The following is a 55,379-nucleotide window of genomic DNA, read 5'->3' on the forward strand; positions in this document are numbered from 1 at the left end:
AAGGCATTCAGGGCATTCGATCCCACTCGAGGCGGGCTGCCGCCCCCTCGAGCTCCCCCGCCAACACTCGGGCGGACTCGTCTGAACAGAAGTTTTTCGACAAGCTGAACGGGAGTCCGCTCAGCGGACTCCCGTTGCAGTCAGATAAAAAAATCTGCGGCGCAGATCAGTCGGTGACGTAGGGCAGCAGGGCGACCTGGCGGGCGCGCTTGATGGCCTCGGTCAGCTGACGCTGATGCATGGCGCAGGTGCCGGTGGTGCGCCGGGGCAGGATCTTGCCCCGCTCAGAGGTGTAGCGGCGCAGCTTGGCGGCGTCCTTGTAGTCGATGCACTCCACCTTGTCCACGCAGAAGGCGCAGACCTTGCGGCGCTTGCGGCCGCGGGGGGCGCGGTTATCACGTTCCATAGCCATGAGAGAAACCTCCTTTTACGACCAGATACGGTCAAAGTTAAAACGGCAGCTCGCCGTCGTCGTCAGAGAGCTCGGCAAACTGGTCGCCGCCCGCAGGGGCGCCAAAGCCGGAGGGTGCCGCGGGCGCGGCCGGGGCGGAATAACCGCCGGAGGAAGCATATCCTCCGCCCGAGTAGCCGCCGGAGGAATAGCCGGAATTGCCATAGCCTCCGCCGTCGCCGTCCCGCTTGGAGTCGCCAAAGTAGACCTGGTCGGCCACCACCTCGGCGGTGGTGCGCTTGTTGCCGTCTTTGTCGGTCCAGTCGCGGATTTGCAGCCGGCCCTCCACCACGGCCATGCGGCCCTTGGTGAAATAGCGGCTGACAAACTCGGCGGTCTGGCGCCAGGCCACCACGTCGATCCAGTCGGTGGCCCGCTCGCCGGTGTTGCGATCCTTGAAGTCCCGGTCCACAGCCAGACGGAACGAGGCCACAGGGGTCCCGGTCTGGGTCCGGCGGAGCTCCGGGTCACGGGCCAGACGGCCCATCAGGAAAATCTTGTTGAGCATAGCTGTGCCCTCTCCTTACTGGTCCTTGCAGACGATCAGGGAACGCATCACGCCGTCGGTGATCCGGAAGATACGGTCCAGCTCAGCGGGGACGGCCGCGGCGGCGTTGAAGGTCATCAGCACATAGTAGCCCTCCATCAGGTCGTTGATGGGGTAGGCCAGACGGCGCTTGCCCCACTCGTTCACCTCGGAGACAGTGCCGTTGGCTTCCACCACGGACTGGAACCGGGCCACCAGGGCGGCAATCTGCTCCTCGCTCAGAGAGGGGTCCAGGATATACAGCGCCTCGTAGTTTGCATTGATCTTTGCCATTGTCATTGCACCTCCTTATGGTCTTATGGCCCCCGGAATGGCCGGGAGCAAGGGATGTGCCCGTTTGTATCTGGAAACAGGCTTAACTATTATATAAGATTTTAGGGAAATGTCAAGGGGATTTTCTTGTTTTTCCAAAAAATTGCGGCTCCGGAGGCGGATCAGGTCCCATCCCGCCGATGGAACCACACCCGGCCGGCCACCGCTCCCACCAGGAGGATGTTTCCGCAGAAGTAGAGCCACACCAGCAGGATGATCAGGGAGGCCAGGGAGCCGTACACCAGGGAGTACCGGGAGGACATGCCGATGAACCAGGAGAACAGCACCGAGCAGGCCACCAGGGCCCCGGCGGAGAGGAGGGCGGTGAGGCGCAGGACCTTTTTCTCCCGGCGGAGAGGGGGCGGCGTGCCCATGCGGTACACCGCCAGCACCAGCAGCAGCACGCAGAAGAACAGCAGCAGGTAGCGCAGCCAGCCCCACAGCTGTGACAGCAGCCGCAGGGGGATCAGCTCGGCCAGGGGAGAGGGCAGGCGGGCCTCCAGCAGCTGGAAAAACCAATCCCCGGTGAAGATGACCACGATGGACAGGTAGATGGTCAGCAGGAAGAGGATGGAGAGCGCCACGCTGACAACAACCCGGCGCAGGCTGCTGACATGGCGGACCTGATAGAGCTCGTCCATGGTTTTCAGCAGGGTGCGCAGCCCCGCCGAGGCGGAGAGCAGGATGGTGAACAGACTGGCCAGGAGCAGGGGGGTGGACTGGCTCTGGGGGACGCCCGAGACATAGGTCAGGTAGTCCAGAATGATGGACAGACTCTCCCGGGGCAGAAGGGAGTCCAGGGCGGAGAACACCGCCTCCGGGTCCAGCTCCAGCAGGCCGATGAAGAAGTTGACGCACACAAGCAGGGGAAAGAGGGTCAAAATCAAAAAATAGGCCAGGGAGGCGGCGGCCCGGGACACCCCCAGACGGCCGTAGGTCTGGACCATATCCCGGACAAAGAGCACCGGGGGCAGCTGGAAAAACGCTCCGCGCATGGCGGGGACCTCCTCTCCGGATGGTGGGACCAGGATCAAGGATAGCAGGGAAGGGGAGAAAATTCGGGCGGTTTTGGGAGAAAAGCAAAAAGCCGCCTGCAACGCAGACGGCTTGTACCTTGCCTACAAACAGAAACTCAGGCCAGCTTGCTCAGCTTGATGGTCATGCTGCTCTTCTTGTGGGCGGCATTGTTCTTGTGCAGCAGGCCCTTCGCGGCAGCCTTGTCCACCGCCTTGACCGCCACCTTGTAAGCGACATCGGCCTCGCTGCGGTTGCCTTCCGCCACCGCGGCCTCAAACTTCTTGATCTCGGTCTTCAGCGCGGACTTCGCGGCCTTGTTCTGCATGGCCTTGGTCTGGGATACCAGGACACGCTTCTTGGCAGACTTGATATTCGGCAAACCAAACACCTCCTCCGATTTTAAAATAAAGTATGATTTGAGCATCGAAACTCTGTGCGGATATGTATTATAACATTGAGGCCTGGAAAAAGCAACTGTTTTTTTCAGAAAATTCGAAAAAGGTTTTTCCTGTTCTCCTGTGCAAAAATCCGCCGGGCGGCGGACAGACTAAGGGGAGCAGACGCCCGCCTCACGGGGAGCGGCCGGGGATTCGGACGGGGCCCGGCGGAGGAGGGGCGCACAAATTATATAAGGAGGGGACCCATATGCGCCAGCGGAGGACTGATCTGGCCCTGGAGGCCAAGGAGCTGTGGGAGGAGAGCGCCCGGCAGACCGCCAGGCTGGAGGGGGTGGCGGCCTTCACGGAGACCCGGGAGGGGTTTTTGACGGAGACAGTGGAGATTTTGGACGAGCGGGGGGAGAAGGCCCTGGGCAAGCCGGCGGGGCGGTATGTGACCCTCACCATGGACGGCCTGGCCCGGCGGGAGGAGGGCGCCTTTCCCCGGGCGGCACGGGCGGTGGGGGGAGAGCTGGCCCGGCTCATGGACGGGGTGCCCGACCGGGGGCTGGCGCTGGTGGTGGGGCTGGGCAACCGGGCCATCACCCCCGACGCCATCGGGCCCAAGGTCCACGAGCACACCCTGGTGACCCGCCACCTGGTGGAGCAGATCCCAGAGCACTTCGGGGCCTTCCGGCCGGTGGCCTCCCTGTCCGCCGGGGTGCTGGGCGCCACGGGGATGGAGAGCGGGGAGCTGGCCCAGGCGGTGTGCCGGAGGCTGAAGCCCGCCTGCGTGGTGGCGGTGGACGCCCTGGCCTCCCGGTCCTTGAAGCGGCTGTGCCGGACGGTGCAGCTGTCCGACACGGGGATCGCCCCCGGCTCCGGGGTGGGCAACCACCGGTGGGCCCTGGACCGGGCCTCCCTGGGGGTGCCGGTACTGGCGGTGGGAGTGCCCACGGTGGTGGACGCGTCCACCCTGGCCGCCGACCTGCTGGGGCAGGAGGAGCTGCCCCCTCTGGGGGAGGGGCGGGACCTGCTGGTCACCCCCAAGGACATCGACAGCCAGGTGGACGATCTGGCCAAAGTCATCGGCTATGGCATCAGCTTAGCTCTCCAGCCGGGGCTGGATGTAGCGGACCTGGACCTGCTTCTGAGCTGAACCGGGCCGATGACTTTGCGGGGGCGCAGCCCCCACGCGCGAAGCGCGTCAAGCGTTTGCCGCAGGCAAACCTTGGCGGAGGCGGAATTTACTTCCGCCGAGCATTTCAATCCCAACGGGTCCCCAACGCCCTCCCGGAGGGCGTTGGGCGCATCGGCTATGGCATCAGCTTAGCTCTCCAGCCGGGGCTGGATGTTGCGGACCTGGACCTGCTTCTGAGCTGAACCGAGCCGATGACTTTGCGGGGGCGCAGCCCCCGCGCGCGAAGCGCGTCAAGCGTTTGCCGCAGGCAAACCTTGGCGGAGGCGGAATTTACTTCCGCCGAGCATTTCAATCCCAACGGGTCCCCAACGCCCAGCTTGTCGAAAAAGACTTTTTCGACAAGCTGACCGCACTTTTCAGAACGTTAAAACGTTCTGAAAAGTGGTTTGATTGCACGTGAAAGACAACCCTGACGGTTTTCTTTCACACTATCTTTCCCTCCGAACCTGTTGGCCAACCGTTTTTTGACAGGCTGCCCAGCGCACTTTGTTAGGGCGTTGGGCGCATCGGCTACGGCATCAGTTTGGCCCTCCAGCCGGGGCTGGATGTAGCGGACCTGGACCTGCTTCTGAGCTGAACCGGGCGGTCTGCCCTATTTTTGTCCCGGAGGGGCAGGAACCTCTTGACAAAGGGCGAAAAATGGGTTATGATACTTTAACGATTTAAAGGTTGAAACCATTGAAGTATCAGTAACGGGGGGCCCGCCCCCCTTGGGAAAGGACCGACATAAGATGCCTATCACCGATTTGCTGGAGCGCAACAGCAAGCTCTACGGGGACGAGATCGCCCTGGTGGAGATCAACCCCGAGGTTCAGGAGACCCAGCGGGTCACCTGGAAGGAGTACGCCCTCATTCAGCCCACCTCCACCGCCCCCTACCGCCGGGAGATCACCTGGTCCGTCTTTGACGAGAAGGCCAACCGGGTGGCCAACCTGCTGCTGGGCCGGGGGATTCAGAAGGGCCAGAAGGTGGCCATTCTGCTGATGAACTGCCTGGAGTGGCTGCCCATCTACTTTGGAATTTTGAAGGCGGGGGCGGTGGCCGTCCCCCTGAACTTCCGATATACCGCCCAGGAGATCGACTACTGCCTGAAAAAGGCGGACGTGGACGTGCTGTTTTTCGGTTCCGAGTTCATCGGCCGGGTGGAGGACATCGTCCCCAAGATCTCCAGCCAGATGCTGCTGTTCTTCGTGGGGGACACCTGCCCCTCCTTCGCCGAGGACTACCACCGGGCCACCGCCAACTGCTCCTCCGCCGCCCCCAAGGTGCTGGTGGACGACGAGGACGACGCGGCCATCTACTATTCCTCCGGCACCACCGGCTTCCCCAAGGCCATTCTGCTGCGGCACCAGTGCCTGCTCCAGTCCGCCCGGATGGAGGCCATCCACCACGAGACCAAGCACGAGGACGTGTTCCTGTGCATCCCGCCCCTGTACCACACGGGGGCCAAGATGCACTGGTTCGGCTCTCTGTTCACCGGAAGCCGGGCGGTGCTGCTGAAGGGCAACTCCCCCCAGGCCATCTTTGACGCGGTGTCCGGGGAGAAGTGCACCATTGTATGGCTGCTGGTGCCCTGGTGCCAGGACATCCTGGCCGCCCTGGACCGTGGGGACCTGAAGATCGAGAACTACCAGCTGTCCCAGTGGCGGCTGATGCACATCGGCGCCCAGCCGGTGCCCCCCTCCCTCATCCGCCACTGGATGAAGTATTTCCCCCACCACAAGTACGACACCAACTACGGGCTCTCCGAGTCCACCGGCCCGGGGTGCGTCCATCTGGGGATGGACCACATCCACAAGGTGGGGGCCATCGGCGTGCCCGGCTACGGCTGGAAGGTGAAGATCGTGGACGAGAACGACGTCCCCGTGGAGTTCGGGGAGGTGGGCGAGCTGTGCGTCCAGGGCCCCGGCGTCATGACCTGCTACTACCACGACCCGGAGGCCACCGCTGAGGTGCTCAAGGACGGCTGGCTCCACACCGGGGACATGGCCAAGCAGGACGAGGACGGCTTCTACTTCCTGGTGGACCGGAAGAAGGACGTGATCATCTCCGGCGGCGAGAACCTGTACCCCGTCCAGATCGAGGACTTCCTCTCCGCCTACCCCAAGGTCCACGACGTGGCCGTCATCGGCCTGCCCGACCCGCGGCTGGGGGAGATCGCCGCCGCCATCATCCAGGTGAAGGAGGGCATGACCTGCACCGAGAGCGAGATCAACCAGTTCTGCACCGATCTGCCCCGGTACAAGCGGCCCCGCCGGATCATCTTCGCCCCCGTCCCCCGGAACCCCACCGGAAAAATCGAGAAGCCCAAGCTGCGGGAGAAGTACTGCGGCGTGCGTCTGGTGGAGGCCCAGAACCGGGGCTGAGGCGGACACAATTTCTTCATACTTTCTTAACACCCGGCCGGAAAACCAACAAAAATTTGGTTTTCCGGCCGCCTTTTTCACCGCGGCGTCCGGCAGGTTTCCACAAAAACGCTGAAATTTCCTTTGGATATTCCCGTAACTTCCTGTAACTTTTTGAAGGAATCTGTAATCTTAACGATTTCTTAACGGTTTTGGAGAAAATCTTAACACGCAAGCCCTTCCACTTCTGTGAAATTTGTGGTAAAGTCGACGTAAGCTCGAGCCAATTCCTATGCAATTTTGTGTATCGGATCTAACAATTTAGCAAGGATATGGGAAGAAGGTAGATATCACTATGATGGAAATTAGCCTTAATATGTACCATGCCGTAGCGCTTGGTGCTGTTCTGTTCTGGATCGGCGGCGTCATCACCGATAAGGTGAGCGTCCTGAACCGCTATTGTATCCCCGCTCCCCTGGTGGGCGGCCTGCTGTTCTCGATCATCAACTGCATCCTGACCGTCAGCGGCGTGGCCAGCATCACCTTTGACGGCACTCTGCAGACGGTGTTCCAGAACCTGTTCTTCACCACCGTCGGCTTCACCGTCAGCATCCCCGCTCTGCTCCGCGGCGGCAAGTCCGTGGTTCTGGTCCTGATTCTGTCCATTATTATGATCCCCATCCAGAATGCTCTGGGCGGCGGCATCATGCTGGCCTTCGGCCAGGATCCCCTCATCGGCATCGGCATCGGCTCCACCGCTCTGATCGGCGGCCCCGCCACTGCCGCGGCCTATGGTCCTGAGCTGGTAAAGGCCGGCGCCCCTGCCGGCGCCGACGTGGCCGCTCTGGCGGCCGCCACCTTCGGCCTGGTCTCCGGCTCCCTGATGGGCGGCCCGGTGGCCCGCAGCCTGATCGTCAAGCACAACCTGCGCTCCACTGAGGGCCATGCGGCTGCGGCCAAGAGTGCTGAGACTCTGGCTGCCGACGTGGCCGGCGAGGATGAGTCCTTCACCTCCGCCAGCCCCCGCTTCGTCAAGGGCTTCATGCTCCTGCTGGCCGCTCTGGGCATCGGCGCTCAGATCAGCGTGTGGCTGACCGACCTGACCGGTCTGACCTTCCCCTCCTACATCGGCGCCATGCTCACCGCCGTGGTCATCCGCAACGTGATGATCGCCGTGAAGGTGGAGTATCCCGACCAGGAGATCGACACCATGGGCACCATGTTCCTGTCCATCTTCCTGGCCCTGGCTCTGTCCAGCCTGAAGCTGTGGGAGCTGGTCGACCTGGCTCTGCCCATGATTATCTGCCTGCTGCTGCAGTGCGTGGTCATGGTCATCTTCTCCTACTTCGTGGTGTTCAACGTCATGGGCCGCGACTACGAGGCCGCCGTCATGTCCGCCGGCTTCATCGGCTTCGCCATGGGCGCGACTTCCAACGCCATGGCCAACATGCAGGTGGTCACCAAGAAGTATGGCCCCGCTCCGGTCGCCTACTTCGCCATCCCCATGGTTGGCGGTATGTTCATCGACTTCTTCAATGCGGTGCTCATCACCTTCAACATCAATCTGTTTGTGGATATGTTCCACTAATTCAGATCCCCTGTTTACAAAATCCCGTCCCGCGCAAGCGGGGCGGGATTTTTTTATGCCGGAAACTTTGGCCTGCCTGGCGGGCGGCGCATGACGGCGCGCGCACCTCCCCTCTCGAAGAGCGGCGCGGACAAGCGGCGAACGTCAGACAGCGCCGGCCCAAGGGGGCCGGGAAGTGCGGGCCTCTCCGCAAAGGGGCGGGCGCGCGAAACGGCCTCTGGAATCGGCGATTCCAGAGGCCGTTTCACATTTGCGGGCGGCGGTTCCCGCCGGGGACGCGGGGGGATGGGGGACTAGATCTTTTCAAACTGGGTCACGTCGGATACGAACAGGGTGGCCCCGCCCACCGTGACCTCAGTGGGGTAGGGGGCGGACGGCGTGGCCAGCTGCACATTGGAGGAGATCTTCTCCGTCCGGCGGGAGCAGTGCTCCCGGATGATGGAGATGGCCTGGGGCACCCGCTCCTCCGGGGTGCCGATGAGCAGGGTGGTGTTTCCGCCGGTGAGGAAGCCGCCCGTGGAGGACATGCGGGTGAAGTAGTAGCCCGCCTCGGTGAGGGCGGCGCACACCTCGCCGCTGTCCCGCTTGTTGATAATTGCCGTGATCATTTTCATAACAACTGCTCCTTTGCGCCGGGCGGTCTGCGCGGCCTGCTCCAGCCGTCCCCAGATGTGGACGCGCCGGGCGTAGAAAATCAAGCCGAGGGTGCCGGTTATGACCTCCGCAATGGGGAAGGCAAACCAGGCATAGGACAGGTCGATGCGGGAGAAGAACCAGAATACGGGGATCAGGCAGAAGATCTGCCGGGTCAGAGAGAGGAGGATGCTGGGCAGCGCCGCCCCGATGGCCTGGAAGAACACCGGGAAGATCAGGGAGAGCACCGCGGGCAGAAAGCTCAGGCCGATGATGTGGAAGGCGTGGGTCCCGATGGCAAAGACCTCCGGCTCTGAGGTGAACAGCCCCAGAAGCTGTGCCGGGATCAGTTCAAAGCAGGCGATCCCCACCAGCATAAACACCATGGCCAGTACAATGGAGTCCTTTACCACCCGCTGGCAGCGGGAGTAGGTCCCCTTGGCGTAGGTGTAGCTCAGCAGGGGGACGATGCAGGTCTGAAGGCCGTTGAGGGGGATGAAGAAGAAGGACTGGACCTTGTAGTACAGACCCAGGACGGTGACGGCCGCGTCGGAGAAGCCCGCCAGGATCAGATTCAGAGCCATGATGTACACGGTAAAGAGCATCTGCATGAAGATGGAGGGGTAGCCCAGCTGATAGATCCGGGCCGCGTAGGCCAGAAACAGCCTGGGGGCCGGGGGCCTGCGGAATCCGGAGGAGACGATCACCGCCGCCAGCACCTGACCGGCCACGGTGGCGTAGGCCGCCCCGGCCACCCCCAGCTCCGGGATGGGCCCCAGCCCGAAGATCAGAAGGGGGTCCAGCACAATGTTGGTGAGGGCGCCGGCGATCTGGGCCGCCATGGGCAGGCGCATGTTGCCCCGGGCCTGGTGCACCTTGCTCCAGTTGCTCTCCAGAAATACGCCGAGGCTGCCCACGCAGACGATCATGCCGTAGGTGACGGTGTACTCCGCCACAGCGGGGGTATCGGTGGAGGAGAGGGCGAAGGGCCGCATCAGAAGGGCGCTGAGCAGGGCGAACACCGCCCAGCTGAACAGGGCCAGCACGGTGCCCATTCCGGCGGTGCGGTCCGCCGTATGGTGCTTTCCCCGCCCGTCCAGATGGGACATCAGGGTGTTGACGCCCACGCCGGTCCCCACCGCGATGGCGGTGACGATGAGCTGCACCGGGTAGATGATGGACAGGGCGGTCAGGCCGTCGTTGGAGTACTGGCCCACAAAGTAGCTGTCCACAATGTTGTACATGGCCTGGATCAGCTGGGCCAGCATGACAGGGGGCGCGATCCGCAGCAGGATGGCCCAAATGCTCTCTGTATCAAAAAGACTGTCGGCAGAACGGGTTTTCATGGCAAGGCGGTACTCCTGGGGCAGTAGTTTTGGGAGAAAAATGGGCGGCGGCCGCCGCATCCGATTCTTCAAACAGGATTTGCGGGCAAGATTATAGTGGGCCGCCGCCCATTTGTCAAGCTCATTTTCGCCCCGATTCCGCCCCGGTCTCTCGGAAAGATTTGTCCATTTTCACATGGGCGGCTGAGTCTGCTCCGGGGAGGGAAACAGACCCTCGGCCAGAGCGGCGGCCCAGGTCTGGTCCCAGGCGTGCCCCTCCAGGCTCCCGGCCTCCACGCCGAAGCACTGGAAGCCGTAGGCGGCCCGGCCCCGGTCGCTGGTGGGGTCGAAGTAGAGCCACTGTCCGTCGATTTGGGCCAGGTCCCACATGTGGTTTTCCGCCCCCAGCTTCCCGCTGACGGTGACACAGGGGATGCCCGCCTGTTCCAGCAGCAGCTGGAACGCCTGGGCATAGCCCCCGCAGATGGCCAGACCGTCGTGGAGGGCCCCGTAGGCGGTGGTGGAGTCGTAGGGCATCTCGCCGGGCGCGCCGTAGTAGCGGAAGTCATAGCGCACCTGCTCGGTCAGGTAGGTATACAGTGCCTGCGCCTGCTCCCGCTGGCTCATCTCAGGGGTGACTGTCTCCCCATAAATCTGCTCCGCCAGGGCGTCCAGCTCCGCCAGCCGCGCCAGGGCCTGCTGGCGGGTCAGCCCGCCCTGGGGCGTCACCGTGACGGCCGTCCCGTCCCGGCTGAGCTGGCAGAGGAGGTAGCTCCCACCCACCTGCTGGAGCGCCTTGTTCATGTGGTCTACTAGCAACTCAGGATCGGTGATGCGGATGGGAATGCTCTCCTGCGCCAATCCATCCCGCGCCGCCTGCACCAGGCCGGCCAGGGAGCCCACCTCCGTCCCCTGGAAGCCCTTCGGATAGTCCCCGGTGCGGTAGGGCATATAGGAGATGGTGCAGCGGAGCAGGCCGTCCGCCCCCAACTCCGCGTTTAAATCGTAGGCGTAGCTGTAAGTCCGGTTGCCGGACAAAATGCCGTAGTAGAGATTTTTTACCGCCAGTGGAAGCTCCTCCTGTCCGCCCAGCACGGACACGTCAAAGGCAGGGGGCTGCTCCGCCGCCGCGATGGCCCGGGTCAGTTCCTCCCGGAGCTCCTCCAGGCTGGCCACCGCAGGAGCCCCGGTCTCCGGCTGCTCCGGAGCCGGGCCGGCGGAGGGGGCCTCCTCCGGCCAGTCCAGCCCCAAATCCTGCCGGATGGCGGAGCGCAGGGCCGTCATATTCGGGTCGGCCCAGAAGAAGCGCAGCTTCTCCTCGGCCACCGTGTCCCCCTGGGGAACATCGCCCAGCACAAAGACGGCGAAGGTGTCGGCGATGTCCTCGTGGAAGTAGTTGGCCCCGTACCGGCTCACATAGCGGGTGGGGTTGGCCTCGTAGTCCCCCACGCCGGTGTCCCCCAGCCCGCTCCAGAAGGCATCATAAAAGTTCTTCCGGAAGGAGCCCTCCACAAAGGCGGCCGGGTCGTGGGTGCCGGCGCCCCTGCTCAGGTCAATCTGGGTCTCGTCCTCCAGCAGGACGTGGCCGTACTCGTGGAGAATGGTGTAGGTCAGCTTGCTCCAGTCCCGCTTTTCCCCGTTCTCGTCGTACACGTCGTAGTAGTCGATGCTGATGGAGAAGCGGGTGTTGTCGGTGACGTCCCCCTCCTTGACCGGGGAGGTGTAGGCCAGGATATTGCTGGCGCCGTCGGTGAACAGGTTGAACTCCGCGATCTTCTGCCGGGCCTCCAGGGGGAGGATGGAGCACAGGAAGTCCCACACCGCCCGGTCCTCCGGGTCGGAGATGCCGGCCTGGCCGCCGCTCACCGGGTAGGAGGCGAGCACGTTGGTGATGCCCAGGCTGTAATTGCCCACGGAGACCAGACATCCCTCCTCGTCAGAGGAGAGGGTGATGTACTTGCTGTATGCCGGGTCGGCCCAGCTGGCCTGGCCCCCCTCCTCCCGCTCCGGCGCGCCGTACATGGCCTCAATCAGCCCCCGCACCTCCTCCGGGGGATAGCCGGTCTCCTCCGGGCGGATGGCAATGCGCTCCAAAAAGCCGTTGCGGTACTGGTAGTAGGTGTTCATGGGGGTCTCCCCGTCAAACCAGCGCATGGAGTAGCGGTAGGTCTCATAGGCGTCGGTCCAGCCGTCTCCGGAGACCTCCCAGCTGTCCGCCGGCTCCCCGGCCGCGCCGATGTAGGCCTCGGTGTCCGCGCGGGAGCTGCTGAAATAGATGACGTTCTGCCGGGTCTGGCGGTAGGTGTACCCCTCCCCCTGCGCCCGGGCCAGTTCCCGGTAGGAGGCGGTATCCGGGGAGCAGACCTCCTCCGCCGCCTCCACCGCCGTCTCCGCCGCGGAGGCGATGGCGTACAGGTCCAGCTGGTCCGCCGTGTCCGCCGCCGAGTGGTACAGATAGCCCTCCCCGTTCTGCATCAGCAGGACGGAGGGGACTCCGGCCAGCTGGAAAGAGGCGTGGTCGCTGGCCGTCTCCGCCCCCCGCGCCAGGGACGGGTCCTTCTCCTGGAGCAGGCCGCTGACCCAGTTGGCCTCCCCGTCCATGGTACACACCAGGGTGCCGTCCGAGCCCAGGCCGCCCAGCATGTCAAACTGGATGTCGCCGATCATCCGGTCCTTCTCCTCCTCCGACAGGGAGGCGGTGTAGGCCCGGGAGCCGTTTTTGCCGTTCTCCTCGTCGGTGAAGCTGACAAAGCGCACCTGGGTGTCGGTGGGCACATCCTTCAGGGCCTGGGCCGCATACAGCAGGGCGGCCACACCGGAGGCGTTGTCGTTGGCCCCGTAGGCGGTGGGCACGCTGTCGTGGTGGGCGGACAGGATCAGAATATCCGCGTCGGGGGAGGCGGCCTCCTTCACGGCGACCACATTGTGCCCGGAGCGGCCCTGGCTGTCGGTATAGGGCTGGAGGGTGACTTGATAGCCCATCTCCTCGAACCGCCCCTTCAGATATTGCACAGCGTCCGCCTCCCCCTGGGAGCCCACAGGCCGGTGGGCCGCCGTGAGGGCCTCCAGATCGGTTCGAAGCTGGCTCACATCGGGCAGGGAGCGGGCCTGCTCCAGCATCACCAGGGCCTCCGCCGTGGTGATGGTCCCTGCGGGGGCCAGCTGGTCCGCCACGCGCCCCGACATCACCCCCGCCTGGAGGCACCAGAGCACCGGCTCCCGGGCCCACTCGGCCACGCTCCCCGCGTCCCGGAACCGGGAGAGCCCCTGGGCCGCTGTCTCCGGCGAGCCGGCCTGCCGCCAGAGGATAGCGGCGAACTCCTGCCGGGTCACCGGCCGGTCCGGCGCAAAGGTCCCGTCCCCCACGCCGGAGAGACAGCCCTCCGCCGCCGCCCAGGTCACCGCGCTGGAATACTCTCCGGACACGTCGGAGAAGGGGCAGGTCCCGGAGACGGCGGGACGCCCCGCCGCCTCGTAGAGCAGCTGGGCCGCCATCCCCCGGGTGACAGTTTTCCCAGGGACGGCCAGGAGGTCCCGGCTGATGGAGGCCTCCCGGCCCCAGGACAGCGCCTCCTCCGCCCACTGGGGCCAGTCCGCCGCGGGAGCCGCCAGCCCCGGCGGGACCATCAGGGCGCCGCACAGCAGCAGGGCAAACAGCCGCTTCATAACATCACCTCATCTGTAAATATGGTACCATAAGAATAGACGGTTTTCAGGGAAAAAAGTTTGGCGGATGGGGGCCGCCGCCGGAAAAAACTGGGGCGGAGGGCCCTGCCGCCGGTCCGGAGGACGGAGCCGGCGGGAGAGAAGCGGCAAAAAAGCGGCGAACCCGCAGTCCGGGGTTCGCCGCTTTGGCAGCAGAGTTTGGATTACTTGGCGTTGTGGGACTTGGAGTGGCTGGGGGCCACATACTGGCCGTTCTCCTTCTTGACCAGCTTGCCCTCCTTGACCAGCTCGTTGGGGGTGTAGATGTCGTTGATGTTCCAGCAGCCGGGGGTGGGCACCACGATGTTCTCCATGGGGGCCTCCACCAGGAAGGGGCGGCCGGCCCGGTTGGCCTCCATGGCCTTCTCCATGGCGGGCTTGAACTCCTCGGCGGAGGAGCAGCGGAAGGAGGGCGCCTATCTGGCCAACGAGGAGGAGGCCGAGAAGCTGAAGAACGTCATGTGGGACGAGACCGGCCACCGTCTGCCCAACACCGTGGCCATCAGCCCCCAGAAGCTGGCCGAGGCCGCCGGCTTCACCATCCCCGATGACCGCAAGTTCATCGCCGTCACCGGCGGCGGCATGGAGGGCGTGGGCAAGGAGCACTTCTTCTCCAGCGAGAAGCTGACCACCCTGCTGACCCTGTTCAAGTACGAGGGCGAGTTCCAGAACGCCCTGGACATGATGCAGGCCATCTTCAACGTGGGCGGCAAGGGCCACTCCTGCGGCATCTACTCCTGGGACGACGACCACATCAACCGCCTGGGTATGTGCGCCCCCGTCTCCCGGATCATGGTCCGCCAGCCCAACAACCGGGGCAACTCCGGTTCCTCCACCAACGGCATGCCCCCCACGTCCTCCATGGGCTGCGGCACCTGGGGCGGCAACATCGTCTCTGAGAACATCACCCTGAAGCGCTACATGAACACCACTTGGGTGGCCCGTCCTCTGCCTGAGGATATGCCCTCCAACGAGGAGCTGTTCGGCGAGTTCAACAAGCCGGATATGGACGTGGAGTAATCGCTCTCAACATATGCCTCCCACGGCGCGCGGGCGGCAGTTCGGGACAGGTCACCTGGCAGCAGGGCTCTGATCCGGGGCTGCCGCCCCGCCGCGCGGGGGGATAAAGCGATACCGCTGTTTGAACGGCGTGTCAAACAGCGGTATCGCTTTTGTATTCAGGCGGAAAAGGTCAGTCCCGGGCGAACCCGGCGCCGAAGGCCCGGCACTGGGCCAGCCCCTCCTCGTCGGGGGTCTCGTTGAGGATCAGGCCCTCGTCCTGATAGACCACGGCGTTGGCTCCGTCGGCGCGGGCCTTCCAGTCCCGCATCCACTGGCCGTCGCCCCAGCCGTAGGAGCCGAACAGAGCCACCCGCTTGCCCCCCAGGCGGCCCTCCAGGGCGGTGAAGAAGGGCTCGAACTCGGCCTCCTCCAGCACCTCGGCCCCCATGGCGGGGCAGCCCAGGGCCAGCTTGTCGTACTCCAGGGCCTGGTCCACGGTGACCTGGTCCACGGAGAACAGGTCCGCCTGGGCCCCGGCCTCCCGGGCGCCGTCGGCGATGGCCTCGGCCATGGCCTGGGTGTTGCCAGTCATGCTCCAATAGATCACTGCCATCTTGCTCATCTTGCATAACCTCCATATGACATCGGATTAAAAAGTTGATATCTGTAAGCGCCGCAGCGGCGGCGGTCACATATGAATTTACGCCACCCGGAACACCTGGGCCAGGGCCTTCCCCTCCCGCAGGCGGCGGCACAGGGCGGCCCGGCACAGCCCGTACCGGCGGAAGCACTGGCGGGCCCGCTCCACGTCGGAGTACACCTTCCAGCAGCCGGCCAGCTTGTAGTCCCGCCCCCGGTGGAGGCGGAAGCCCTCCACGTCCTCGGGGGGATAGCCCAGAAAGAGGCCCACCTCGTGGGGGAAGTCCCCCTGATTCAGACGGCGGCCGAGGGTCTCCAGCATGGCCTCCAGGCCGCCCTGGGCCGGGTAGCCCTCCCGCAGGAGCAGTGCCCGCACCGCCGGGTCGTTCAGCTGCCGCTCCAGCCGGTCCGGCCGGTAGACCAGCAGCAGGCACCGGGGACAGCCGGTCCAGATTACCCGCAGCTGGATGCCCCGCCGGGCCAGCTGACGCTGATACTGACGGAAGAGGGGAGTGGAGCAGGCCTCCGGGCTGCCCCAGGCGATCAGGTCGGCGGACTTGATGCCCGCCATGGCCGGAGCCCCGTGGTAGGCCAGGGTGCGCTCCAGGTCCAGCTCAGTGTGGTTCATGGGAGACCTCCTTCTTAGTTAGCTGAGGCTAACGGACGTGAAAAGAAAAAGCGGGTTGCGCCCTCGATATAGTTAGCATAAGCTAACTAACGAGAGAATACCACACCTCCGGCCGTCTGTCAATCCTAAATTTATAGAAACTGCGTTCGCCCGACGGACCATTTTCGTTGCCCTGGCTCCGGTTTTATGCTATACTGTTCTTGTCGCTTTTGTGCAAAAAGCGGCGGCGCCAGCCGTGTGCGGCTGGAGGATTCTTACGAATGGGAGGGGCCGCCATGAACCTGGAGTTATCGCTGAAACAGACGCTGAAGCTCAGTCCCCAGATGCTCCAGTCCATGGAGATTTTGCAGATGAGCACCCTGGAGCTCAATGAATACATCCAGGAGCTGGTCCAGGAGAACCCGGCCGCCGAGCTGGCCGAGCCGCCCGACCCGGGGGATGAGAGCGAGGAGCTGTGGCGGCGTATGCAGTCCCTGGCGGATCTGGACCACCAGAACCGGCAGTACGTCACCGCCGACCGGGATGAGCTGGACCCCCTGGCCCGGGTGGGAACGGACGGGGGGCTGGCCGACACCCTGCTGCTCCATCTGACGAGGCAGCTGGAGCGGAGCCACGCCTCCACCATCGTCCTCCGGGGGGCCCAGTTCCTGGCCGCCAGCCTGGATGAGGACGGCTATCTCCGGGACGACGTGGCCGACCTGGCCCAGGCGGCGGGGCTGCCCGCCTCCATTCTGGAGGAGGGGCTCTCCCTGCTTCAGACCCTGGACCCGCCGGGGGTGGGGGCCAGGGATCTGTCCCAGTGCCTGGCCCTTCAGCTTCAGCGGCTGGGGGAGACGGGCCCCGCCCTGGCCATTGTCCAGCGGCACCTGGAGCATCTGGCCCGGAAGCAGTACCACGCCATCGCCCAGGACCTGGGGATCTCCCGGGCGGAGGTGCGGGAGGCGGAGCGGCAGATCCAGGCCCTGGACCCGCGCCCCGGCTCCGCCTTTGCCGGGCGGGAGGAGCCCAGCTACCTGATCCCCGATCTGGCGGTGGTGGAGGCGGAGGAGGGGCTGACGGTGGTCTATCAGAACGCCTACGCCCCCACCCTGCAGCTGAGCGGCTACTACTGCGACCTGCAGCAGCGCAGTACCGACCCGGAGGTGAAGCAGTACCTCACCGACAAGATCAAGCAGGCCCAGTTCGTCATCCAGGCGGTGGAGCAGCGGCGCTCCACCCTGCTGGACTGCGCCCGGGCCATCGTCCGGCGGCAGGAGGCCTTTTTCCGCTCCGCCGGCGGCCACCTGGTCCCCCTGCGTCTGAGCGACGTAGCCCAGGAACTGGCCATCCACGAGTCCACCGTCAGCAGGGCCATCCGGGAAAAGTATCTCCAGTGCGCCCGGGGAGTCTACCCCCTCAGTTTCTTCTTCTCCCGGGAGGTGGGGGCCGCCGGGGAGGGGACCTCCGTCCACCAGATCAAGAGCCGGCTCAGGGAGCTGGTGGAGGGGGAGGACAAGGCCCGCCCCCTGTCCGACCAGAAGCTGTGCCAGCTGCTGGAGGGGGAGGGGGTCACCATCTCCCGCCGCACGGTGGCCAAATACCGGGACGAGCTGGGCATCTCCAGCGCCAGCGGCCGGCGGGCCCGTCCCAAGGAATAAGGAGACCATATGAAAGCATACCGCGCCATCTGTTTTGATTTTGACTACACCCTGGGAGACTCCACCGACTCCATTGTGGCGGGCTTCCAGTACGGCTTTGCCCGGCTGGGGCAGCCCGTCCCGGACCGGGAGACGGTGCGGGGCACCATCGGCTACCTGCTGGAGGACGCCTATGAGCTCCTCACCGGGGATGGGGACCCGGACCACAAGGCCCAGTTCCGGGCCTATTTCCTGGAGGTGGCCAAGCCCCGCCAGCGGGAGGAGACCACCCTGTTTCCCGGGGCGGCGGAGCTGCTCCGGGGACTCCACAGCCGGGGCGTCCGCCTGGGCATCGTCAGCACCAAGACGGGGGAGACCATCGAGTACATCATGGACCGCTATGGGCTGAAGGATACTTTGGAGTTTGTCATCGGCAGCTACGACGTGACCCGCCACAAGCCCCACCCGGAGGGGATTCTCAAGGCCCTGGACCGGATGGGGGTCTCCAAGGAGGAGTTCCTCTACTGCGGGGACACGGTGCTGGACGCGGAAGCCGCCCAGCGGGCGGGGGTGGACTTCGCCGCCGTCTTGAATGGCACCACCCCGGGAGAGGATTTTGCGCCGTGGCCCTGCGTGCAGATCGCCAGGGACCTGCCCGAGCTGGCCCGGGCTCTGACCCCGAACCAATAAAAAAATCCCGGATGCACCGCATCCGGGATTTTTTATACGCAATGTGGTTAGATCAGGCTCAGTACCAGAGTGAGCACCACAAACAGAAGGGCAACCCACTTGGTCAGCTTGGCCAGCTTGGAGTCCCAGGTCTTGGCCTTGTTCTTGGACAGGAAGGTGTCCACGCCGCCGGCGATGGCGCCGGACAGGCCGGCGCTCTTGCCGGACTGGAGCATGACCACCGCAATCAGAATCAGGCCGCACAGCACCTGTACAATGGTAAGGGCGAGCTTTGGAGTCATGGTTATCGTTCCTTTCAAGCCCACAGCCGGGCGAAAAATCAGATTTGCGGCGGCGGTTCACCGGACGCGGAAAACATTATACTACAAAAATATCCGGAATGCAAGGGGGAAATGGGCCGTTTTTCCGGTTTTACAGCTGGGCGATGGCCTCGATCTCCACCTTGGCGTCCTTGGGCAGGCGGGCCGCCTGGACGGCGGAGCGGGCGGGGAAGGGCTCCTGGAAGAACTGGGCGTACACCTCGTTCATGGCGGCAAAGTCGTTCATGTCCGCCAGGAACACAGTGGTCTTGACCACCGCGCCCATGTTGGTGCCGGCGGCGTTGAGGATGGCCTTCAGGTTGTTCAGGGACTGCTGGGCCTGGGCCTTGACGTCTCCCTCCACGATGGCGCCGGTGCTGGGGTCGATGGGCACCTGGCCGGAGACAAAGAGGAGGTCGCCGATCTGGATGGCCTGGGAGTAGGGGCCGATGGCGGCGGGGGCGCTGTCAGTGTGGATGACCTGCTTCATAGGATATGAGCTCCTTTCTCAATTTGCGGATGGACGGCGGAGCCGAGCGGTGCGGCCTGCGGCCGCGCAAAGGTCCGCCAGCCTTATTGTAGCATGCTTTTTCTCTGGCCGTCAATGTGGGAACGCCTTGCTGGGGCGGCGGTTTCATGCTATTATGGAAACAGGTCCCGGGGCTGGAGGACCGGTATTCCGGGACAAAATTTGGAAAGGGAGCGGATAGGGATGATTCGGAGGGCACGGCAAACTGATTTTTCCCGCGTCTGTGAGATCTATGCCATCGCCAGGGCCTTTATGGCCAAAACCGGCAACGCCACCCAGTGGGGGGACTCCTTCCCGCCGGAGGAGCTGCTCCGGGAGGACATCCGGCTGGGCCGCCTCTATGTGGTGGAGGAGGCGGGGAACGTCCACGGGGCCTTTGCCTTCCTGCTGGGGGAGGACCCCACCTATCAGGTGATCGAGGGCGGAACCTGGAAGTCGGGCGCGCCCTACGGAACCCTCCACCGGGTGGCCGGCAGCGGGGAGGTCCGGGGGCTGTTTGGACAGATGGTGGACTACGCCTGGGGGGTGATCCCCCACCTGCGCATCGACACCCACGAGAACAACGCCGTGATGCGCCACCTGGTGGCAAAGCACGGCTTTCAGCGGTGCGGCGTCATCCATCTGGAGGACGGGGCTCCCCGCATCGCCTTTGAGCGAATTTGAGAGGGGGGCGCGGCCCGGAATTGGTCTGGACAAACGCGCCCCGCTGTGATAGGATACCTCCTGACGAGTCTCCACACCTCGTCCAAGCACGAAGGTCCTGCCGGACCTTCGTGTTCGTTCGGGGAGCTTCTTCAGGCTCCGCCGTTCTCTAAATAACAAAATGGAGGTTTTCCCAATGCGCAAGTTTTCCACCCGCGATCTCACTCTCTCCGCCATGGTGGCGGCCCTGTACGCCGTAATGGGGTACTTCGGAAGCATCTTCGGCCTGACCTTCGGCGTGGTTCAGTTTCGGTTCGCCGAGGCCCTCACGGTTCTGCCCTTCCTGTTTCCGGCCACTGCGCCGGGCCTGATTGTAGGTTGTCTAATCACCAACCTGCTCTCCCCCTACGGCCCCATCGACATCGTCATGGGCACTCTGGCCACCGCTATCGCCGCGTTTCTGACTGCCAAGATGCCCAAGTGGTATCTGGCCGCCCTGCCGCCTATTTTGGTAAACATGGTCATTCTGGCCCCCATGTGGTCCTGGGCGGAGACCGGCGCGATCAACGGCGCTTTTTGGGCGCTGTGCGGCTTCAATGCCGGCACCTTCGTGATTGGCGAGGCTGCGGTGTGCTACGTCCTGGGCACCATCCTGCTCCAGGTGCTGCCCCGGGTGTCCTTCTTCCGCCCTATGGTGCCGGAGAACCGGCTGCCTCGGGCTGCTGTGTAAACAGTACAGTATATACAGTACATGAAATACCCCGGACGGGTGGACGTCCGGGGTATTTTGTTTTCTGGGGATGTTCACAAATTATCAACGAAATATTCACATACTACCATAGATTTTTCCCCGTAAACCCGTACAATACAATTAACCTGTTAACGGCATCCGCAAATTCCCATCTCTCAAAATAAAGGATTGATATGTATGCAAGAGTTGAAGCAGCCCTCCAAAAAACCGCTGATCTTCTATTATGTGGTCATCGTTCTGGTCATCATGCTGCTGAATGCCACGCTGTTTCCCATGATGTGGGAGACTCCGGTGCAGGAGGTGGACTACACCACCTTCATGTCCATGACCTATGACGACAACATCGGATTGGTTCAGATTGATACGGACGAGATCATCTTCACCGACAAGGCCCAGGAGAATTTCTACAAGACGGTGCCCATCCCCAGCGACATGGACCTGGTGAACCGGGTGTACGAGCACGGCGGCCAGCTGAGCAGCATCGACACCGGCGGCCAGACCAATTCTCTGCTCTATATCCTGCTGAGCTGGATTCTGCCCTTCCTGCCCTTCCTGGTCATCGGCTATTTCCTGAACAAGCGGATGAAGAACGCCATGGGGGGCGGCGACGGCATGATGTTCGGCATGGGCGGCAATTCCGGGGCCAAAGTGTACGTGCCCTCCTCCACCGGCATCCGCTTTGCCGATGTGGCCGGGGAGGACGAGGCCAAGGAGCTGCTGGGGGAGATCGTGGACTTTCTCCACGACCCGGAGAAGTACCGCTCCATCGGCGCCAAGCTGCCCAAGGGCGCCCTGCTGGTGGGCCCTCCGGGCACCGGCAAGACCCTGCTGGCCAAGGCGGTGGCTGGCGAGGCCAACGTGCCCTTCTTCTCCATCGCCGGCTCCGAGTTCGTGGAGATGTTCGTGGGCCGGGGCGCGGCCAAGGTGCGGGACCTGTTCAAGCAGGCCAACGAGAAGGCCCCCTGCATTGTGTTCATTGACGAGATCGACACCATCGGCAAGAAGCGGGACGGCCAGTTCTCCGGCAACGACGAGCGGGAGCAGACCCTGAACCAGCTCTTGACCGAGATGGACGGCTTTGACGGCTCCAAGGGCGTGGTGGTGCTGGCCGCCACCAACCGCCCCGACTCCCTGGACCCCGCCCTGCTGCGTCCGGGCCGCTTTGACCGGCGCATCCCCGTGGAGCTCCCCGACCTCCAGGGCCGTATCGACATTCTGAAGGTCCACGCCAAGAAGATCCGCCTGGCGGAGGACGTGGACTTCGAGCCCATCGCCAAGACGGCGGCCGGGGCCTCCGGCGCGGAGCTGGCCAACATCGTCAACGAGGCCGCCCTCCGGGCGGTGCGGGCGGGGCGGCAGTATGCCACCCAAGAGGATCTGCAGGAGAGCGTGGAGGTGGTCATCGCCGGCTATCAGAAAAAGAGCCGGGTCCTCTCCGATGAGGAGAAGAAGATCGTGGCCTACCACGAGACGGGCCACGCCCTGGTGGCCGCCATGCAGACCCACTCCGCCCCGGTGCAGAAGATCACCATCATCCCCCGCACCTCCGGCGCTCTGGGCTACACCCTCCAGGTGGACGACGGGGACCACTTCCTCATGAGCAAGGACGAGCTTTTGAACAAGATCGCCACCTACACCGGCGGCCGGGCCGCCGAGGAGCTGGTGTTCCACTCCGTCACCACGGGGGCCTCCAACGACATCGAGCAGGCCACCAAGCTGGCCCGGTCCATGATCTCCCGCTTCGGCATGAGCGACGAGTTCGGCTTTGTGGCCTTTGAGACGGTGAGCAACCAGTATCTGGGCGGGGACGCCTCCCTGGCCTGCTCCCCGGAGACCCAGGCCCTCATGGACAAGAAGGTCACCCAGCTGGTGGAGGAGCAGCACCAGAAGGCCCTGAACATTTTAAAGGAGAACGAGGGCAAGCTCCACGAGCTGGCCGGCTACCTGTACCAGCACGAGACCATCACCGGCCAGGAGTTTATGGACATCCTGGAGCGGAAGGCCCTGCCGGAGCAGAAATAAGTGAAACCAAAAAACGCACGCCTCCGAGTCCCCTCAGAGGCGTGCGTTTGTCTTATAACCAGGTTTATTCGGCGGCGGCCACGAGCTGGACCTCCACCGGGGCGTTGCCGGGGAGGGTGGCCAGGCCGATGGCGGCCCGGGCGCCGACGCCCGCGTCCCCCAGCTGCTCATACAGCCAGCCCGAGACGATATCCCCCACCTTGGCGTGGGTGGTGTAGTCCTCGGTGGCGTTGAGGTAGACGGTGAGGGACAGGATCTGTACGATCTTCTCCCCCTCGCCCAGGGTGTTCTGGGCGGCGGTGAGGGCGTTGGAGGCGGCCTGGATCACCGCGTCCCGGTAGTCGTCCAGGGGGCGGTCCGGGCTGATCTTGCCGGACATGAGGAGCACCCCGTCCTTCCGGGGGGTCATGCCGGCGGTGAAGATGAGATTGCCGTAGCGGACGGCGGGCTTGTACTTGCCCTGGGGGATGGGATTCTTGCTCATACGCGGTACCTCTCAATCATGGTGATGATCCGGTCCACGGCCGCCTCGGCGGCCTTCCGGTCCTGGGAGAAATTGATGCGGAAGCTGTCGGTGAACTGGGGGCCGAACTCAGTGCCCGGGGTGACGGTGACGTCGGCGTGGGCCCGGAGGATTTTCACAAAGTCCTCGCCGGAGACGGCCAGGGGGGGCAGCTTGGGGAACAGGTAGCTCCCCGCCTCGGTGGTGCGGGCGGTGACTCCGGGGCAGGCGAGAAATTTGGAGAGCAGGGAGTCCCGGATGGCCTGGTGGCCGGCCACCCGCTGCTCCATCCAGCCCTGGGGCTCGGCAAACCAGGAGGCGAACACCGCCTGGCAGTAGCCGGGGGCCCGGAGGGAGACGATGGCCTGGAGCTTCTCCATGCGCTCGATGATGGCGGCGGAGCCGAAGGCCACGCCCAGGCGGTAGCCGCTCAGAGACTCGGTCTTGGAGGGGCCGATGATGGTCACCAGGTTGTCGGGCCGCTCGGGCTGGGCGCACAGGTGGGTGTAGGCCCGGCCGTCAAACACCTGGCGGGAGTAGAGCTCGTCCACGATGAGGGTGGCCCCGTACTCCTTGGCCAGAGAGGCGATCTTGACGATCTCCTCCCGGGAGTAGATCACGCCGGTGGGGTTGTTGGGGTTGGAGAACAGGAACAGCTTGACCCCGCTCTGAAAGGCCTGCTCCAGCCCGGTCAGGTCCAGACCGGCCCGGCCCTGGTCCTGGGCGCCGTAGTAGTCCATCTGGATGGGGCACAGCTCGCCGCCGAAGAACTCCACCAGCTTCCGGTTGGCGAAGTAGTCGGGCTCCACGATGGCCACCTTGTCCCCGGGGACCATGTTGGCCCCAATGGCCAGGAACAGGGCGCCCTGGGTGCCGGGGGTGAGGATGATGTTCTCCTCCGGGTCGATGGCCGCCCCGGTGAAGGCGGAGATCTTACGGGCCAGATCTTCCCGGGTGCTCTTGCCGCCCCGGTACTCGGTGTAGGCCTGGTGGCCCCCGATCTTCTCCACACCGGCCACGAAATCAGCCAGAGTGCCCGGAATGGGGGGGTGGGCGTCCACGTCCCCGTGGGAGAAGTCCACCGGGGTGCCCGACAGCTTCTCACCCCGCAGCTCCAGCGCCGCCGCCTTCTGGCGGCTCTCCTGGCCCGGGGCGTTGTCACAGCCCAGCTTCGCGAATTTTTCCAGCAGCGTATCCATGCCGTTCCGCTCCTTTCCTGTGTCTGATCCGGCCGTTCAAAACGTCCGGTTCTGGTTCTTTTCTACTATACCACAGAGAGGCGGTCCCGTCCAATTCCCATTTCTTTATCTCGTGTTATCAAAATATTGATACCCCCGAAGCTCCGCCCCGTGACTTTTTTCAGAATCTGCGGTAAAATGAAGAAAACCAGGAGAGGAGTACCCCCATGCTGATGCTCAAAGAGATGGAATATGTCTACGCGGTGTATGAGGAGCAGAGCTTCTCCAAGGCCGCCCGGAAGCTCTATCTGTCCCAGCCCGCCCTGAGCGCGGCGGTGCGCCGGGCGGAGGCGGAGATCCACACCCCCATCTTCGACCGCAGCACCAACCCCATCCGCCTGACGGCGGCGGGGGCCTACTACATCGACGCGGTCAAGCGCATCCTGGACATCCGGCAGGAGATGGAGTCCTACTTCGATGCCCTGGCCGGGGAGTGCCGGGGGAGCGTCCGGGTGGGGGCGGCCTCCTTCTTCTGCGCCCATGTGCTGCCCGATATCGCGGAGGAGTTTCAGCGTCAGTACCCCGCCTGGCGGGCCAGCATGCTGGAGGTGAACGCCCCCGACCTGTACCCCTGCCTCCAGTCCGGCACCATCGACCTGAGTCTGAGCGTGGAGGCGGCCGACCCCCGCCTGTTCCACTCCACCGTCTGGCATGAGGAGCAGATTCTCCTGGCCGTCCCCGCCGCCTTTTCGGTGAACCGGGGGCTGGAGGCCTTCCAGCTCACCGCCGCCCAGGTGCGGGAGGGGGTCCATCTCCAGGAAAATTTCCCGGCGGTGGACCTGTCCCGCTTCGCCCAGGAGCCCTTCCTGCTGCTCAAGCAGGGAAACGACCTGAACCAGCGGGCGTACAAGCTGTGCCGGAACGCGGGCTTCCGCCCCAAGACCGTCCTGGAGCTGGACCAGCTGCTCACCGCCTGCTGCATCGCCCGGGACGGCAAGGGGTGCACCTTCCTGCGGGACGGCATGGCCCGGTTCCTGGAGGACGGCGGGCGGCTGGTCTACTACAAGCTGGGGGACCCCGCCGCCCACCGGCCGGTGATGCTGGCCTGGCGGAAGTCGGCGGAGCTGTCCCGCCCCGCCAAGGCCCTGCTGGAGTTTCTCACCGGAACACAGCCGCAGGCGTAGAAGGCCAGGCTCTGATGGAGAAAGTGAGGTACAGATGAAATTCGGCACAAAAATTCTTGCCCTCCTTGCGGCAGTCATACTGGCAGTAGGCGGCTTTTCCGCCGGGAGATACGCAGAGAATCAGGAAAATATGCAGACCCGGCAGCAGCGGTGCCGCATGCTGATTGGATTTGCTGTGGATAAGGCGGAATCTGAGGACCTCAGCGATCCGGACACCATGGAGGCGCTGATCAGCAACGTCTATGCGGCATATTACTACTGTGACGAACCCGCCGCCGCCGAACAGCTGCACGACCTCTGGAACACATTGATCTTTGAGCCGGAAACTTACACCGGCGGGGAGGAGGTCCTGGCTGAGGCGCTGCAAGGCGTCGCCCACTCGGTGGGAACGGCCCCATGACCTGCCCGGGCTGCGGGCAGGGACCGGCGCTTTCCCCTATGAATGAAAACGAGGGATGTCCCGCCATTCCGGCGGCGGACATCCCTCGTTTTTCACGATGCGCCCGGGCTCTGCTATACCAGCTGATACAGCAGCCCCTGCTTCTGGGAGTACCACAGGAGCATCCCGTGGTTTCTCCCCGGAATGCGGGTCTGGAGGTCCCACTCCGGGTACTGCTTCACCACCTGGAGCCGGTCCCCGGTGGCGAAGGCCACAAAGGAGACGTAGTCCTCCTTGCGCATGGGGTGGTCTCCGGTGACGTACCAGTCGTTCTCCACCCCCTCCACGGTGAGCTTCTCCTCCTCACGGGCCTTCCGGGGCTCCAGGGGAGCGAGCTTCCGGCCGCAGCAGGATACCTCCGCCGCACCGGTGCAGAATGTGAGCCCGCCGCACACCGGGCAGGCGTAATAGGTCATCTTTTTCATATTGCCTCCTACCATCTCATTGGGGGCCAGGTCCCCCTGGAGCAGCTTTTCCAGGTCCACTCCAAAGAGCCGGGACAGCTGGGGCAGAAAGGACACGTCTGGGCACCCCAGGCCGCGCTCCCATTTGCTCACCGCCTTGTCGGTGACCCCCAGGGCCTCCGCCAGCTCCCGCTGCGTCATGCCGGCCTCCCGGCGCAGCGCCCGGATCAGGCTCCCCAGCTTTGTGTTGTCCATCTCAAAATCCCCCCCCTTGTTCCCTGACAGCATACCAGAAAACCGCCCCCGCCGCAAGAAACGCTCCGTAGAGTTTTCTCTCCTCCTCAGCCCAGCAGGGCGGCCAGCTCCTCCAGCCCCCGGGCCATCTGCTCCGGGTCCAGGGCCGGGTAGTTGACGATCAGCGTGTGGGGCGGCGCGCTGCCCTCCCGGTGCTGGTAGTCGGTTAAAAAGGACAGGCGGACTCCCCGCTCCGCCGCCAGCCCGGCCAGCTCCCGGTCGGGCCGGTGGGTCTCCAGCTCCAGCAGGAAGTGGAGCCCGGCCTCTTGGTGGAGAATCCGGCACCGCCCCGCCAGGGGGCTGGCCTGGATGGCCGCCGCCACCCGGTCCCGCCGGTCCCGGTAAAAGACCCGCATCCGGTTCAGGTGGGCGTCGAAGTACCCCTCGCTCAAGAAGAGGGCCAGGGTGTACTGCTCGATGGCCGGGACGGTGCAGGAGTAGAAGCCCAGCCGGTCCCGGTAGCGATCCAGCAGGGCGGGAGGGAGCACCAGATAGCCGATGCGCAGGGAGGGGGCCAGGGAGCGGGAGAAGGTGTTCATGTAGAGGACCCGACCGCTCTGGTCGATGCTCTGCATGGGGGGGATGGGGCGGCCGGAGAAGCGGAACTCGCTGTCGTAGTCGTCCTCGATCAGGTACCGGTCCCCCGCCTGGGCCCACCGAAGCATGGCCTGCCGCCGGGAGATGGGGGTGACCGCCCCGGTGGGAAACTGGTGGTTGGGGGAGAGGTGGAGCACCTGGACGCCGCTCCCCTCCAGCGCCTCCGGCGGCACCCCCGCCCCGTCCACCGGGAGGAAGCGGCACTCCGCCTCATTGAGGGCGTAGACCCGCCCCGCCTTGGAGTAGCCCGGGTCCTCCAGGCCGTAGACCCGCTCCCGCCCCAGCAGCTGGACCAGCAGGTTGTACAGGTACTCCGCCCCCGCCCCCACCACGATCTGCTCGGGGGAGACCTGGATGCCCCGCAGCTCGTAGAGGTGCCGGGCCAGGGCCCGGCGCAGCTCGGACACCCCGCTGTGGGGAACGGCCCGCAGCAGGGCGGGGCCCCGCTCGGTGAGCACCCGGCGGGTCAGCTTGGCCCACACGGAGAAGGGGAAGCCCTCGATGCCGCTCCCCACCCCCCGCAGGTCCAGGAGCCAGCGCCGCTCCGGCGCCGTCTGGACCGGGGCCGGAGGGGGAGGGGGGCTCTGCCGGGTCTCCACCTGGGCCACATAGCAGCCCGACCGCTCCCTTGAGGTCAGGTAGCCCTCCGCCAGCAGCTGGGCGTAGGCGTTCTCCACCGTCACCACCGCCGTCCCCAAATGGGCGGCCAGGGCCCGCTTGGAGGGCAGCTTCTCCCCCGCCGCCAGGCGGCCGGACAGGATGTCCCCCTTGATGCAGCGGTACAGATAGTCATAGCGGGGCAGGTCCCCCCGCCGCTCCAAATCGTAGGTCAGCATGGCCGTTCCTTTCTGGCCCTATCAAAAAATATTATTTTGATACTTTTTTTAAGGTCAGATATCATTAAAATACAGGACAGAACAAATGTCAACCCCCGGCCGGGACGGCATGAAAGGAGAATCCCTATGACCGATCAAAAGCTGAGAAAACTGGTCCTGGCGGCCCTGTTTGCCGCCCTGACCACAGTGATGACCATGGTGATCCGCATCCCGTCCCCCATGTCCGGCTATGTGAATCTGGGGGACTGCGCGGTCCTCCTGTCCGCCTGGATTCTGGGTCCCGGACTGGGCTGCGCGGCGGCCGGGATCGGCTCCATGCTGGCCGATCTGCTGGGCTACCCCCTGTACGCGCCGGGGACCCTGGTGGTGAAGGGGCTGATGGCCCTGGCGGCCGGACTGCTGTTCCGCCGGCTCCGCCGGGGGGAGAGCTCTCACGCCCTCCCCGCTCTGCTGGCCAGCGGCGCGGCAGGGGAGGCGGTGATGGTGGCGGGCTACTTCCTCTATGAGGCCGCCCCCATCCCGGTGGGCCTGGGGCTGGGGGCCCTGGCCAACGTCTCCTTCAACCTGGTGCAGGGGGTGTTTGGACTGGCGTCCGCCGGAGCGGTCTATCTGGCCCTGTTCCGCACCCGGGCGCTGGCCCGCCTGTAAGCGGCTCGGTTTACGCCGTCCGCCTGTCTGGTTTCAGACGGGCGGGCGGCGTTTTTTGATTTGAAGGGGGAGGTTTCGCCGCGCAGAGGGGCGGACGGGAAAAAACTCCGGCCAAACCCGGGCGCGGCGCGCTTTTTCGTTGCTTTTTATGGCGGTTTGGTGTAAACTAAGGCGAACCAATTTTTTCATGCCAGTCCAGAAAGGAGCGCGTGACCATGGACGACAAGGTGAGGGAACTGCTGGACCGGGTGCGGGACACCGCGGTGGGCGCCGCGGACGCGGCCAATCAGACCGCCCGGGCGGCCGGAAAGAAGGCCGGCCAGATGGTGGACGTAGCCAAGCTGAACGTACAGCTCTTTGACCTGAACGGAGAATTCAACGACGTGCTGCGCCAGCTGGGCCAGGTGATGTACGACACCCACCGGGGCCAGGCGGAGGACGGGGAGCAGATCACCGCCCTGCTGGACCGGGCCGACGAACTCAGCGAGAAGACCGCCGAGCTGAAGGAGCGCATCGCCGCCCTGCGCCAGGCCAGGATCTGCCCCGCCTGCGGCGCGGCGTGCGGCCGGGACGACCAGTTCTGCCGCCGGTGCGGCGGAAGCCTGTAAAGGAGCGCCCGATGGAATTTACCATGGAGCAATACCGGGAGAGCGCCGGCTTCCTGCGGGAGCGGCTGGGGGACTTCGCGCCGAAGATCGCCATGGTGCTGGGCTCCGGCCTGGGCTATCTGGGGGATCAGGTGGAGCGCCCCATTTTTGTGGACTACCGGGATATCCCCCACTTCAAGGCCTCCACCGCCCCCGGACACAAGGGGCGGCTGGTGTTCGGCTTCCTGGAGGGACAGCCGGTGGCCGTGATGCAGGGGCGGATGCACCACTACGAGGGGTACTCCTATGAGGAGGTCACCTACGCGGTGCGGGTGCTCCGCCTGCTGGGGTGCGAGACTCTGGTGGTCACCAACGCCGCCGGCTGTGTCAACACCAGCTGGCAGGCGGGGGACCTGATGCTCATTACCGACCACATCAAGCTGTTCTCCGTCTCCCCCCTGCGGGGAGAGAACCTGCCCGAGTTCGGAACCCGCTTCCCGGACGCCTCCCGCCTGTACACCCCCCGGCTCCAGGAGCTGGCCCGGGAGACGGCGGCGGAGCTGGGCATCCCTCTGCGGGAGGGGGTCTACTTCTACTGCTACGGCCCCCAGTACGAGACCCCCGCCGAGGTCCGGGCCGCCCGCATTCTGGGGGGTGACGCGGTGGGCATGTCCACCGCCCCCGAGGTGGTGGCGGCCGGACACTGCGGCATGGAGGTGCTGGGGCTCACCCTGCTCTCCAACATGGCCGCGGGTATTCTGGACCAGCCCCTCTCCGAGCAGGAGGTGCTGGACGCCGCCGAGGCGGCCAGAGAGAAGTTCTCCGGGCTCATTCGGGCGTGTCTGAGGAAAATGTGAGGTTTTAGCAGGGGATTTCGCCGCCTGCGGGCGGCGAGTTCCTTTGCCCATGGCGGCTCGTCGTCGCAAAGTCCACTCCACTCCGTTTCCGCCTGGCGGCGAAAACTGCGTTCGTTCCCTTGCTCCTCCTCTTCCCGGCGAACCCGCTTCGCTGGGCTTCGCCGGGAGTAACGAGGGATTGGGCAAAACGCACCGGGGACGGCTCAAGGTGGGCACTCCGTGCCCACATTCGCCTTTCCCCGGACCCCTATTACGGGGGTTACCCCTTGGGCCAGACAGAAACCTTCCGGCGCGCAAAATCTGAGTGGCAATCTAAATTCCTGCCGGGCCACTGGGTCCTGGGTTTGCAAAAATTGCAATTGGTGCGGTTCCAATTTTGCGCCTGACTTTGCCGAACCAACACTCCCGGTGCTGGATACGCCGTAGGGGCGACCCTTGCGGTCGCCCGAGATGGATGCGGAATCGGGTTTCGGTTCCCTTTGTAGGGGCGGCTATCAGCCGCCCGCAAGCCTTCCCCCTCCAAGGGGGAAGGACGATTCCCCCTATCAGGGGGAAATGTCCCGGAGGGACAAAAGGGGTAGGGGGGCCCGAAGGGCCGGATGAGGGTGACTTCTTGATATGCACCGCCCCGGCGGGAGCCCCAAGGGGTTCCCCTACGCAAAATTGAAACCGTTCCGGCCCTGTCGCAGGGGAGGGGCTGAAGGTGAATTGCCCCGAAAGGCCAAGAGAAGGGGCCTGGGCCATTGGCTTCTTTCTGGGCATCCAGAAAGAAGCCCGCCGTCCGCAGACAGCGAAACGCCCCCGCCGGTCTGAAACTCAGGAGGGATTTTCGTGCTCACCATCTTCAACCGCGCGGAGCTTCTCATCACCTACGACCTCGCCCGCTTCTGCCAGGTGCGGGACGCCCTGGAGGCGGCGGGGATCGACTTTACTTGCAAAGTCAGAAACCGTACCAGTCCCACCATGACGGCGTCCGGCAGCCGGGAGCGGTTTAGAAACGCAAATATCCGGCACGACGCCCATATGGAGTACCGCCTGTTTGTCCACCGGGACCAACTGGACTGGGCGCAAACTTTTTTGAAGCAATAGGAGCAATTCATGTCTGTTTTATTTGAGCATGTCACCGCCGTCACCATGGATGAGGAGCGGCGGATTTTAAAGGACGCCTATGTGGCGGTGGAGGGGAGCAGGATCGCCTCCGTGGGGACCCAGCGCCCCCAGGGGGCGTTTGACCGGGTGATCGACGGCGCCGGCAAGGTGCTGATGCCCGGCTTTGTGAACGCCCACACCCACCTGCCCATGACCCTCATGCGGGGGTACGGCGGGGGCCAGGACCTTCAGCACTGGCTGAACGACTTCATTTTCCCCGCCGAGGCCAAGCTGGACCAGCGGGCGGTGGCCGCCGGGACCGGCCTGGGCCTGGCGGAGATGATCGCCTCGGGGGTCACCTGTGTGGCAGACATGTATATGAAGACGGGGACCATCGCCCGGCAGATCGTGGAGGCGGGCATCTCCGCCAACCTGTCCTGCGGGGGGGTGTATTTCGGCGCCCCGGAGGACTTCTCCCCTGAAACCTGCGGCGACTGCCGGAACCAGATCGCGCTGACTGAGGAGTGGCACGGCGCCAATGACGGACAGATCCTGGTGGACGCCTCCGTCCACGCCGAGTACACCTCCAACCCGCCGCTGTGGAGGTGGATGGCGGACTACGCCATGGAGCACCGCCTCAATATGCATGTCCACGTGTCTGAGACGGCCTCAGAGCACCAGGCGTGTCTGGAGCGGTGGGGCAGGACGCCGACCCAGGTTCTGGACCAGTACGGGGTGTGGGACAGCGGGAGGGCTCTGGCCGCCCACTGTGTGTACACCACGCCGGAGGACTGGGCCATCATGTCGAAAAAGCACGTCTCCTGCGTCCACAACCCCTGGTCCAATCTGAAGCTGGGCTCCGGGGTGGCCCCCGTCCCGGATATGCTTCGGGCGGGGGTGAACGTGGCCCTGGGCACCGACGGCATGTCCTCCCACAACAGCGCCGACCTGTTTTCCGATGTGAAGCTGGCCGCCTGCCTCCAGGCCGGGGTGCGCCGGGACCCCATGGCCCTGTCCGCCTGTCAGGCCCTGGAGATGGCCACGGTGAACGGGGCGGAGGCCCTGGGCCGGGACACAGGGGTCATCGCCCCGGGCAAGACGGCCGACCTGATCCTGGTGGACTTCTCCGCCCCCAACCTGACCCCCTGCCACGACGTGGCGGAAAATCTGGTCTATGCCGCCCACGGCTCCAACGTGGACATGAATATGGCCCGGGGGAAGGTCATATATGAGAAGGGGGAGTTTTTCACCCTGGACCTGGAGCGCATCCGGTACGAGGTGGAGCGCTATGCCCTCCCTCTGCTCTTTGGCTCCAACGCCTGATTTTGATTCCCTCTCTCTTAACTCCTATCTCAACCTAAGGAGGTCTCCGAATGGCGCAGCACGATCAGCCCCCGCGCCGGGTGGCCCGTACGTCCAAGCCCAACACCTTTTTCGGCGGAGCCGCGATCCTGGCCGTAGGCATTCTGGTGGTCAAGCTCATCGGCATGTTCTACAAGATCCCGCTCCTGAACATCATCGGGGAGCAGGGCTCCGCCGACTTCAACAACGCCTATAACATCTACTCCGTCCTGCTCACCATCTCCACCGCGGGCCTGCCCGTGGCGGTGTCCAAGCTGGTGAGCGAGGCCGACGCCCTGGGCCGCCGGAACCAGGTGCGCCGCACCTTCCGGCTGGCCCTGGCCCTGTTCCTGATTCTGGGGGTCCTGTCCTTCCTGGTGATGTTCTTCGGCTCGGAACAGCTGGCCGGCCTGATGAACGACAGCATGGCCGCCCCCGGCATCCGGGCCCTGGCTCCGGCGGTGATCTGCGTGGGCTGCCTGTCCGCCTTCCGGGGCTATGCCCAGGGGCACGGGAACATGACCCCCACCGCCGTCTCCCAGATCATCGAGGCCCTGTGCAAGCTCACCGTGGGCTTGGGGCTGGCCTACTGGCTGGTGGGCCACGGGGCGGACGCCAGCCACGCCGCCGCCGGCGCCATCACAGGCGTGACGGTGGGCACCATCGTGGCCCTGGCCTATATGCTGATGAACTTTTTGATCACCCGCAGCCAGGAGCCCCAGCTGGCCGACGACCAGCCCGACGAGCCGTCCACCATCCTCAAGCACCTGCTGATGATCGCCGTCCCCATCACCATCAGTTCCTCCATGGTGGGCATCGTCACCGTCATCGACACCTCCCTGGTCCAGGGACAGCTCCAGCGGGCCCTGCTGGAGAACCAGGACACCTGGACCCTGTATCAGGACTTTGTGGACTTCGCCTCCCTGAAGGAGGCCCTGTCCGCCTGGCAGGCCGCCCTGCCCGATGGCAGCGCCGTCTCCATGTCCCTGCTGGACCAGTACGCGGCCCAGGCCGAGGCCCTGCGGGATCAGCAGTCCGCCCTCACCGACCTGCAGTCCGCCTCCCTGGAGCTCCACGCCGCCCTGGAGAACATCAGCCGCACGCTGTATGGCAACTACTCCGGCGCTCTGAACATCTATAACCTGCCCACCTCCCTGATGGCCGCCGTCACGGCCGCCGTCATTCCCGCCGTCTCCGGGGCGCTGGCCCGCCGGGACCGCCGGGGGGCGGGGCGGATCACCGGCTCCGCCCTGCGGATCTCCGCTCTGGCCGCCTGTCCCATGGCGGTGGGGCTGTTTGTCCTGGGCGAGCCCATCATGGCCCTCATCTTCCCCAACCTGAATCCCCAGCTGGCCGGTCCTCTGCTGTCCACTCTGGGCCTGGCCACCCTGTTCGTGTGCATGATGCTGGTGTGCAACTCCGTTCTCCAGGCACACGGCTTTGTGAGCCTGCCGGTGATCATCATGGTGGCGGGAGGCGTGGTAAAGATCATTACCAACTACAACGTGGTGATCCAGCCCACCATCGGCATCTACGGGGCCCCCATGGGGAACATCCTGTGCTTCGCCCTGTGCATGACGCTGGATCTGGTGGTGATGTCCCGGGTTCTTCCCCGCCGGCCCAGGTATATCCAGGTCTTTGCCAAGCCGCTGGCCGCATCCGCCCTCATGGGGCTGGGGGCCTGGGCGGTATACGGCCTGATGTCCAAGTTGTTTGAGGCCACCGGGATATTTATGTCCGCGGACCCGGTTACCCATGAGGTATTGGGGCTGAGCCGCACCGGCAACGCCGCGGCCACCCTCCTGGCCATTCTGGTGGCGGTGGTCATCTACGGCGTTTTGGTGATCGCCCTCCGCGCGATTACAAAAGACGATCTGATGCTGATGCCCAAGGGCGAAAAGATTGCCCGGATGCTCCATCTCTGATGGCGCAAAAAGGCCCTGAACGTCTGTTTTCAGGGCGGCGCCGGGGCCTTCCATGTATTTCCGGCCCCTGTGGGGGCGGAAATACGCAAAAGAATTGGGCTAAAAGCAAAAAATACCTTGCGAAGGAAGCGAGAATGTGGTAGATTTTCAGTATATGGAGCGCTATGACATCCAGGATCTGCGCCGCATCATGGCCCTGCTCCGGGCTCCGGGGGGCTGCCCCTGGGACCGGGAGCAGACCCACGAGAGCATCCGGCGGAACATGCTGGAGGAGGCCTATGAGGTGGTGGAGGCCATCGACGAGAAGGACCCCGAGCACCTGAAGGAGGAGCTGGGGGACGTCCTGCTCCAGGTGGTGTTCCACGCCCAGATGGCCCGGGAGGAGGGGCTCTTCACCTTTGACGACGTGGTGGACGGCGTAGCCCAGAAGATGGTGTTCCGCCACCCCCACGTCTTTGGACAGGCCCACGCCGACGACTGCGCCCAGGCGCTGGACACCTGGGACGCCCAGAAGCGGGAGGAGAAGGACCAGCGCACCGCCTCGGACACCCTGAAGGGGGTGGCCCGCTCCCTTCCCGCCCTGATCCGGGCGGAGAAGATCCAGAGCAAGGCCGCCAAGGCGGGCTTTGACTGGCCGGACCCGGCCCCCGCCCTGGACAAGCTGGCCGAGGAGGCGGACGAGCTCCGCCGGGCCGCCCAGGGGGACGGGGACCCGGAGGAGGAACTGGGCGACCTGCTGTTCGCCGCGGTGAAGGCGGGGCGCTTCCTGGGCCTGGACAGCGAGCAGGCTCTGACCCGGGCCTGCGACAAGTTCATCCGCCGCTTCCAGACGGTGGAGGAGCGCGCCGGAGGCCGCCCTCTGGGGGAACTGCCCCTGGAGGAGCTGGAGGCCCTTTGGGCCCAGGCCAAGGCGGAGGAAGCTCCAACGCAGAAGCCGTGATGGGGACAAGCGCCCCAGATCAGCGCACCAACCAAAGACAGGCCGCCGTTTGGGGCCGTCAACTTTCTTAGGAGGAATACGACCATGAATAAGACCGAACTGATCGCCGCAGTGGCCGAGAAGGCCGACCTGTCCAAGAAGGACGCCGAGGCCGCCATTACCGCCACCGTGGACGCCATTGCCGAGGCCCTGACCCAGGGGGAGAAGGTTCAGCTGGTGGGCTTTGGCTCCTTCGAGGTAAAGACCCGGGCCGCCCGGGTGGGCCGCAACCCCCGCACCGGCGAGGAGATCCCCATCTCCGAGGCCAAGCTGCCCGTGTTCAAGGCCGGCAAGGCCCTGAAGGACGCGGTGGCCCAGTAAAGCCATGCCATCCCGGGAGCGCCGCTTGGCGGCGCTCCTTTTTTTGAACAGAGGAGTTTTCTGATTATGCGACTGGACAAATGGCTGAAGGTGTCCCGGCTCATCAAGCGTCGGACGGTGGCCAACGAGGCCTGTGACAACGGCCGGGTCACCGCCAACGGCCGGCCGGTAAAGGCCAGCTACGACGTGAAGGCCGGGGACCTTCTGGAATTGAAATTCGGCGAGCGCACCGTGAAGGTGGAAGTGCTGGCCGTGGCGGACAGCGTGGGCAAGGCGGACGCCTCCGCCCTGTACCGGGAAGTCCTTTGAGGCGGCCGGATATGGAGCGCGGAGGGGGGAGAACCCGGGCCGGATTCCTGGCGGCGGGGCTGGCCGCCGCGGTACTGCTGGGCGGCTGCGCCCAGAGGACGGCGGAGCCGGCGTCCGGCCAGATCTTCGCCATGGACACCATCATGTCCATGGACGTGTATGGAGAGGGCGGGGAGGAGGCCCTGGCCCGGGCGGAGGAGACCATCTACCGCCTGGAGGACCTGTGGGCGGTCACCGACGAGAACAGCGAGATCTGGGCCCTGAACCACAGCGGCGGGGCGTGGGTGGACCTGTCCCAGGAGACGGCAGACCTGCTCTCCCGGGCCCTGGAGCTGTGCGCCCTCACGGACGGGGCCCTGGACCTGACCGCCTACTCGGCGGTGCAGGCCTGGGGGTTCACCACCGGGGAGTACCGGGTGCCCTCCCAGGGGGAGCTGGACGCCCTGATCCCGCGCATTGACTACACCCGGCTGGAGCTGGACGGGGACGGCCTGCGGGCCCGCCTGCCTGAGAACATGGAGCTGGACCTGGGGGCGGTGGCCAAGGGGTACGCCGGGACATATCTGGCCGAGCAGCTGCGCCAGGCGGGGGTGACCTCCGCCATCCTCCGCCTGGGGGGCAACATCCAGGCGGTGGGGACCCGGCCCGACGGAAACCCCTGGCGGGTGGCCATTCAGGACCCGGACAGCCAGCAGGAGGCCACCCTGGGGGTGGTGGAGATCGCCGACCAGGCGGTCATCACCTCGGGGGGCTATCAGCGGTACTTTGAGGAGGGCGGAGAGACCTACTGGCACATCATGGACCCGGACACCGCCGCCCCCGCCCGCAGCGGCCTGACCTCGGTGACGGTCATCGGGGCGGACGGCACCGTGTGCGACGCCCTGTCCACCGCCCTGTTTGTCATGGGGCCGGAGGAGGCCGTCGGCTTCTGGCGGGCACACCCCGAGCTGGGGGTGGAGCTGATTTTGGTGCTGGAGGACGGCACGGTCCAAATCACCCAGGGGCTGGAGGAGACTTTCACCCTGTCCCAGGACCGGACAATGGAGGTGATCGCCCCGTGAACCGGAGAACGGCCATTCTGGCGGGGGCGCTGGCCCTGGTGGTGCTGGCCTGCGCCGGGTTCCTTCTGTGGCAGAGGGCCAACGCCCAGGCGGGGGTGTCGGTCAGAATCTATCAGTACGGGGAATTGGTGGAGGAGGTCCGCCTGGACCAGGTGACCGAGCCCTACACCATCCCCCTCAGCGGGGAGGACGGGGCGGAGAATCTGGTGGAGGTGGCCCCCGGCCGGGTCCGGATGCAGAGCGCCAACTGCCCCGACCAGGTGTGCGTGAATCAGGGGTGGATCTCCGACGCCTCGGTGCCGGTGGTCTGCCTGCCCCACCAGGTCGTCCTTGAGATCACAGGGGGGGAGAGCCATGCGGACGCCGCCGCAGGATAAGGGGACCCGCCGCCTCACCCGGCTGGCCCTGCTCACCGCCATCGCCCTGACCATTTTTATGGTGGAGGCCCAGATCCCCGTGCCCATCCCTATCCCCGGGGTGAAGCTGGGGCTGGCCAACATTGTCACGGTGTACGCCGTCTTTGTGCTGGGGCCCTGGGACGCCCTGTCCATTCTGGTGGTCCGGGTGTTTCTGGGGGCGGTGTTCTCCGGGCAGATGATGACCCTCTTTTACAGCCTGGGGGGAGGGCTGCTGTGCTGGGCGGTGCTGGTCCTCCTGCGCCGGCTGTTCACCAAGAACCAGATCTGGCTGTGCAGCCCGGTGTCCGCCATCTTCCACAACCTGGGGCAGCTGCTGGTGGCCGCCGCCCTCATGGGCACCTGGGTGGTGATGGCCTATCTGCCCTATCTGGTGATTGCCGGGGCGGTCAGCGGCCTGTTCACCGGCCTGTGCGCCCAGTTTCTCATCGGACGGCTGGACAAGATCTCCCACTCCCCATAATGGAAAACAAAATCCCGCGGCATATGCCGCGGGATTCAGCTTGGTGAAAAAGCCCTCCTGCAAGGAGTTCCGTCGTCCGCAGACGACGGAATAAGATGAAATCCTGTCATTTCCGAGGACATGCGCCTCGGAAATGACACCTCTCACGAAATTTTTTCCGACAATTTCGCAAGAAATCGAGGTGAAAATTTCGTGCAACCTAACTCGAAAAAGTGGCTCTGCCACTTTTTCGACAGCCTAAAATCCCGCGGCATTTGCCGCGGGATTTTGTTGTATGTATTATTCCAAATTCTCGTCGTCCAGCCGGTGGAAGTCCTTGTTGTGGCCGAACACATGGGTGAGGGGGTAGACCTTGATGAAGCAGTCGAAGCCCTGGTCCCGCATGAACTCCCGCAGCTGGACGTACTCCCGGGAGTTGCACACGCAGTCCAGCTGGGTCTTGGGCTCCTTGGAGTAGCCGCCGATGACCTGGTCGATGGTGGCGCTCTTGTGGATCTCGTCGATGATGAACCGCTCGATCTCGGCGGGGTGGTCGCAGATGATCTCCACCTCGTAGAGCTTGGGCCCCAGGTTGAAGACCATGTAGTTCATGCAGTTGATGTAGATGATCTGCCCCACAAAGGCGTAGGCCACCACGTCCAGGCTGAAGGCGGACAGCATGACCACCATGATGGTCCCCTCCAGCGTCAGCATGATGTTTTTCAGCTCCACCGCCCGGAAGACCTTTTTCTTCAAAATCTTGGCCAGGGTGTCCGTCCCCCCGTAGGAGTACCCCAGGCGGTAGGTGATTCCAGCCCCTACCCCGTAGATCACGCCGAAGAGCATGACGGCGATGAGCTTCTCCTGCAAAATGATCTCCACCTGCACGTGGTTGAGCACCCACAGCACCAGGGGGTAGAGCACCGACAGGAAAATGATGTTGGAGACCTCCTTGTACCCCAGGGTCAGGAAGGTGCACAGCAGCATCAGCAGGGTCAGGCCGTAGAAGATCAGGGCGTAGTTGATCCCCACAAAGCTGGCTGCCGTCATGGACAGTCCGGTGAGCCCCGTCACCACGAAGCCGTTGGGCAGGGCCACCCAGTTTACCGCAATACTGCACAATACGCAGCTGAGCACCATATAGAACAGCGTCAAGAAACGATTGCGCTTCTTCATTCGGAATCCCCCTCCGTCGTCCGAGGTTGCGCTGTCAGTCCACATCGGAGAGGATACCTTAATTCGACCCAAAAAGCAAGATGTCCCGAAAAGATTTTACGTTTTGCCTGGTGCCCAACACATTGTCTCACTGGGGCAGGGTCAGGTCCCCCTCTTTGATCCAGCCGATCTTCCGGAAGAACAGCCCAAAGATCCAGGTGAGGACGGCGGGGAGGACAAAGGAGATCAGGATGAGCCCCGCCCAGTCAAAGGCGCTGGGGGCGATGGCGGCCGCCCCGTTGGCCAGGGCGGTCTCGCTGGGATTCACCCAGCCCGTCCAGACGCCCAGCTGGCCGCACAGGCCGCAGGTGCCCATGCCCGAGTTGATGGGGTCCCCGTTCATCTCCAGCCGGAACACACAGGTGGCCAGGGGGCCGGTGACGGCGGAGGTGAGGATGGCGGGGAGCCAGATCCGGGGATTTTTCACGATGTTGGGCATCTGGAGCATGGAGGTGCCGATGCCCTGGCTCACCAGGCCGCCCCACCGGTTCTCCCGGAAGGACAGCACCGCGAAGCCCACCATGTTGGCGCAGCACCCGGCCACCGCCGCCCCCCCGGCCAGGCCGGTGAGACCCAGAGCGGCGCAGATGGCCGCCGAGGAGATGGGCAGGGTGAGGGCGATGCCCACCAGGACGGACACCAGCACCCCCATGAAGAAGGGCTGGAGCTCGGTGGTGCGCATGATGAGCTGACCGAAGGCGCTGGCCGCCCCGCCGATGGGGGGCGCGATGATCCAGGAGGCCCCCAGTCCCGCCAGAATGGTGACGATGGGGGTGACCAGAATGTCCACCCGGGTCTCCTTGGACACGGCCTTGCCCACCTCGGCGGCGATGATGGCCACGAACAGCACCGCCAGCGGTCCGCCCGCGCCCCCCAGGGCGTTGCAGGCGTAGCCCACCGTCACCAGGGAGAACAGCACCAGAGGCGGGGCCTGGAGGGCATAGCCGATGGCCACCGCCATGGCCGGGCCGCTCATAAAGGAGGCCAGCCCCCCAGCAGTATACCCCACGCCGTTGATGGTGATGAGCTGAGCGGTGAGAAAGCCGATGCCGAACTGGCTGCCCAGGGTGTTCAAAATCGTCCCGATGAGCAGCGAGCAGAAAAGGCCCTGGGCCATGGCCCCCAGGGCGTCGATGCCGTAGCGCTTGGCGGAGATCACAATGTTCTTCCGCCGCAGAAATCCTTGAACTGTTTCCACGTCTACCACCTGTTTCAGTGCAAAATAAAATAGTACACAGGTGTCAAGACACCTGTGTACAACATCATACACGGCCCGGCGGGCCCTGTCAACCTATTTTTTCAAAATGCTTTTATCCCTTCCACAGCAGTCCCGCCTCGTCCAGGGCGGCCCGTACCCTCTGAAAGGCCTCCTCGCTGGGGCAGCGCAGGGTGTGCAGGTGGATGCCTCCGGTGAGGTCGGAGAGGAGATTGGCCTGATTTTTCGAGACTGAGCGGATAAATTCCTGTACATCATACCGGGAGGAGAGGTGGAGCTGTCCGGCCAGCTGGCCGTAGATGGGGTGCTCCACCACCACGTCCACCACCTGGCAGCCCTGGTCCACCATGATCTCCAGCTCCCGGGCCATCCCCTCCCGGTCGTGGACGCAGGCCACGGTGCGCAGCAGGGCGGCGCTGTCCCGGGGGAGCACATAGCCCCGGGGGGTGGCGGCGATGTCCGCTCCGCCCGCCCGCAGCAGGGCCACGTCCCCCACGATGATCTGGCGGCTGACGGCAAACTCCCGGGCCAGGGCGGCGGCGCTGACCGGATGGTCGTTCTGTTCCAATCTGGATAAAATGGCGGCCCGGCGGGCGGCAGCATCCATGAAAATCCCTCCTTGTCAGGTGTCAAGATAGCGCTATTGTACCACAAAGCCGGGGAGAGGGCAACGCCGTCTCCGCTGGGGGGCGTAAAAAACGCCCGCCCCAGGGCGTGGGGCGGGCGGAAATGCGTCAGCGCTGATATTCAAACTCCAGGTCGTACAGGGAGACGGTGTCCCCGTCCTGGATGCCCATGGCCTCCAGCTTGTCAAAGAGTCCGGAGGCGCGCAGCTGCCGGTCGAACCAGCTGCGGCTCTCGTAGTCGGAGAAGTTCACGTTGGCCATGAGGCGCTGGAGCCAGGGGGCCTCCACCACCCAGGTGTCGTCGAACTGCTCGATGGACACCTCGCCGGAGGTGTCCACCTCCGGGGGGCGCTCCACATAGGTGGGCTCGAACACCGCCACGGGGGGCAGGTCCTGGAGCTCCTGGGCGCAGCGCTTCACCAGCTCCCGGGTGCCCTGGTGGGCGGCGGCGGAGATCTCAAAGAACTCCAGCCCCTGGGCCTGGACGTGCTCCCGCAGGCGCTGGAGCAGCTCCGGGTCCTGCATGATGTCCACCTTGTTGGCGGCGACGATCATCTTCCGGGAGGCCAGCTCAGGGGAGTACTGCCGCAGCTCCTGGTTGATGGCCTCGAAGTCCTCAACCGGGTCCCGGCCCTCCGAGCCGGACACGTCCACCACATGGATGAGCAGCCGGCACCGGTCGATGTGCCGCAGGAAGTCGTGGCCCAGGCCGGCACCATCCGCGGCCCCCTCGATGATGCCGGGGATGTCGGCCATGACGAAGGAGACCCCCTCCTCCACATAGACCACCCCCAGGTTGGGGAACAGGGTGGTAAAGTGGTAGTTGGCGATCTTGGGCTGGGCCCGGCTCACCACGCTGAGGAGGGTGGACTTGCCCACGTTGGGAAAGCCCACCAGCCCCACGTCGGCCAGCAGCTTCAGCTCCAGAATGACCTCCCGGGTCTCGCCGGGGTAGCCCGCCTTGGCGAAGCGGGGCACCTGACGGGTGGGGGTGGCGAAGTGCTGGTTGCCCCAGCCCCCCCGGCCGCCCTTACAGAGGATGAAGGGCTCGTCCCCGGAGATGTCCTGGATGATCTCCTGGGTCTCCGCGTCCCGGATGACGGTGCCCCGGGGGACCTTCAGGACCAGATCGGTCCCGTTCTTGCCGGTGCAGCGCTTGCCGGAGCCGTCCATGCCGTTTTCCGCCACATATTTGCGCTTATAGCGGAAGTCCATGAGGGTGGACATGTGGTCGTCGGCCACCACCACCACGTTGCCGCCCCGGCCGCCGTCGCCCCCGTCGGGGCCGCCGGCCGCCACGTACTTCTCCCGGTGGAAGGAGACCACCCCGTTGCCCCCGTTGCCGGAGCGCACGGTGATCTTGGCGGTATCTACAAAGGGTGCTGCCATCTTCGGGCACCTCCTTTTTCTGAAAAATCACATATTAAAATTCAAACAGGTTCAGACCCACGGTATCGCTGAACCTCCGGTCCACGTCCCCGTCCCACACCTGGAGAAACAGCTCCAGGGTGGCGCTGATGACGGCGGAGGTCAGGTGCCCGGCGTGGACCTCGCCGGTGACCGGGTTGCCGATGGTGATGTGCAGATGGAGGTAGGGTTCCCCCTCCTTCCGGGACACATTCCCCACCAGGGCGGAGATCTCATAGTCCCCCTGGTACCGGCGGGAGTGGTACTGCTTCTCCCGGGTATTGAAAATACCGATGGTCACATCCCCCGCCGCGCCCAGGGCGGACACGCTGCCCAGACGCACGTTCTCCCGATTCACCAGGGCGGTGAGCTGCTCCACGATCTCCTCCCCCGGGTCCAGGCGCATCACATAGCCCTGGGGGAACTTCCGATATTCCATGACTCAAAACCTCCTTTTGAAACGCGCCTTTGCTTCCTGCCGGCGCCCCCCAGCGGGGGCGGGAACACAGAAAAAAGCCGCAAACGGTCCATACGTTTGCGGCTTCCTGTACAGCAAATTACTGGGCGATCTCCATCTCAACAATGGAAACCTGCTTGCGGTCCTTGCCCAGACGCTCAAACTTCACCTTGCCGGACTTGAGGGCGAACAGGGTGTCGTCGCTGCCCTTGCCCACGTTCACGCCGGGGTGGATATGGGTGCCGCGCTGCCGGACCAGGACGTTGCCGGCCAGAACGAACTGACCGTCGCCCCGCTTCACGCCCAGACGCTTGGACTCGGAGTCGCGGCCGTTGCGGGTGGAGCCAACGCCCTTTTTATGGGCGAAAAACTGCAGACCGATATTCAGCATGTGTTACACCTCCAAAACGGTAATATGATCGGGATATTCCTCCGCCAGCTGGACAAAGTGGACCATGAGGGCGGCCAGAAGGGTCTGGCAGGTGCTCTCGTGGGTCTGTCCCAGATTGGCGGGGAGTTTCAATGTGATGGACGCGTCCTTCTGCCGCACCTTGACGGAGGCCTCCAGCCCCAGCACGTCGTTGACGGCGCACTCCACCAGGCGCACTGCGCTGGTGACGGCGGCACAGACGATGTCCTCCCCCTCCGGGGCGTAGCCGCTGTGCCCCCGGACGGTGAATCCGGTGATGCGGCGGCCCTCGGTGTGGAATTCTGCGGTGGTCATTGGATTAGGCCTTGATGGCGCTGATCTGGACCTTGGTATAGGGCTGGCGGTGGCCCTGACGCTTCCGGTAGCCCTTCTTGGGGGTGTACTTGAAGACGCGCACCTTCTTGCTCTTGCCGTTCTTCACCACAGTGGCGGTCACGGAAGCGCCCTCCACAGCGGGAGCGCCGAAGGTGGCGTTGTCCCCGTCCAGCACAGCCAGAACCTGATCGAACACGATCTCCTGGCCGGCCTCGGCCTCCAGCTTCTCGATGAACAGAGTGTCGCCCTCCGCCACCTTGTACTGCTTGCCGCCGGTAACGATGATTGCCTGCATGTCATTCAACTCCTTTATTACGGGCTCGCTCTCGCAGGAGGAGAGAGATCTCACTTTGCAAATTACCCTGCTCAAAGCGGCTCTAAAATTATATCAGTGTCCCAACTTACTGTCAAGGAAATTTTGAAAAAATCAGCGGGCGGAGCGGGGCGGACGGAGAATTTTTCTCCCCGTCTTGCTTTTTCTCCATAGACCTTCTATAATACCGACTGTATCATGCGGAAGTGCCGCCTGCGGGAGAAAAACGCCTGTGGGCCGCGCAAGAACGCTCTGTGAAGGAGGTGTCCCGCCATGAAGCGCGCCGCAGTGCCGCTGATCCTGTTTCTCTTCGGTTTTCTGCTGGGCCTGCTGTGCCTGTTCCCCATGTCCAGCCGGCCGCCGGACACCGCTCCGGTCCTCTCCGTTCAGGGGAGCGAGGGGGAGGACGGGGGAGAGGTTCCCACCTTCACTTCCAAGGACACCGCCGCCCTGCTGCGCTCCGCCGCCGGCGTGGCGGAGGCCTTGAAGTATAAGGACTACGAGGCGCTGGCCGGCTATGTCCATCCGGAGCGGGGGGTCACCTTTACCGCCTATTCCACGGTGAATCTGGAGACCGACCAGAACTTTTCCGCCGATCAGATCCGGGAGCTGGCCCAGGACGACACCCGCTACCTGTGGGGGTATGAGGACGGCCGGGGAGAGCCGATCCAGCGGACCATCGCGCAGTTTTTAGAGGAGTTTATCTTCTCCGTGGACTACACCCAGGCCACCTCCGTGGGGGTGGACGAGATCGTCATGAGCGGGAATTCCCTAGAGAATTTAAAGGAGGCCTATCCGGACTGCCGGTTTGTGGACCTGTGCTACCCCAGTCTGGACCCGGCCTATGAGGGGCTGGACTGGTGCTCGCTGAAGATCGTGTTCGCACCCACCCAGTCCGGCTGGTATCTGGTGGGGCTGATCCACAGCCAGTGGACCATCTGAGGGGGGAAGGCGGCCCCTTCGGAGGAAGACCGCATCCGCCAAACCGCATCCGGCCGCAAGAATCACATTAACATGCAGAGGGAGGGCCGCCCCTGGGGGGCGGGCAATGCCATGAAGGAAAAAGAGAAGGAGAAGCAGTCCCTGAAGGTCGTCATCGTGGGCAACGGAAAGGTGGGCTTCTCTCTGGCTGAACAGCTGGTGAAGGAGAAGTACGACGTCACCATCGTGGATATGCGGGAGGACAGCCTGCGCCGGGCCTCGGACGCCCTGGACATTATGAGCATCCGGGGCAACGGCGTGTCCGCCGCCACCCTGGCCGACGCGGGGGCCGCCGAGGCCGACCTGCTGGTGGCCGCCACCAACTCCGACGAGGTGAACATGGTGTGCTGCCTCACCGCCAAGCACATGGGGGCCAAGTTTACCATCGCCCGCATCCGCAACCCGGAGTACAGCATGGGGCTCAACGACCTGAAAAAGGACCTGGGCATCGACATGATCATCAATCCGGAGAACGCCACCGCCATTGAGATCTCCCGGCTGCTCCGGTTCCCCTCCGCCGCCAACATCGAGACCTTCTGCCGGGGGCGGGTGGAGCTCATGGGCTTCCGCATCCAGGAGGGGGATTTTATGGCGGGGAAGCCCCTGTACGACCTGTCCGACCAGGTCAAGCGGCTCTCCCTGCTGTTCTGCGCCGTGGACCGGGAGGGCGAGGTCACCATCCCCAACGGCTCCTTTGTGCCCCAGGTGGGGGATAAGCTCTATCTGGTGGGCCGCCCCGCCAGCCTGGACCAGTTTTTCCGCCTGTTGGGCCGCTACACCCCCAAGGTGAAGGACGTGTTCATCGCCGGCGGGGGCAAGGTGTCCCTCTATCTGGCCGCCATCCTGGAGAAGATGCGCATGCGGGTGAAGATCGTGGAGATCAGCGAGGAGCGCTGCCGCCACATCAGCGAGACCTTCCCCCACACCACCGTCATCTGCGGCGACGGCACCGACCAGGAGCTGCTGGAGTCGGAGCGGATGTCCGCCGCCGACGCCTTTGTGGCCCTCACCGACCGGGATGAGGACAACCTGATCATCTCCCTGTACGCCATGCAGCAGGGGGTGCAGAAGGTGGTGGCCAAGTCCAACCGCCAGAACTACGCGGGCATCGCCCGGGCGGTGGGGCTGGACAGCGTCATCTCCCCCAAGCTGATCACCGCCGCCCAGATCCTCCAGGTGGTCCGGGGGATGCAGAACTCCCAGGGCAGCGTGATGAACACCTTCTACCGCATTGCCGACGGCTCCGCCGAGGCCATGGAGTTCACCGTCCGGGACACCACCCGCCACCTGAGGACCCCTCTGAAGGACCTCCACCTGAAAAACGGGATCCTGCTGGCGGTCATCATGCGCGGCCGGGAGATCATCATTCCCGAGGGCTCCTCCTACATCCAGGAGGGGGATTCGGTGATCCTCATCTCCCGGGGCTGGCGCATTCTGGATCTGAACGATATTTATGAGGAGGAGATCCCCATGCCCTCTGCGGCCTCCCTCAACGGACGGGGATGAACCTGCGTTTTGTCTTCAAGCTGGTGGGGCGCGTGGAGCTGATGGTCGCCGCCTCGCTTCTCCTCCCGCTGGCGGTGGCCCTGTTTTACGGCGAGAGCCCCTGGCCCTTTGTCCTCACCATGGGGCTGATCCTGTGCATCTGCGCCCCCCTGGCCCGGATGCCTGCCCGGCCGGTGTTTTTCCAGAGAGAGGGATTTGTGATCGTGGGCCTCATCTGGGTGGTCACCTGCCTGTTCGGAAGCCTGCCCTTCTGGTTCTCCGGGTGCTTTGCCTCCTTTGTGGACTGCCTCTTTGAGGCCAGCTCCGGCTTTACCACCACCGGGGCCACCATTCTGCCCGATATTGAGATCCTGCCCCGGGGCATTCAGTTCTGGCGGTGCTTCACCCACTGGCTGGGGGGCATGGGAGTGCTGGTGCTGGCCACGGCGGTGTTCCCATCCCTGGGGGCCCGCTCCCAGTACCTGACACGGGCGGAGACGCCGGGGCCCATGGTGGTCAAGCTGGTGCCCAAGCAGGCCAAGACCTCCAAGATCCTCTACGGCATCTACTGCGCGATGACCCTGGCGGTCATCGCCCTGCTGTGGGGGGCGGGCATGCCCCTGTACGACGCGGCGGTCCACGCCTTCTCCATCGCCGGCACCGGCGGCTTCTCCAGCAGGAACGCCAGCTTTGCCGCCTACCCCCTGCCGGGGGTGGACCTGATCGTGGCCACGGCCACCCTGCTGTTTTCCCTGAACTTCGGGCTATTTTTCCTGGCCCTGCGCCGCCGGTTCCGAGAGATCTGGAGGAGCGAGGAGCTGCGCTTCTTTCTGGCGGTGGTGGCACTGGCCACCGTGCTCATCGCCTGGGATCTGGACCCGGTCTACCACCAGGGGGCGCTGGAGTCCCTGCGGTACGCCTTCTTCCATGTGACCTCCGTCATCTCCACCAGCGGCTTTTTCACCGAGGACTACGCCCTGTGGCCCCACTTCTCCCAGATGGTGCTGGTGCTGCTCATGTTCTGCGGCTCCTGCTCCAGTTCCACCGGCGGCGGCATCAAGTGCGCCCGGGTGCTCATCCTCCTGCGGATTCTCCGCCGGGAGGTGCGGCGCATCGCCCATCCCCGGTGCGTGGAGGTCATCAAAATGGACGGCCGGGTGGTGGAGAGCTCCACCATCCGGGGGACGCTGGTCTTCCTGGGGTGCTATATGCTGATTCTGCTGGCCGCCGGGCTGATCATCTCTCTGGACGGATACTCCTTTTCCATCTCCTTCTCCTCCGCCCTGGCCAGCCTGAGCAATGTGGGGCCGGGGCTGGAGCTGGTGGGGCCCACCGGAAACTTTTCCCTCCTCTCGCCCCTGTCCAAAGTCACCATGTCCCTGTGTATGGTGACCGGGCGTCTGGAGATTTTCCCCATTCTGGTCCTGTTCAGCCGCGCTGTGTGGCGGCATACTTAAAGCATATCGTGGTGTTTTTGCTATGAATATCAAGCTGGTTCTGAAGGTTTTGGGACGGGTGGAGCTGGTGGTGGCCGCCTCGATGGCGCTGCCGCTGGCCTGCGCCCTGCTCTACGGAGAGGACATCGCCCCATTCCTCTGGAGTATTGCAATCATTCTGTGCGTCAGCCTGCCCCTGTCCTTTCTGCCCACACACAGCTCCTTTTTCCTGCGGGAGGGCTTTGCCACTGTGGGCCTCATCTGGCTGTTTACCGGCGTGGCCGGGGGGCTCCCCTTCTTCTTCAACGGAGGCGGGGGCTTCAACACCATTTGGGACTGTATCTTTGAGGCCAGCTCGGGCTTCACCACCACCGGGGCCACCATCCTCACCGACATCGAGTCCCTGCCCAAGGGCATCCTCCTGTGGCGGGCCTTCACCCACTGGCTGGGGGGCATGGGCATTCTGGTGCTGGCCACGGCGCTGCTCCCCTCCATGGGGGTGCGCTCCCACTACCTGGCCCAGGCGGAGAGCCCGGGACCGGTGTTCTCCAAGCTGGTGCCCAAGCAGTCCCAGACCTCCAAGATCCTGTACAGCATCTACTGCGTCATGACGGCGGTGGAGGTGGCGCTGCTGAAGCTGGCGGGGATGCCCTTCTACGACGCCCTGGTCCACGCCTTCTCCACCGCCGGCACCGGCGGCTTCTCCAACCGGGCGGCCAGCGTGGGGGCCTATGACAGCGCGGTGATCGACCTGATCATCGGGGTGTTCTGTCTGCTGTTCTCCATCAACTTCGCCCTGTACTTCCTGGTGCTTCAGCGCCGGATCTGGGAGGCCCTGAAGAGCGACGAGCTGCGCTTCTTCCTGGTGGTGGTGGCCCTGGCCACCGTAGCCATCGCGGTGGACATCCTGCCCCAGTACGGCAGCATTCTGCAGAGCCTGCGCTACTCCTTCTTCCAGGTGGCCTCCATCATCTCCACCACCGGCTTTGCCACAGCGGACTATGTGCTCTGGCCCCAGACATCCCAGTATATCCTGATCCTGCTCATGTTCTGCGGGGCCTGTGCCGGCTCCACCGGCGGCGGCGTCAAGTGCTCCCGCATGCTCATCCTGCTGCGCACCATCCGCCGGGAGATCCACCAGATCGCCCACCCCCGCTCGGTGGAGGTGGTCCGGCTGGAGGGCAAGGTGGTGGATGAGAACACCCTGCGGTCGGTTCTGACCTTTATCGGCTGTTATGTGTTGATCCTGCTGGGGGCGGGGCTCATCGTCTCTCTGGACGACGTGTCCTTCTCCGTCTCCTTCTCCGCCGCCCTCACCTGCCTGAGCAACGTGGGCCCCGGCCTTCAGGAGATCGGCCCGGTGGGCAGCTTCGCGGAGTTCTCCCCCCTGTCCAAGGTGGTGCTGTCGGTGACCATGATCGCCGGCCGTCTGGAGCTCTTCCCCATTCTGGTGCTGTTCAGCCGCCGGACCTGGAGCCGCAGCTGACCCCGCGCATCTTCGCGCCCCGCCGCAGATTCAGCGGCGGGGCGCCTTTTGATTTGTTCAATGCGACAAAATGACAGGCGATATACTTCCTCTTTTTGTTCAGATATGGTAAAATGGAACCAGCCGCCGCGCAGGCGGGACGGACAGCGCTCCGCCCGCCGGAGGCGCGGAATCCGAGGGGAGTGTATCACATGGAACAGCTGTATTTGGTTGGATTTCTGGGGGCTGCGGCTGCGATCCTGTTTGCCTGGGTCCAGAGCCGCCGGGTGCTGTCCTACTCCGAGGGCAGCGAGGCCATGCGGAAGATAGCCGCCGCCATCCGCTCCGGCGCGGACGCCTACCTGAAGCACCAGTATGCCACGGTGGCCAAGGTGTTTCTGGTGGTCTTTGTCCTACTGCTGCTCATGGCCTTCGGCACGGGCGGGGAGATGCTCTCCCAATTCACCCCCTTTGCCTTCCTCACCGGGGGGGTGTGGTCCATGCTCTCCGGCCTGGTGGGCATGAAGATCGCCACCAGCGCCAACGCCCGCACCGCCCAGGCGGCCAGCGAGAGCCTGAACCACGGCCTGCGGGTGGCCTTCTCCTCCGGCTCGGTGATGGGCTTCACGGTGGTGGGGCTGGGGATGCTGGACATCTCCCTGTGGTTCTTCTTCCTGCGGGCCGCCGCGGGGATTGACGACCCCATGACCCTGGGCAATATTATGGTGATGAACGGCATGGGGGCCTCCTTTATGGCCCTGTTCGCCCGGGTGGGCGGAGGCATCTATACCAAAGCCGCCGACGTGGGGGCCGACCTGGTGGGCAAGGTGGAGGCCGGCATCCCCGAGGACGACCCCCGGAACCCCGCCACCATCGCCGACAACGTGGGGGACAACGTGGGAGACGTGGCCGGCATGGGGGCCGACCTGTATGAGTCCTATGTGGGCTCCATCCTGGCCACCTTCTCCCTGGGAGCCTGCGCCGGATACGGCTGGGAAGGGATGATCCTCCCCATTCTCCTGGCGGTGTGCGGAATCCTGTGCTCCATTGTGGGCACCTTCTTTGTAAAGACCGAGGAGAACGCCAGCCAGAAGTCCCTGCTGCGCTCCCTGCGCACCGGCACCTATTTGGCCGCCGTCCTCTCCGCCCTGGCCGCCGCCCCCCTCACCTACTTTATGGTGGGGAACTGGGGTGTCTACGCCGCCATCCTGTGCGGCCTCATCGGGGGATGCGCCATCGGCTACTTTACGGAATACTACACCTCGGACACCTATAAGCCCACCCAGAAGCTGGCCGCCGCCGCGGAGACGGGCTCGGCCACCGTCATCATCGGGGGGCTGTCCCTGGGCATGCTGTCCACCATCGCCTCCATTCTCATCGTAGCCATTGCCATCCTCATCAGCTTCTACGCCGCCGGAGGCGGGGCCTCCTTTGACCGGGGGCTCTACGGCATCGGCATCTCCGCCGTGGGCATGCTGTCCACCCTGGGCAACACCACCGCCGCCACGGGGAAGGGCTTCGCCATCGGCTCGGCCTCCCTCACCGCCCTGGCCCTGCTGGTCTCCTATGTGAACATCGCCGCGGAGAAGTCCGGGGAGGCCCTGGACCTGTCCCTCACCAACCCCCTGATCCTGGTGGGGCTGTTTCTGGGGGCCATGCTCACCTTCGTGTTCTCCGCCCTGACCATGCGCGCGGTGCAGACCGCCGCCCAGTCCATTGTGGTGGAGGTGCGCCGCCAGTTCCGGGAGATCGCCGGCATCATGGAGTACAAGGCCGACCCGGACTACGCCTCCTGCGTGGCCCTGTGCACCCGGGGGGCCCTCCGTGAGATGGTGGTCCCCGCCCTGCTGGCCATCATCGTCCCCATCCTCACCGGCCTGCTTCTGGGGCCCGAGGGCGTGGTGGGGCTGCTGGGGGGCGTGTCGGTCACCGGCTTTGCCATGGCGGTGTTCATGTCCAATGCCGGCGGCGCCTGGGACAACGCGAAAAAGTACATCGAGGCGGGCCGCCACGGGGGCAAGGGCTCCGACTGCCACAAGGCCGCCGTGGTGGGGGACACGGTGGGGGACCCCTTCAAGGACACCTCCGGCCCCTCGCTGAACATCCTCATCAAGCTGGTGTCCACCGTGTCCATTGTATTTTCCGGACTGATCGTGGCGTTCCACATCCTGTGACCCCGGCTGGGCACATTTCCCAAAACTTCCCGGAAGACCCGTTGCCGGATTGGAAAAGTTGTGCTATGATTTTCTTGAACTCCCGACCCGCACAGATGCGCGTTTATTTTGAAAGTAAGGGGGCGTGATGCCGCTATGCTGGACATCACCACCATTGGAGAAGTACTCATTGACCTGACCCAGACGGGGTGCAGCGAACAGGGGGTCCCCCTGTTTGCCGCCTACCCCGGCGGGGCGCCTGCCAACGTGGCAGTGGCCGCCGCCAAGCTGGGGGCCTCCACCGCCTTTGTGGGCAAGACCGGCCAGGACGAGTTCGGCAGTTATCTGCGGCGGGTGCTGGCGGAGCACGGGGTGGACGTCACCGGCCTGCACACCGACCGCTCCCCCACCTCTTTGGCGGTGGTCTCCGTCTCCCCAGGCGGGGAGCGGTCTTTCCGCTTCATGCGGGGGGCGGACACCAACCTGTCCCCGGACGAGATCGACGAGGGCTGGGTGGACCGGAGTAAAGTGCTCCACTTCGGCTCTGTGAGCCTCACCGCGGGCATGTCCCGCTCGGCCACCATCTTTGCCGCCCGGCGGGCCCACAAGACGGGCAAGCTGGTGAGCTACGATCCCAACTACCGGCCCAGCCTGTGGCGGGGGAGGGAGGAGGCCATGCAGTGGCTCCAGATCCCCCTGCCCCTGGCCGGCCTGGTAAAGATGTCCCAGGAGGAGCTCCCCCTGCTCACCGGGTCGGAGGACCTGGAGCGGGGCAGCCAGATTCTGGAGGACATGGGCATCCGCCTGGTGGTGGTCACCCTGGGGGACCGGGGGGCCTTCTACCGCTGGAGGGGCCGCACCGGCCTGGTGCCCGGCGTGGATGTGGAGGCGGTGGACACCAACGGGGCGGGGGACACCTTCCTGGGCGCCCTGCTCTACCGGCTGACCCGCCGGGGGGACTCCCCCCTGGAGGGGCTCACCGTCTCCGAGCTGGAGGAGGCGCTGGACTTCTCAAACCGGGCCGCCGCCCTCACCTGCACCCGGCCGGGGGCCATTCCAGCCATGCCCACCCTGGAGGAGCTGTCCGGAGCCGGGGAGTGAACCCGTCTCTTCCGCCCGCTGGGGCGGAGTTGCAATACCGAGCAGAGGAGCGTTTGTTATGCAGCAGTTTACCTATACGATTACCGACCCCATCGGTCTCCATGCCCGGCCCGCCGGCCTGCTGGTCCGGGCGGCCAGAGCCCTGGACAGCACCGTCACCATCCGAAGAGGGGACAGATCCGTCTCCGCCGTCGAGCTGATGAACCTGATGAGCATGGGGGTCCGGCAGGGGGAGCAGGTCACCGTCACCATTGAGGGGGGCGATGAGGAGGCCAGCCGGAGGGCAATGGAGCAGTTTTTTCAGGAGAACCTGTAACGCAAGGAGGACGCTGGAATGAAAGTCGCCACGGGAACTTCCATTCTGAGGGGAATCGCCATTGGCAGACTGAAGCTCCACCGCAAGGAGGCGGTGGAGACAAGCCGCACCTCCTCACTCGCTCCGGAGGAGGAGTACGCCCGCTTCCAGGCCGCCCAGAAGGCCGCTCAGGAGCAGCTGGGGCAGCTGTATGAGAAGGCCCTGGACGAGGTGGGGGAGGACAACGCCGCCATCTTTGAGATCCACCAGATGATGCTGGAGGACGAGGACTATGTGGACGCCGTCAAGGGCATCCTGGACAGCCAGGGGGCCACGGCGGAGTATGCGGTGACCGCCACAGGGGAAAATTTTGCCGCCGCCTTTGCCGCCATGGAGGACCCCTATATGCAGGCCCGGTCCGCCGACGTGAAGGACATCTCCCGCCGGGTGGTGAATATCCTGACCGGGACCGGCGCCGGAGCCGTTCAGGGGGACGAGCCCGCCATCCTGATGGCCGACGACCTGACCCCCAGCGAGACGGTGCAGATGGACAAGAGCAAGCTGCTGGGCTTTATCACCCGGGGGGGCTCCGCCAACAGCCACACCGCCATCCTGGCCCGGACCATGGGCATCCCCGCCCTCGTCGGGGTGGACTTTGACGAGAGCTGGGACGGGCAGCTGGCCATCCTGGACGGCTGCAACCACTGTGTGTATGTGGACCCGGCGCCGGAGCTGCTCGCCGCCATGGAGGCCAAGCGCCGCGCCGACCTGGAGCAGGAGGCCCTCCTCCAGGGGCTGAAAAAGAAGCCCAACGTCACCCTGGACGGCACCGAGATCCAGGTGTACGCCAATATCGGCGGCGTGGGGGACGTGGGGCTGGTGCTCCAGAACGACGCCCAGGGCATCGGATTGTTCCGCAGCGAGTTCCTCTACCTGGACGGGGACGACTACCCCGCCGAGGAGGAGCAGTTCGCCGCCTATAAGCGGGTGGTGGAGACCATGGCCGGCAAGAAGGTCATCATCCGCACCCTGGACGTCGGGGCGGACAAGCAGGCGGACTACTTTGGGCTGGACTACGAGGAGAACCCCGCCCTGGGCTACCGGGCCATCCGCATCTGCCTCACCCGCCGGGACGTGTTCAAGACCCAGCTCCGGGCCATCCTCCGGGCCAGCGCCTTCGGCACAGTGTCCATCATGTTCCCCATGATTATCTCCGTGCGGGAGGTGCGGGACGCCAAAGAGATCCTGGAGGAGTGCCGCGCCGAGCTGAAGGCCCAGGGCGTCCCTATGGGGGAGGTGGAGATCGGCGTGATGATCGAGACCCCCGCCTCTGTGATGATCGCCGACGAGCTGGCCCAGGAGGTGCAGTTCTTCTCCCTGGGTACCAACGACCTGACCCAGTACACGTTGGCCATCGACCGGCAGAATCCCAAGCTGGACGCCTTCTACAACCCCCACCACCCGGCCATCCTGCGGATGATCCGGCATACCATTGAGGCGGGCCACCGCCACGGCTGCTGGGTGGGCATCTGCGGGGAGCTGGGGGCCGACCCGGCGCTCACCGAGACCTTTTTACACATGGGCATTGACGAGTTGTCCGTCTCACCGGCGGCGATTCTCCCCTTGCGCAAGCGCATCCGGGAGCTGGACCTGAGCAGGCCCGCCGCCTCGGAGCCTCTGGACGGGGCGTGATCCCCCGCTCCGGAGTTTTCTGCCTGTGTTTCCCCGCGCCGCGCGGCCCGTTTCGGCTGTGCGGCGCGGATTTTGTCCGCTTCGCCCCATTTTTTCCCGATTCCGGCACTTTTTTTCCCAAACCCCCGGTCCCCTCCTTTACAATTCTTCCCGGTTCGGATATAATATTTAGGCTATAATGGAATCTTATAGGGTTTAATCTGTCTTCAGAGAATGAGAGTGAGGAACGTATGCTTCAATTTGACGAATATAAAGTCCGGCTGAACAACCTGGCCCCCGTTCTGGAGGAGCTGGGCCAGGCCCTGGACCTGGAGAGCGCCGAGCGGGAGCTGGACATGCTCCAGGCGGAGTCCGCCTCCGACGGCTTTTGGAACAATTTGGAGAAGGCCCAGAAGGTGCAGCAGCGTATCAAGACCCTCCAGCACAAGGTGGACAGCCAGCACAAGCGCAAGCAGCACTGGGACGACCTGATGGCCCTGTGCGAGATGGGCAACGAGTTTGAGGACGAGTCCCTGCTCCCTGAACTGGAGGAGGGCTTCGCCCAGCTGGAGGCCGAGATGGAGGAGGCCCGGCTCCAGACTCTGCTCACCGGGGAGTACGACAGCTCCAATGTGATCCTCACCATCCACCCCGGCGCCGGCGGCACCGAGGCCCAGGACTGGGCCCAGATGCTCTACCGCATGTACACCCGCTGGACCGAGCGCCACGGCTTCACCTATCAGATCATGGACTATCAGGACGGGGACGAGGCGGGCATCAAGTCGGCCACCATTATGATCGAGGGGGAGAACGCATACGGCTACTTGCGGGGAGAGCACGGGGTGCACCGCCTGGTGCGGGTGTCCCCCTTTGACGCCAACGCCCGGCGGCAGACCTCCTTCGCCTCGGTGGAGGTCATGCCCGACCTGCCCGAGGACGTGGAGATCGAGATCCGCCCCGAGGACATCGAGATGCAGGTCTACCGGGCCAGCGGCGCCGGCGGCCAGCACGTGAATAAGACCTCCTCCGCCGTCCGGCTCATCCACAAGCCTACCGGCATCGTCGTCGCCTCTCAGCAGGAGCGC

56 protein-coding genes (1 of these 56 running past the window's edge) are annotated in these 55,379 nt (G+C 64.6%); 32 read left to right on the forward strand and 24 right to left on the reverse strand.

Annotated features, from left to right (window positions below; genetic code table 11):
- Positions 1-166: 166 nt before the first annotated feature.
- The 5 genes from rpsR to rpsT form a co-directional block, all read right to left on the reverse strand.
- Positions 167-412 carry a 30S ribosomal protein S18 gene (rpsR, locus tag B5F19_RS06900; protein WP_087289284.1) on the reverse strand — a complete coding sequence of 82 codons (246 nt, stop codon included), beginning with the start codon at positions 410-412 and terminating at the stop codon, positions 167-169.
- 37 nt (positions 413-449) lie between these two features.
- Positions 450-959: a single-stranded DNA-binding protein gene (locus B5F19_RS06905; RefSeq protein WP_087289287.1), complete on the reverse strand. Its 510-nt coding sequence runs from the start codon at positions 957-959 to the stop codon at positions 450-452.
- Positions 960-974: 15 nt separating this feature from the next.
- On the reverse strand, positions 975-1,271 hold the full coding sequence (gene rpsF, locus B5F19_RS06910) for a 30S ribosomal protein S6 (protein ID WP_087289289.1): 297 nt from the start codon (positions 1,269-1,271) through the stop codon (positions 975-977).
- Between the two features lie 161 nt (positions 1,272-1,432).
- The gene (locus B5F19_RS06915; RefSeq protein WP_087289291.1) at positions 1,433-2,305 is read right to left on the reverse strand and encodes a YhjD/YihY/BrkB family envelope integrity protein; all 873 of its coding nucleotides are present in this window, start codon (positions 2,303-2,305) and stop codon (positions 1,433-1,435) included.
- Between the two features lie 137 nt (positions 2,306-2,442).
- A complete protein-coding gene (rpsT, locus tag B5F19_RS06920; RefSeq protein WP_087289292.1) occupies positions 2,443-2,706 on the reverse strand; it encodes a 30S ribosomal protein S20 in 264 nt (87 codons plus the stop codon).
- 266 nt (positions 2,707-2,972) lie between these two features.
- Here rpsT and gpr point away from each other — a divergent pair, with 266 nt between their 5' ends.
- The 3 genes from gpr to B5F19_RS06935 all read left to right on the forward strand — a co-directional run bounded on the left by gpr (position 2,973) and on the right by B5F19_RS06935 (position 7,838).
- Positions 2,973-3,863 (forward strand): GPR endopeptidase, encoded by an 891-nt coding sequence (gene gpr, locus B5F19_RS06925; RefSeq protein WP_087289294.1) that lies wholly within the window; start codon positions 2,973-2,975, stop codon positions 3,861-3,863.
- Positions 3,864-4,636: 773 nt separating this feature from the next.
- Entirely contained in the window at positions 4,637-6,271 is a 1,635-nt protein-coding gene (locus B5F19_RS06930) for a class I adenylate-forming enzyme family protein (protein ID WP_087289297.1), read from the forward strand.
- Positions 6,272-6,605: 334 nt separating this feature from the next.
- Positions 6,606-7,838 (forward strand): sodium/glutamate symporter, encoded by a 1,233-nt coding sequence (locus B5F19_RS06935; protein WP_087289299.1) that lies wholly within the window; start codon positions 6,606-6,608, stop codon positions 7,836-7,838.
- 293 nt (positions 7,839-8,131) lie between these two features.
- On the opposite strand, the gene B5F19_RS06940 is transcribed toward B5F19_RS06935, so the two are convergent.
- The 3 genes from B5F19_RS06940 to B5F19_RS06950 all read right to left on the reverse strand — a co-directional run bounded on the left by B5F19_RS06940 (position 8,132) and on the right by B5F19_RS06950 (position 13,872).
- Positions 8,132-9,817 (reverse strand): cyclic-di-AMP receptor, encoded by a 1,686-nt coding sequence (locus B5F19_RS06940; RefSeq protein ID WP_087289302.1) that lies wholly within the window; start codon positions 9,815-9,817, stop codon positions 8,132-8,134.
- A 171-nt stretch (positions 9,818-9,988) separates the two neighbouring features.
- Positions 9,989-13,462, reverse strand: coding sequence for a M20/M25/M40 family metallo-hydrolase (locus tag B5F19_RS06945; RefSeq protein WP_087289305.1), 3,474 nt, complete (start codon positions 13,460-13,462; stop codon positions 9,989-9,991).
- 203 nt (positions 13,463-13,665) lie between these two features.
- Positions 13,666-13,872 carry a hypothetical protein gene (locus B5F19_RS06950; protein WP_242972719.1) on the reverse strand — a complete coding sequence of 69 codons (207 nt, stop codon included), beginning with the start codon at positions 13,870-13,872 and terminating at the stop codon, positions 13,666-13,668.
- On the opposite strand from B5F19_RS06950, the gene B5F19_RS06955 reads away from it, so the two are divergent.
- On the forward strand, positions 13,850-14,521 hold the full coding sequence (locus tag B5F19_RS06955; protein ID WP_242972720.1) for a hypothetical protein: 672 nt from the start codon (positions 13,850-13,852) through the stop codon (positions 14,519-14,521). The genes B5F19_RS06950 and B5F19_RS06955 overlap by 23 nt on opposite strands.
- Before the next feature lie 172 nt (positions 14,522-14,693).
- On the opposite strand, the gene B5F19_RS06960 is transcribed toward B5F19_RS06955, so the two are convergent.
- Positions 14,694-15,125 (reverse strand): flavodoxin, encoded by a 432-nt coding sequence (locus B5F19_RS06960; RefSeq protein ID WP_087289307.1) that lies wholly within the window; start codon positions 15,123-15,125, stop codon positions 14,694-14,696.
- 78 nt (positions 15,126-15,203) lie between these two features.
- Complete coding sequence (locus tag B5F19_RS06965; RefSeq protein WP_087289309.1) at positions 15,204-15,770, reverse strand: DUF3793 family protein; 567 nt, start codon at positions 15,768-15,770, stop codon at positions 15,204-15,206.
- A 275-nt stretch (positions 15,771-16,045) separates the two neighbouring features.
- Here B5F19_RS06965 and rpoN point away from each other — a divergent pair, with 275 nt between their 5' ends.
- Together rpoN and B5F19_RS06975 are read left to right on the forward strand one after the other, a co-directional pair.
- On the forward strand, positions 16,046-17,407 hold the full coding sequence (gene rpoN / locus B5F19_RS06970) for an RNA polymerase factor sigma-54 (protein ID WP_087289397.1): 1,362 nt from the start codon (positions 16,046-16,048) through the stop codon (positions 17,405-17,407).
- A gap of 9 nt (positions 17,408-17,416) precedes the next feature.
- Entirely contained in the window at positions 17,417-18,076 is a 660-nt protein-coding gene (locus tag B5F19_RS06975; RefSeq protein ID WP_087289312.1) for an HAD family hydrolase, read from the forward strand.
- A 47-nt stretch (positions 18,077-18,123) separates the two neighbouring features.
- Here B5F19_RS06975 and secG read toward each other — a convergent pair whose 3' ends face one another.
- Together secG and B5F19_RS06985 are read right to left on the reverse strand one after the other, a co-directional pair.
- Positions 18,124-18,357 (reverse strand): preprotein translocase subunit SecG, encoded by a 234-nt coding sequence (secG, locus tag B5F19_RS06980; protein WP_087289314.1) that lies wholly within the window; start codon positions 18,355-18,357, stop codon positions 18,124-18,126.
- A 130-nt stretch (positions 18,358-18,487) separates the two neighbouring features.
- The gene (locus tag B5F19_RS06985) at positions 18,488-18,865 is read right to left on the reverse strand and encodes a RidA family protein (protein ID WP_087289317.1); all 378 of its coding nucleotides are present in this window, start codon (positions 18,863-18,865) and stop codon (positions 18,488-18,490) included.
- A 222-nt stretch (positions 18,866-19,087) separates the two neighbouring features.
- Here B5F19_RS06985 and B5F19_RS06990 point away from each other — a divergent pair, with 222 nt between their 5' ends.
- The 3 genes from B5F19_RS06990 (at position 19,088) to ftsH (ending at position 22,319) form a co-directional block, all read left to right on the forward strand.
- A complete protein-coding gene (locus B5F19_RS06990) occupies positions 19,088-19,567 on the forward strand; it encodes an N-acetyltransferase (protein ID WP_087289319.1) in 480 nt (159 codons plus the stop codon).
- Between the two features lie 175 nt (positions 19,568-19,742).
- Entirely contained in the window at positions 19,743-20,276 is a 534-nt protein-coding gene (locus B5F19_RS06995; RefSeq protein WP_087289321.1) for a QueT transporter family protein, read from the forward strand.
- 198 nt (positions 20,277-20,474) lie between these two features.
- Complete coding sequence (gene ftsH / locus B5F19_RS07000) at positions 20,475-22,319, forward strand: ATP-dependent zinc metalloprotease FtsH (RefSeq protein ID WP_087289323.1); 1,845 nt, start codon at positions 20,475-20,477, stop codon at positions 22,317-22,319.
- A 64-nt stretch (positions 22,320-22,383) separates the two neighbouring features.
- On the opposite strand, the gene B5F19_RS07005 is transcribed toward ftsH, so the two are convergent.
- Positions 22,384-22,803: a RidA family protein gene (locus B5F19_RS07005; protein WP_087289325.1), complete on the reverse strand. Its 420-nt coding sequence runs from the start codon at positions 22,801-22,803 to the stop codon at positions 22,384-22,386.
- The gene (locus B5F19_RS07010; RefSeq protein WP_087289327.1) at positions 22,800-24,020 is read right to left on the reverse strand and encodes a pyridoxal phosphate-dependent aminotransferase; all 1,221 of its coding nucleotides are present in this window, start codon (positions 24,018-24,020) and stop codon (positions 22,800-22,802) included. The genes B5F19_RS07005 and B5F19_RS07010 overlap by 4 nt, the downstream gene beginning before the upstream one ends.
- Before the next feature lie 206 nt (positions 24,021-24,226).
- Between B5F19_RS07010 and B5F19_RS07015 the strand changes: the two genes are divergently transcribed.
- On the forward strand, positions 24,227-25,183 hold the full coding sequence (locus tag B5F19_RS07015; RefSeq protein WP_087289329.1) for a LysR family transcriptional regulator: 957 nt from the start codon (positions 24,227-24,229) through the stop codon (positions 25,181-25,183).
- Positions 25,184-25,313: 130 nt separating this feature from the next.
- Complete coding sequence (locus tag B5F19_RS07020; protein ID WP_162612540.1) at positions 25,314-25,583, forward strand: hypothetical protein; 270 nt, start codon at positions 25,314-25,316, stop codon at positions 25,581-25,583.
- 113 nt (positions 25,584-25,696) lie between these two features.
- On the opposite strand, the gene B5F19_RS07025 is transcribed toward B5F19_RS07020, so the two are convergent.
- Both B5F19_RS07025 and B5F19_RS07030 read right to left on the reverse strand, forming a co-directional pair.
- Entirely contained in the window at positions 25,697-26,281 is a 585-nt protein-coding gene (locus B5F19_RS07025; protein ID WP_087289399.1) for a helix-turn-helix domain-containing protein, read from the reverse strand.
- 86 nt (positions 26,282-26,367) lie between these two features.
- Positions 26,368-27,753, reverse strand: a complete 1,386-nt coding sequence (locus tag B5F19_RS07030) for a PLP-dependent aminotransferase family protein (RefSeq protein ID WP_087289333.1) — start codon at positions 27,751-27,753, stop codon at positions 26,368-26,370.
- Positions 27,754-27,879: 126 nt separating this feature from the next.
- Here B5F19_RS07030 and B5F19_RS07035 point away from each other — a divergent pair, with 126 nt between their 5' ends.
- The 12 genes from B5F19_RS07035 to B5F19_RS07090 all read left to right on the forward strand — a co-directional run bounded on the left by B5F19_RS07035 (position 27,880) and on the right by B5F19_RS07090 (position 37,749).
- Complete coding sequence (locus B5F19_RS07035; protein WP_087289335.1) at positions 27,880-28,401, forward strand: ECF transporter S component; 522 nt, start codon at positions 27,880-27,882, stop codon at positions 28,399-28,401.
- 215 nt (positions 28,402-28,616) lie between these two features.
- Entirely contained in the window at positions 28,617-29,009 is a 393-nt protein-coding gene (locus B5F19_RS07040; RefSeq protein WP_087289337.1) for a zinc ribbon domain-containing protein, read from the forward strand.
- An 11-nt stretch (positions 29,010-29,020) separates the two neighbouring features.
- Positions 29,021-29,845 carry a purine-nucleoside phosphorylase gene (locus tag B5F19_RS07045; protein WP_087289339.1) on the forward strand — a complete coding sequence of 275 codons (825 nt, stop codon included), beginning with the start codon at positions 29,021-29,023 and terminating at the stop codon, positions 29,843-29,845.
- Between the two features lie 831 nt (positions 29,846-30,676).
- Positions 30,677-30,934, forward strand: coding sequence for a hypothetical protein (locus tag B5F19_RS07050; protein ID WP_087289341.1), 258 nt, complete (start codon positions 30,677-30,679; stop codon positions 30,932-30,934).
- Between the two features lie 9 nt (positions 30,935-30,943).
- Entirely contained in the window at positions 30,944-32,257 is a 1,314-nt protein-coding gene (locus B5F19_RS07055; RefSeq protein ID WP_087289343.1) for an amidohydrolase, read from the forward strand.
- 50 nt (positions 32,258-32,307) lie between these two features.
- On the forward strand, positions 32,308-34,200 hold the full coding sequence (locus B5F19_RS07060; protein ID WP_087289344.1) for an oligosaccharide flippase family protein: 1,893 nt from the start codon (positions 32,308-32,310) through the stop codon (positions 34,198-34,200).
- A gap of 136 nt (positions 34,201-34,336) precedes the next feature.
- Positions 34,337-35,140, forward strand: coding sequence for a nucleoside triphosphate pyrophosphohydrolase (mazG, locus tag B5F19_RS07065; protein WP_087289346.1), 804 nt, complete (start codon positions 34,337-34,339; stop codon positions 35,138-35,140).
- A gap of 18 nt (positions 35,141-35,158) precedes the next feature.
- Positions 35,159-35,500 (forward strand): HU family DNA-binding protein, encoded by a 342-nt coding sequence (locus tag B5F19_RS07070; RefSeq protein WP_255378396.1) that lies wholly within the window; start codon positions 35,159-35,161, stop codon positions 35,498-35,500.
- A 66-nt stretch (positions 35,501-35,566) separates the two neighbouring features.
- Positions 35,567-35,809, forward strand: coding sequence for an RNA-binding S4 domain-containing protein (locus B5F19_RS07075; protein ID WP_087289350.1), 243 nt, complete (start codon positions 35,567-35,569; stop codon positions 35,807-35,809).
- An 11-nt stretch (positions 35,810-35,820) separates the two neighbouring features.
- Positions 35,821-36,870, forward strand: a complete 1,050-nt coding sequence (locus B5F19_RS07080) for an FAD:protein FMN transferase (protein ID WP_242972721.1) — start codon at positions 35,821-35,823, stop codon at positions 36,868-36,870.
- On the forward strand, positions 36,867-37,247 hold the full coding sequence (locus B5F19_RS07085; protein ID WP_087289352.1) for a NusG domain II-containing protein: 381 nt from the start codon (positions 36,867-36,869) through the stop codon (positions 37,245-37,247). The genes B5F19_RS07080 and B5F19_RS07085 overlap by 4 nt, the downstream gene beginning before the upstream one ends.
- Positions 37,225-37,749: a Gx transporter family protein gene (locus B5F19_RS07090; protein WP_087289354.1), complete on the forward strand. Its 525-nt coding sequence runs from the start codon at positions 37,225-37,227 to the stop codon at positions 37,747-37,749. Before B5F19_RS07085 ends, B5F19_RS07090 begins: the two co-directional genes overlap by 23 nt.
- Before the next feature lie 279 nt (positions 37,750-38,028).
- Here B5F19_RS07090 and B5F19_RS07095 read toward each other — a convergent pair whose 3' ends face one another.
- From B5F19_RS07095 to rplU, 8 genes are all read right to left on the reverse strand, one after another.
- A complete protein-coding gene (locus B5F19_RS07095) occupies positions 38,029-38,904 on the reverse strand; it encodes a YitT family protein (RefSeq protein WP_242972722.1) in 876 nt (291 codons plus the stop codon).
- Positions 38,905-39,031: 127 nt separating this feature from the next.
- Positions 39,032-40,141 carry a PTS sugar transporter subunit IIC gene (locus B5F19_RS07100; RefSeq protein ID WP_087289356.1) on the reverse strand — a complete coding sequence of 370 codons (1,110 nt, stop codon included), beginning with the start codon at positions 40,139-40,141 and terminating at the stop codon, positions 39,032-39,034.
- A gap of 112 nt (positions 40,142-40,253) precedes the next feature.
- Positions 40,254-40,766 (reverse strand): transcription repressor NadR, encoded by a 513-nt coding sequence (locus B5F19_RS07105; protein ID WP_204248302.1) that lies wholly within the window; start codon positions 40,764-40,766, stop codon positions 40,254-40,256.
- Between the two features lie 127 nt (positions 40,767-40,893).
- Positions 40,894-42,174: a GTPase ObgE gene (obgE, locus tag B5F19_RS07110; protein ID WP_087289360.1), complete on the reverse strand. Its 1,281-nt coding sequence runs from the start codon at positions 42,172-42,174 to the stop codon at positions 40,894-40,896.
- Positions 42,175-42,208: 34 nt separating this feature from the next.
- The gene (locus B5F19_RS07115) at positions 42,209-42,631 is read right to left on the reverse strand and encodes a PPC domain-containing DNA-binding protein (RefSeq protein ID WP_087289362.1); all 423 of its coding nucleotides are present in this window, start codon (positions 42,629-42,631) and stop codon (positions 42,209-42,211) included.
- A gap of 118 nt (positions 42,632-42,749) precedes the next feature.
- Entirely contained in the window at positions 42,750-43,040 is a 291-nt protein-coding gene (rpmA, locus tag B5F19_RS07120) for a 50S ribosomal protein L27 (protein WP_087289364.1), read from the reverse strand.
- 3 nt (positions 43,041-43,043) lie between these two features.
- Entirely contained in the window at positions 43,044-43,373 is a 330-nt protein-coding gene (locus B5F19_RS07125; RefSeq protein WP_087289365.1) for a ribosomal-processing cysteine protease Prp, read from the reverse strand.
- A gap of 4 nt (positions 43,374-43,377) precedes the next feature.
- The gene (rplU, locus tag B5F19_RS07130; protein ID WP_087289367.1) at positions 43,378-43,689 is read right to left on the reverse strand and encodes a 50S ribosomal protein L21; all 312 of its coding nucleotides are present in this window, start codon (positions 43,687-43,689) and stop codon (positions 43,378-43,380) included.
- A gap of 291 nt (positions 43,690-43,980) precedes the next feature.
- On the opposite strand from rplU, the gene B5F19_RS07135 reads away from it, so the two are divergent.
- From B5F19_RS07135 to prfB, 9 genes are all read left to right on the forward strand, one after another.
- Positions 43,981-44,649, forward strand: coding sequence for a hypothetical protein (locus tag B5F19_RS07135; RefSeq protein ID WP_087289369.1), 669 nt, complete (start codon positions 43,981-43,983; stop codon positions 44,647-44,649).
- Positions 44,650-44,760: 111 nt separating this feature from the next.
- Positions 44,761-46,194, forward strand: a complete 1,434-nt coding sequence (trkA, locus tag B5F19_RS07140; RefSeq protein WP_242972723.1) for a Trk system potassium transporter TrkA — start codon at positions 44,761-44,763, stop codon at positions 46,192-46,194.
- Positions 46,191-47,630 (forward strand): TrkH family potassium uptake protein, encoded by a 1,440-nt coding sequence (locus B5F19_RS07145; protein WP_087289371.1) that lies wholly within the window; start codon positions 46,191-46,193, stop codon positions 47,628-47,630. The genes trkA and B5F19_RS07145 overlap by 4 nt, the downstream gene beginning before the upstream one ends.
- Positions 47,631-47,652: 22 nt before the next feature.
- Positions 47,653-49,095: a TrkH family potassium uptake protein gene (locus tag B5F19_RS07150; protein ID WP_087289373.1), complete on the forward strand. Its 1,443-nt coding sequence runs from the start codon at positions 47,653-47,655 to the stop codon at positions 49,093-49,095.
- Between the two features lie 191 nt (positions 49,096-49,286).
- Entirely contained in the window at positions 49,287-51,248 is a 1,962-nt protein-coding gene (locus B5F19_RS07155) for a sodium/proton-translocating pyrophosphatase (RefSeq protein ID WP_087289375.1), read from the forward strand.
- Between the two features lie 135 nt (positions 51,249-51,383).
- The gene (locus tag B5F19_RS07160) at positions 51,384-52,328 is read left to right on the forward strand and encodes a carbohydrate kinase (protein ID WP_191342326.1); all 945 of its coding nucleotides are present in this window, start codon (positions 51,384-51,386) and stop codon (positions 52,326-52,328) included.
- Positions 52,329-52,386: 58 nt separating this feature from the next.
- Entirely contained in the window at positions 52,387-52,644 is a 258-nt protein-coding gene (locus B5F19_RS07165) for an HPr family phosphocarrier protein (RefSeq protein WP_087289376.1), read from the forward strand.
- Between the two features lie 18 nt (positions 52,645-52,662).
- A complete protein-coding gene (ptsP, locus tag B5F19_RS07170; protein WP_087289378.1) occupies positions 52,663-54,315 on the forward strand; it encodes a phosphoenolpyruvate--protein phosphotransferase in 1,653 nt (550 codons plus the stop codon).
- 230 nt (positions 54,316-54,545) lie between these two features.
- Positions 54,546-55,379: the 5' portion of a peptide chain release factor 2 gene (prfB, locus tag B5F19_RS07175; protein WP_087289380.1), read on the forward strand. The gene runs 288 nt beyond the window's last position; only the first 834 of its 1,122 coding nucleotides appear in the window; it begins with the start codon at positions 54,546-54,548; its stop codon lies off the right edge, out of view.

This window comes from Pseudoflavonifractor sp. An184 (genome assembly GCF_002160305.1).
GTDB lineage: Bacteria > Bacillota > Clostridia > Oscillospirales > Oscillospiraceae > Lawsonibacter > Lawsonibacter pullicola.

Bases quoted from the DNA above. Each gene is read 5' to 3' on its own strand.
- B5F19_RS07015 (WP_087289329.1), top strand. From the start codon at position 24,227: ATGCTGATGCTCAAAGAGATGGAATATGTCTACGCGGTGTATGAGGAG.
- B5F19_RS07115 (WP_087289362.1), bottom strand. From the start codon at position 42,631: ATGGAATATCGGAAGTTCCCCCAGGGCTATGTGATGCGCCTGGACCCG.
- B5F19_RS06975 (WP_087289312.1), top strand. From the start codon at position 17,417: ATGAAAGCATACCGCGCCATCTGTTTTGATTTTGACTACACCCTGGGA.
- B5F19_RS07095 (WP_242972722.1), bottom strand. From the start codon at position 38,904: ATGAAGAAGCGCAATCGTTTCTTGACGCTGTTCTATATGGTGCTCAGC.
- rpmA (WP_087289364.1), bottom strand. From the start codon at position 43,040: ATGCTGAATATCGGTCTGCAGTTTTTCGCCCATAAAAAGGGCGTTGGC.
- B5F19_RS07155 (WP_087289375.1), top strand. From the start codon at position 49,287: ATGGAACAGCTGTATTTGGTTGGATTTCTGGGGGCTGCGGCTGCGATC.
- gpr (WP_087289294.1), top strand. From the start codon at position 2,973: ATGCGCCAGCGGAGGACTGATCTGGCCCTGGAGGCCAAGGAGCTGTGG.
- B5F19_RS06950 (WP_242972719.1), bottom strand. From the start codon at position 13,872: ATGGAGAAGGCCATGGAGGCCAACCGGGCCGGCCGCCCCTTCCTGGTG.
- B5F19_RS07040 (WP_087289337.1), top strand. From the start codon at position 28,617: ATGGACGACAAGGTGAGGGAACTGCTGGACCGGGTGCGGGACACCGCG.
- B5F19_RS06905 (WP_087289287.1), bottom strand. From the start codon at position 959: ATGCTCAACAAGATTTTCCTGATGGGCCGTCTGGCCCGTGACCCGGAG.
- B5F19_RS06985 (WP_087289317.1), bottom strand. From the start codon at position 18,865: ATGAAGCAGGTCATCCACACTGACAGCGCCCCCGCCGCCATCGGCCCC.
- B5F19_RS07105 (WP_204248302.1), bottom strand. From the start codon at position 40,766: ATGGATGCTGCCGCCCGCCGGGCCGCCATTTTATCCAGATTGGAACAG.
- B5F19_RS07030 (WP_087289333.1), bottom strand. From the start codon at position 27,753: ATGCTGACCTACGATTTGGAGCGGCGGGGGGACCTGCCCCGCTATGAC.
- rpoN (WP_087289397.1), top strand. From the start codon at position 16,046: ATGAACCTGGAGTTATCGCTGAAACAGACGCTGAAGCTCAGTCCCCAG.
- B5F19_RS07075 (WP_087289350.1), top strand. From the start codon at position 35,567: ATGCGACTGGACAAATGGCTGAAGGTGTCCCGGCTCATCAAGCGTCGG.
- rpsF (WP_087289289.1), bottom strand. From the start codon at position 1,271: ATGGCAAAGATCAATGCAAACTACGAGGCGCTGTATATCCTGGACCCC.
- B5F19_RS07080 (WP_242972721.1), top strand. From the start codon at position 35,821: ATGGAGCGCGGAGGGGGGAGAACCCGGGCCGGATTCCTGGCGGCGGGG.
- ftsH (WP_087289323.1), top strand. From the start codon at position 20,475: ATGCAAGAGTTGAAGCAGCCCTCCAAAAAACCGCTGATCTTCTATTAT.
- B5F19_RS06960 (WP_087289307.1), bottom strand. From the start codon at position 15,125: ATGAGCAAGATGGCAGTGATCTATTGGAGCATGACTGGCAACACCCAG.
- B5F19_RS06990 (WP_087289319.1), top strand. From the start codon at position 19,088: ATGATTCGGAGGGCACGGCAAACTGATTTTTCCCGCGTCTGTGAGATC.
- B5F19_RS07145 (WP_087289371.1), top strand. From the start codon at position 46,191: ATGAACCTGCGTTTTGTCTTCAAGCTGGTGGGGCGCGTGGAGCTGATG.
- secG (WP_087289314.1), bottom strand. From the start codon at position 18,357: ATGACTCCAAAGCTCGCCCTTACCATTGTACAGGTGCTGTGCGGCCTG.
- B5F19_RS07055 (WP_087289343.1), top strand. From the start codon at position 30,944: ATGTCTGTTTTATTTGAGCATGTCACCGCCGTCACCATGGATGAGGAG.
- B5F19_RS07020 (WP_162612540.1), top strand. From the start codon at position 25,314: ATGCAGACCCGGCAGCAGCGGTGCCGCATGCTGATTGGATTTGCTGTG.
- B5F19_RS06965 (WP_087289309.1), bottom strand. From the start codon at position 15,770: ATGAACCACACTGAGCTGGACCTGGAGCGCACCCTGGCCTACCACGGG.
- trkA (WP_242972723.1), top strand. From the start codon at position 44,761: ATGAAGGAAAAAGAGAAGGAGAAGCAGTCCCTGAAGGTCGTCATCGTG.
- B5F19_RS07045 (WP_087289339.1), top strand. From the start codon at position 29,021: ATGGAATTTACCATGGAGCAATACCGGGAGAGCGCCGGCTTCCTGCGG.
- B5F19_RS07125 (WP_087289365.1), bottom strand. From the start codon at position 43,373: ATGACCACCGCAGAATTCCACACCGAGGGCCGCCGCATCACCGGATTC.
- rplU (WP_087289367.1), bottom strand. From the start codon at position 43,689: ATGCAGGCAATCATCGTTACCGGCGGCAAGCAGTACAAGGTGGCGGAG.
- ptsP (WP_087289378.1), top strand. From the start codon at position 52,663: ATGAAAGTCGCCACGGGAACTTCCATTCTGAGGGGAATCGCCATTGGC.
- B5F19_RS07060 (WP_087289344.1), top strand. From the start codon at position 32,308: ATGGCGCAGCACGATCAGCCCCCGCGCCGGGTGGCCCGTACGTCCAAG.
- obgE (WP_087289360.1), bottom strand. From the start codon at position 42,174: ATGGCAGCACCCTTTGTAGATACCGCCAAGATCACCGTGCGCTCCGGC.
- B5F19_RS07090 (WP_087289354.1), top strand. From the start codon at position 37,225: ATGCGGACGCCGCCGCAGGATAAGGGGACCCGCCGCCTCACCCGGCTG.
- B5F19_RS07035 (WP_087289335.1), top strand. From the start codon at position 27,880: ATGACCGATCAAAAGCTGAGAAAACTGGTCCTGGCGGCCCTGTTTGCC.
- B5F19_RS06995 (WP_087289321.1), top strand. From the start codon at position 19,743: ATGCGCAAGTTTTCCACCCGCGATCTCACTCTCTCCGCCATGGTGGCG.
- B5F19_RS07160 (WP_191342326.1), top strand. From the start codon at position 51,384: ATGCTGGACATCACCACCATTGGAGAAGTACTCATTGACCTGACCCAG.
- B5F19_RS07025 (WP_087289399.1), bottom strand. From the start codon at position 26,281: ATGGACAACACAAAGCTGGGGAGCCTGATCCGGGCGCTGCGCCGGGAG.
- B5F19_RS06940 (WP_087289302.1), bottom strand. From the start codon at position 9,817: ATGAAAACCCGTTCTGCCGACAGTCTTTTTGATACAGAGAGCATTTGG.
- B5F19_RS06930 (WP_087289297.1), top strand. From the start codon at position 4,637: ATGCCTATCACCGATTTGCTGGAGCGCAACAGCAAGCTCTACGGGGAC.
- B5F19_RS06935 (WP_087289299.1), top strand. From the start codon at position 6,606: ATGATGGAAATTAGCCTTAATATGTACCATGCCGTAGCGCTTGGTGCT.
- B5F19_RS07165 (WP_087289376.1), top strand. From the start codon at position 52,387: ATGCAGCAGTTTACCTATACGATTACCGACCCCATCGGTCTCCATGCC.
- B5F19_RS07010 (WP_087289327.1), bottom strand. From the start codon at position 24,020: ATGGATACGCTGCTGGAAAAATTCGCGAAGCTGGGCTGTGACAACGCC.
- B5F19_RS07150 (WP_087289373.1), top strand. From the start codon at position 47,653: ATGAATATCAAGCTGGTTCTGAAGGTTTTGGGACGGGTGGAGCTGGTG.
- B5F19_RS07005 (WP_087289325.1), bottom strand. From the start codon at position 22,803: ATGAGCAAGAATCCCATCCCCCAGGGCAAGTACAAGCCCGCCGTCCGC.
- B5F19_RS07135 (WP_087289369.1), top strand. From the start codon at position 43,981: ATGAAGCGCGCCGCAGTGCCGCTGATCCTGTTTCTCTTCGGTTTTCTG.
- B5F19_RS06915 (WP_087289291.1), bottom strand. From the start codon at position 2,305: ATGCGCGGAGCGTTTTTCCAGCTGCCCCCGGTGCTCTTTGTCCGGGAT.
- B5F19_RS06945 (WP_087289305.1), bottom strand. From the start codon at position 13,462: ATGAAGCGGCTGTTTGCCCTGCTGCTGTGCGGCGCCCTGATGGTCCCG.
- rpsR (WP_087289284.1), bottom strand. From the start codon at position 412: ATGGCTATGGAACGTGATAACCGCGCCCCCCGCGGCCGCAAGCGCCGC.